Origin of the sequence: Mangrovibacterium sp. (assembly GCF_041596335.1) — a bacterium.
Classification (GTDB): Bacteria; Bacteroidota; Bacteroidia; order Bacteroidales; family Prolixibacteraceae; genus Mangrovibacterium.
In genome coordinates this window covers 1-41,143 of sequence record NZ_JBFHIT010000042.1, presented here as the reverse complement: position 1 = coordinate 41,143, position 41,143 = coordinate 1, and the positions used below count along the sequence as shown (strand labels likewise).

At 43.5% G+C, this 41,143-nt stretch carries 40 protein-coding genes; 13 read left to right on the top strand and 27 right to left on the bottom strand.

Annotated features, from left to right (window positions below; all coding sequences use genetic code 11):
* The first annotated feature begins 153 nt into the window (after nt 1-153).
* From ABZD21_RS14245 to ABZD21_RS14220, 6 genes are all read left to right on the top strand, one after another.
* A complete protein-coding gene (locus ABZD21_RS14245) occupies nt 154-1,308 on the top strand; it encodes a cytochrome c3 family protein (protein ID WP_372775728.1) in 1,155 nt (384 codons plus the stop codon).
* 107 nt (nt 1,309-1,415) lie between these two features.
* Nucleotides 1,416-4,358, top strand: a complete 2,943-nt coding sequence (locus tag ABZD21_RS14240) for a TAT-variant-translocated molybdopterin oxidoreductase (protein ID WP_372775727.1) — start codon at nt 1,416-1,418, stop codon at nt 4,356-4,358.
* A 24-nt stretch (nt 4,359-4,382) separates the two neighbouring features.
* A complete protein-coding gene (nrfD, locus tag ABZD21_RS14235) occupies nt 4,383-5,756 on the top strand; it encodes an NrfD/PsrC family molybdoenzyme membrane anchor subunit (protein WP_372775725.1) in 1,374 nt (457 codons plus the stop codon).
* Nucleotides 5,757-5,759: 3 nt separating this feature from the next.
* A complete protein-coding gene (locus ABZD21_RS14230; RefSeq protein ID WP_372775724.1) occupies nt 5,760-6,254 on the top strand; it encodes a DUF3341 domain-containing protein in 495 nt (164 codons plus the stop codon).
* Nucleotides 6,255-6,349: 95 nt separating this feature from the next.
* Nucleotides 6,350-6,916, top strand: a complete 567-nt coding sequence (locus ABZD21_RS14225; RefSeq protein ID WP_372775723.1) for a cytochrome c — start codon at nt 6,350-6,352, stop codon at nt 6,914-6,916.
* Between the two features lie 23 nt (nt 6,917-6,939).
* The gene (locus tag ABZD21_RS14220) at nt 6,940-8,103 is read left to right on the top strand and encodes a hypothetical protein (protein ID WP_372775721.1); all 1,164 of its coding nucleotides are present in this window, start codon (nt 6,940-6,942) and stop codon (nt 8,101-8,103) included.
* A gap of 99 nt (nt 8,104-8,202) precedes the next feature.
* Here ABZD21_RS14220 and ABZD21_RS14215 read toward each other — a convergent pair whose 3' ends face one another.
* From ABZD21_RS14215 to ABZD21_RS14140, 16 genes are all read right to left on the bottom strand, one after another.
* Nucleotides 8,203-8,526, bottom strand: coding sequence for a heavy-metal-associated domain-containing protein (locus tag ABZD21_RS14215; protein WP_372775720.1), 324 nt, complete (start codon nt 8,524-8,526; stop codon nt 8,203-8,205).
* 5 nt (nt 8,527-8,531) lie between these two features.
* The gene (locus tag ABZD21_RS14210) at nt 8,532-9,011 is read right to left on the bottom strand and encodes a DUF302 domain-containing protein (RefSeq protein ID WP_372775719.1); all 480 of its coding nucleotides are present in this window, start codon (nt 9,009-9,011) and stop codon (nt 8,532-8,534) included.
* 69 nt (nt 9,012-9,080) lie between these two features.
* The gene (locus ABZD21_RS14205) at nt 9,081-9,959 is read right to left on the bottom strand and encodes a protoheme IX farnesyltransferase (RefSeq protein ID WP_372775718.1); all 879 of its coding nucleotides are present in this window, start codon (nt 9,957-9,959) and stop codon (nt 9,081-9,083) included.
* Nucleotides 9,956-10,900, bottom strand: a complete 945-nt coding sequence (coxB, locus tag ABZD21_RS14200) for a cytochrome c oxidase subunit II (protein WP_372775717.1) — start codon at nt 10,898-10,900, stop codon at nt 9,956-9,958. Before coxB ends, ABZD21_RS14205 begins: the two co-directional genes overlap by 4 nt.
* Nucleotides 10,901-10,905: 5 nt before the next feature.
* Nucleotides 10,906-11,190, bottom strand: coding sequence for a cytochrome C oxidase subunit IV family protein (locus tag ABZD21_RS14195; protein WP_372775716.1), 285 nt, complete (start codon nt 11,188-11,190; stop codon nt 10,906-10,908).
* A 19-nt stretch (nt 11,191-11,209) separates the two neighbouring features.
* Complete coding sequence (locus ABZD21_RS14190; protein ID WP_372775715.1) at nt 11,210-11,827, bottom strand: cytochrome c oxidase subunit 3 family protein; 618 nt, start codon at nt 11,825-11,827, stop codon at nt 11,210-11,212.
* Between the two features lie 11 nt (nt 11,828-11,838).
* A complete protein-coding gene (locus ABZD21_RS14185) occupies nt 11,839-13,452 on the bottom strand; it encodes a cbb3-type cytochrome c oxidase subunit I (protein WP_372775714.1) in 1,614 nt (537 codons plus the stop codon).
* Nucleotides 13,453-13,467: 15 nt separating this feature from the next.
* Nucleotides 13,468-14,268: an SCO family protein gene (locus ABZD21_RS14180; protein ID WP_372775713.1), complete on the bottom strand. Its 801-nt coding sequence runs from the start codon at nt 14,266-14,268 to the stop codon at nt 13,468-13,470.
* Nucleotides 14,269-14,467: 199 nt separating this feature from the next.
* Nucleotides 14,468-15,193 (bottom strand): sulfite exporter TauE/SafE family protein, encoded by a 726-nt coding sequence (locus ABZD21_RS14175; protein WP_372775712.1) that lies wholly within the window; start codon nt 15,191-15,193, stop codon nt 14,468-14,470.
* Entirely contained in the window at nt 15,190-15,642 is a 453-nt protein-coding gene (locus ABZD21_RS14170) for a FixH family protein (protein WP_372775710.1), read from the bottom strand. Before ABZD21_RS14170 ends, ABZD21_RS14175 begins: the two co-directional genes overlap by 4 nt.
* Nucleotides 15,639-17,066 (bottom strand): cytochrome c oxidase accessory protein CcoG, encoded by a 1,428-nt coding sequence (gene ccoG, locus ABZD21_RS14165; protein ID WP_372775709.1) that lies wholly within the window; start codon nt 17,064-17,066, stop codon nt 15,639-15,641. The genes ABZD21_RS14170 and ccoG overlap by 4 nt, the downstream gene beginning before the upstream one ends.
* A 59-nt stretch (nt 17,067-17,125) precedes the next feature.
* The gene (locus tag ABZD21_RS14160) at nt 17,126-17,731 is read right to left on the bottom strand and encodes a cbb3-type cytochrome c oxidase N-terminal domain-containing protein (RefSeq protein ID WP_372775707.1); all 606 of its coding nucleotides are present in this window, start codon (nt 17,729-17,731) and stop codon (nt 17,126-17,128) included.
* Nucleotides 17,728-17,925: a hypothetical protein gene (locus ABZD21_RS14155; protein ID WP_372775706.1), complete on the bottom strand. Its 198-nt coding sequence runs from the start codon at nt 17,923-17,925 to the stop codon at nt 17,728-17,730. Before ABZD21_RS14155 ends, ABZD21_RS14160 begins: the two co-directional genes overlap by 4 nt.
* A gap of 4 nt (nt 17,926-17,929) precedes the next feature.
* The gene (gene ccoN / locus ABZD21_RS14150) at nt 17,930-20,074 is read right to left on the bottom strand and encodes a cytochrome-c oxidase, cbb3-type subunit I (RefSeq protein ID WP_372775705.1); all 2,145 of its coding nucleotides are present in this window, start codon (nt 20,072-20,074) and stop codon (nt 17,930-17,932) included.
* Nucleotides 20,075-20,088: 14 nt separating this feature from the next.
* Nucleotides 20,089-20,289: a cbb3-type cytochrome oxidase assembly protein CcoS gene (gene ccoS / locus ABZD21_RS14145; RefSeq protein WP_372775704.1), complete on the bottom strand. Its 201-nt coding sequence runs from the start codon at nt 20,287-20,289 to the stop codon at nt 20,089-20,091.
* Nucleotides 20,290-20,430: 141 nt separating this feature from the next.
* Nucleotides 20,431-22,839 (bottom strand): heavy metal translocating P-type ATPase, encoded by a 2,409-nt coding sequence (locus tag ABZD21_RS14140; RefSeq protein WP_372775703.1) that lies wholly within the window; start codon nt 22,837-22,839, stop codon nt 20,431-20,433.
* 328 nt (nt 22,840-23,167) lie between these two features.
* On the opposite strand from ABZD21_RS14140, the gene ABZD21_RS14135 reads away from it, so the two are divergent.
* The 4 genes from ABZD21_RS14135 to ABZD21_RS14120 are packed head-to-tail and all read left to right on the top strand — an operon-like array spanning nt 23,168 to nt 26,259.
* Nucleotides 23,168-23,401, top strand: coding sequence for a DUF4492 domain-containing protein (locus ABZD21_RS14135; protein ID WP_372775702.1), 234 nt, complete (start codon nt 23,168-23,170; stop codon nt 23,399-23,401).
* A 5-nt stretch (nt 23,402-23,406) separates the two neighbouring features.
* Nucleotides 23,407-24,984 (top strand): cytochrome ubiquinol oxidase subunit I, encoded by a 1,578-nt coding sequence (locus ABZD21_RS14130; RefSeq protein ID WP_372775701.1) that lies wholly within the window; start codon nt 23,407-23,409, stop codon nt 24,982-24,984.
* Nucleotides 24,984-26,114 (top strand): cytochrome d ubiquinol oxidase subunit II, encoded by a 1,131-nt coding sequence (locus ABZD21_RS14125; RefSeq protein WP_372775700.1) that lies wholly within the window; start codon nt 24,984-24,986, stop codon nt 26,112-26,114. The genes ABZD21_RS14130 and ABZD21_RS14125 overlap by 1 nt, the downstream gene beginning before the upstream one ends.
* A gap of 13 nt (nt 26,115-26,127) precedes the next feature.
* On the top strand, nt 26,128-26,259 hold the full coding sequence (locus ABZD21_RS14120) for a hypothetical protein (protein ID WP_372775699.1): 132 nt from the start codon (nt 26,128-26,130) through the stop codon (nt 26,257-26,259).
* A 155-nt stretch (nt 26,260-26,414) separates the two neighbouring features.
* Here ABZD21_RS14120 and ABZD21_RS14115 read toward each other — a convergent pair whose 3' ends face one another.
* From ABZD21_RS14115 to rsfS, 7 genes are all read right to left on the bottom strand, one after another.
* On the bottom strand, nt 26,415-27,161 hold the full coding sequence (locus tag ABZD21_RS14115) for a phosphatidylcholine/phosphatidylserine synthase (RefSeq protein ID WP_372775698.1): 747 nt from the start codon (nt 27,159-27,161) through the stop codon (nt 26,415-26,417).
* Nucleotides 27,161-27,817, bottom strand: a complete 657-nt coding sequence (locus ABZD21_RS14110; RefSeq protein WP_372775697.1) for a phosphatidylserine decarboxylase family protein — start codon at nt 27,815-27,817, stop codon at nt 27,161-27,163. Before ABZD21_RS14110 ends, ABZD21_RS14115 begins: the two co-directional genes overlap by 1 nt.
* A 158-nt stretch (nt 27,818-27,975) precedes the next feature.
* Complete coding sequence (locus tag ABZD21_RS14105; RefSeq protein WP_372775696.1) at nt 27,976-28,791, bottom strand: phosphatidate cytidylyltransferase; 816 nt, start codon at nt 28,789-28,791, stop codon at nt 27,976-27,978.
* Nucleotides 28,788-28,994, bottom strand: coding sequence for a DUF2007 domain-containing protein (locus ABZD21_RS14100; RefSeq protein WP_372775695.1), 207 nt, complete (start codon nt 28,992-28,994; stop codon nt 28,788-28,790). The genes ABZD21_RS14105 and ABZD21_RS14100 overlap by 4 nt, the downstream gene beginning before the upstream one ends.
* Before the next feature lie 8 nt (nt 28,995-29,002).
* A complete protein-coding gene (locus tag ABZD21_RS14095) occupies nt 29,003-29,635 on the bottom strand; it encodes a lactate utilization protein C (protein ID WP_372775694.1) in 633 nt (210 codons plus the stop codon).
* Nucleotides 29,636-29,645: 10 nt separating this feature from the next.
* Entirely contained in the window at nt 29,646-31,685 is a 2,040-nt protein-coding gene (ftsH, locus tag ABZD21_RS14090) for an ATP-dependent zinc metalloprotease FtsH (protein WP_372775693.1), read from the bottom strand.
* 3 nt (nt 31,686-31,688) lie between these two features.
* Nucleotides 31,689-32,069, bottom strand: a complete 381-nt coding sequence (gene rsfS, locus ABZD21_RS14085) for a ribosome silencing factor (protein WP_372775692.1) — start codon at nt 32,067-32,069, stop codon at nt 31,689-31,691.
* 120 nt (nt 32,070-32,189) lie between these two features.
* Here rsfS and ABZD21_RS14080 point away from each other — a divergent pair, with 120 nt between their 5' ends.
* Together ABZD21_RS14080 and ABZD21_RS14075 are read left to right on the top strand one after the other, a co-directional pair.
* Nucleotides 32,190-32,948 (top strand): biotin--[acetyl-CoA-carboxylase] ligase, encoded by a 759-nt coding sequence (locus ABZD21_RS14080; RefSeq protein ID WP_372775690.1) that lies wholly within the window; start codon nt 32,190-32,192, stop codon nt 32,946-32,948.
* Between the two features lie 112 nt (nt 32,949-33,060).
* Complete coding sequence (locus tag ABZD21_RS14075; protein ID WP_372775689.1) at nt 33,061-34,473, top strand: S41 family peptidase; 1,413 nt, start codon at nt 33,061-33,063, stop codon at nt 34,471-34,473.
* Nucleotides 34,474-34,616: 143 nt separating this feature from the next.
* Here ABZD21_RS14075 and ABZD21_RS14070 read toward each other — a convergent pair whose 3' ends face one another.
* The 3 genes from ABZD21_RS14070 to ABZD21_RS14060 form a co-directional block, all read right to left on the bottom strand.
* Nucleotides 34,617-36,689 carry a polysaccharide lyase family 8 super-sandwich domain-containing protein gene (locus ABZD21_RS14070; RefSeq protein ID WP_372775688.1) on the bottom strand — a complete coding sequence of 691 codons (2,073 nt, stop codon included), beginning with the start codon at nt 36,687-36,689 and terminating at the stop codon, nt 34,617-34,619.
* 200 nt (nt 36,690-36,889) lie between these two features.
* Nucleotides 36,890-37,618: an energy transducer TonB gene (locus tag ABZD21_RS14065; RefSeq protein WP_372775687.1), complete on the bottom strand. Its 729-nt coding sequence runs from the start codon at nt 37,616-37,618 to the stop codon at nt 36,890-36,892.
* A 306-nt stretch (nt 37,619-37,924) separates the two neighbouring features.
* A complete protein-coding gene (locus ABZD21_RS14060; protein ID WP_372775686.1) occupies nt 37,925-39,052 on the bottom strand; it encodes a Fic family protein in 1,128 nt (375 codons plus the stop codon).
* A gap of 584 nt (nt 39,053-39,636) precedes the next feature.
* Here ABZD21_RS14060 and ABZD21_RS14055 point away from each other — a divergent pair.
* The gene (locus tag ABZD21_RS14055) at nt 39,637-39,759 is read left to right on the top strand and encodes a hypothetical protein (protein WP_372775685.1); all 123 of its coding nucleotides are present in this window, start codon (nt 39,637-39,639) and stop codon (nt 39,757-39,759) included.
* Nucleotides 39,760-39,770: 11 nt separating this feature from the next.
* Here ABZD21_RS14055 and rhuM read toward each other — a convergent pair whose 3' ends face one another.
* The gene (gene rhuM / locus ABZD21_RS14050; RefSeq protein ID WP_372775683.1) at nt 39,771-40,763 is read right to left on the bottom strand and encodes a RhuM family protein; all 993 of its coding nucleotides are present in this window, start codon (nt 40,761-40,763) and stop codon (nt 39,771-39,773) included.
* Nucleotides 40,764-41,143: the final 380 nt, after the last annotated feature.

The following is a 41,143-nucleotide window of genomic DNA, read 5'->3' as shown; positions in this document are numbered from 1 at the left end:
TGATTGTTGTATAACATAGGCTGAACAATACAAATGTGGGGATCGAATCCGGATATTTTTTAATTTAACCGAGAGAACCTTCAACTTAAATGATTGTTAAAGTTTTAGGTTGAAAAATCCCAGGTAAAAAAGATTAAAACTAAAGCTTAACGCATGAAACTAACGTCCCCCGCTAAACCGGTGTGCCGGTTATTACCTTTAGCTTTTTTGTTTGCATTATTTTTTCTTTTTTGTTCACCATCCATTGTTTTTGCTGAAGAACAACATAGCCTTATTGATGGTCATTCGCATGACGAAATTAAGCGAGGAGAACGGTTTTTTAAAGGGCTACTTCCCTTTAACTTTAAGGGGCAGTCGTGTGTTTCGTGTCACAATTTAGTTCCCACCGACAGTTTAAACTGGAATCCCTCGGCTATAGCCATTGCGCAGAAATACGCTGATCGTGATTTTGAATCGTTTCAGGCATCAATAAAGCAGCCGGTCGGAAATAAACTCACTGAAGTACATTCGGAAATTGAGCTTGAAGAAGCCGATCTGAAAACAGTAAAAGCTTATTTGGACAATCTGGCTGCCGTGGGGCCGCAGCCGGTAAAACCCACAATCAATAAAATCCTGATTTTTTTGTTCTTTGGTTTGCTCATTACCTGGGCGCTTTTGGAACTTATTTTCTTTCGCCAAATAAAATACCGATTTGTTCCGGTTCTCGTGTTGTTGGCTTCACTTGGTTATCAAGGGAAAGTATTGCAGGAAGAAGCCACTAAACTTGGTCGTTCTCAAGACTATGCTCCGGATCAACCCATCAAGTTTTCGCATAAAGTTCATGCCGGCGATAACCAAATCGACTGTATGTATTGTCATCACACGGCCGAAGACAGCAAATCTGCTGGTATTCCGGCGATGAATCTGTGTATGAACTGCCATGTGATTGTTCGTGAAGGAACCCATTCAGGTAAATTCGAGATTGCCAAAATTGTTGATGCTGTCGAGAATAATAAACCGGTTGAGTGGGTGCGACTGCACAACTTGCCCGACCACGTATACTTTAGTCATGCACAACATGTTGGCGTAGCTGAAATTGATTGCCAGAAATGCCACGGACAAGTTGAAGAAATGGATATTATGCGGCAAGATTCTGACTTGTCAATGGGCTGGTGTGTAAGCTGTCACCGTGAAACGGATGTGAAATTCAAAGAAAATGGCTATTACGAAACCTTCATGAAACTGCATGAGGAAATGGAGATTGGTGATTTGAAATCCGTTAAGGCTGAGGATATTGGCGCGAACGATTGTATGCGCTGTCACTATTAGAATAAGAGTTTAGACTGCTGTATTTCTTTTTCAGATTAGTACAGCAGGTAAAATATTGTTGAGGGCAAAGACCTAAACCGAATACTCAAAAACTAAATACCTTGTTGATGAAATCATACTGGAGAAGTCTAGAAGAACTGCAAGATCCGAAAGCTTTGCGAATTCAGGAAGCTCGTGAAGAGGCCAGGCAAAAAAGCCTGCTTTATAAATCGGAAGGTGGGAATGGCGGGAATTCGCGTCGTGATTTCCTGAAAACATTAGGATTCAGTCTGGCGGCTGCTTCGTTGGTTGCAAGTTGCAAGAAGCCTGTGGAGAAAGCCATCCCTTATTTGGTTAAACCAGAGGAGATCACACCAGGGAAAGCCAATTATTACGCCACAAGCTATTACGATGCGGGTGACTACTGCAGTGTGGTTGTTAAAGTGCGCGATGGCCGACCGATAAAAATAGAAGGGAACGAGCTGAGTTCCATCTCTCAATCCGGAACTAGTGCGCGGGTGCAGGCTTCAATCTTAAATCTGTATGACGGAGCGCGATACAAAGGACCTCAGAATCTCAGCAAATCGATTACCTGGGATGATGCAGACCTCGAAATTCCAAAGGTACTCTCCGAAATTTCGCAAAGTGGAGGACGGATTGTTCTGTTGACTCAAACAGTAATTTCTCCTTCAACCCAAAAAACAATTCAACAGTTTTTGCAGAATCATCCAGGTAGCCGTTGGATTCAATACGATGCTATTTCTGCGTCGGGAATGTTGGCTGCTAATTTGAAAAGTTTCGGTCAGCGGGCAATTCCTGATTACCGTTTCGATCAGGCTAAGGTCGTGGTTAGTTTTGGTGCCGATTTCCTTGGAACCTGGTTGTCGCCCGTAGAGTATACGAAGCGATATACTGCGGCTCGTAAACTGGATGAAGGACAGCGTGATATGGTGCGTCATTACCAAATTGAGTCGCACATGTCGTTAACCGGTTCAAATGCCGATGTTCGTTTTCCGATTAAGCCTTCGGAAGAAGGTGGAATAATTCTGGGGCTCTACAATATCATTGCCGACAAGACCGGAGCCGAGCAGTATCCGGGGCCGAAAAGCACGGTTGATGTGAGCGCCTTGGCTGATGATCTGTTAGCTGCTCGTGGAAAGTCGATTGTAATTTCGGCAAGTAACGACGAGAATGTTCAGGTTGTTGTGAATGCGATCAACCAGCTGTTGGACAACTACGGAAGAACAATTTTGTGGGAATCTGCTCTGCTGACAAAACAAGGGCTCGATTCTGAAATGTACCAGTTGAACTCCGATCTTTTATCCGGCGAAATAGATGCGCTGCTGGTTTGGGGCGTTAACCCGGTGTATGATCAGTCTAACGGAGAGGAACTCGAAGCTGCGATCCGCAAGTTGAAGCTATCGGTAGCGTTTGCCGAACGCAAAGATGAAACAGCACGCGCGTGCCAATATATTTTGCCGGAACCTAACTATCTGGAGGCATGGAACGATTTGCAGCCGAAAATAGGTTCGCTAAGTTTGGCGCAACCCACCATTTCACCATTGTTCGATTCTCGTCCTGTTCAGGACAGTTTATTGAGCTGGTCGGGGACAGAAATGACCTATCGCGATTTTCTGAAATCGGAGTGGGAGAAGGAGTATTTTCCCCGCCAGTCGGAGTACTCCGATTTTCGCCTGTTCTGGAATCATTCCCTTCAAAAGGGCGTGTACGATCTCCCATTATCCAATTCGGTCGACTATAGCACCGAAAGCTTGCCGGCTGCCGCAAACAAGTTGCCGGTAGCGAAATCCGGAGTCGAAGTTGTTTTATACGAGAGTATCGCATTGGGAAATGGAAAATATGCCAACAATCCCTGGTTGCAGGAACTACCTGATCCGGTTGCCAAAATTAGTTGGGATAACTATGCCTCTGTTCCGGTTGCCTTTGCCGAAGAAAATGACTTGCAAAACGAAAACGTAATCACAATAAACGGGCTGCAATTGCCCGTGTTTATTCAACCCGGACAAGCCTCGGATACCATTGCTGTAGCGTTGGGGTACGGTCGTGTTTATGCCGGAAAGGTGGGCGACGACGTAGGTAAGAACATGTTCAAATATGTGTCGGAAGCCGCAGGGGCCCGAAAGTTTAGCATCGACGATGCACAAGTTGAGGTGGTTTCCGGAGTGACTTTTCAATTGGCCATATCGCAAACTCATCATAGCATGGAAGGGCGGCCGATTGTGCGAGAGACCAATTTGGACGAATACCTGCTGAAACCCGATGCAGGAAACGAATTACACGAAGAACATGAAAAACACCATGTGACATTATATAAAGAGATGGAGTTTAAAGGCCACCACTGGGGAATGGCCATCGATTTAAATTCGTGTACCGGTTGTGGAAACTGTGCAATTTCATGTCAGGCTGAAAATAATGTTCAGGTGATTGGAAAGGAGCAGGTGCGTAACCGCAGAATTATGCATTGGATTCGGATTGATCGCTACTATTCGGGTGATCCGGCAAACCCCGATGTATCGCACCAGCCGGTGATGTGTCAGCATTGCGACAATGCTCCATGTGAGAATGTTTGTCCGGTAGCAGCAACACCACACAGTGCCGAAGGGCTGAACCAAATGGCTTACAACCGTTGCGTGGGTACGAAATATTGCATCAATAACTGTCCGTATCGTGTTCGTCGTTTCAACTGGTTCCAGTATGTGAATAATGACAAGTTCGACTACAACGCGAATAACGATTTGGGACGGATGGTTTTGAATCCCGATGTGACCGTTCGTTCGCGTGGGGTGGTTGAAAAATGTTCGATGTGTGTGCAGCGTATTCAGGATAAAAAGCTGGAGGCGAAGCTCGATGGCCGTTTGCTGGCTGATGGCGAAATTAAAACTGCTTGCCAGCAATCCTGTCCGGGCAATGCGATTGTTTTCGGCGATCTGAATAATCCGGAAAGTAAAATAAATAAGGTATTTAAAGATAAACGGAACTACCATCTACTGGAGGAATTACATACCCTTCCATCGGTTGGGTATTTAACTAAAGTGAGAAACAAAGCGTAAATAAACCGAAATAAACCAGTTTCTATGTACAAAACGTCGATACGAGGAAAGCTCATAGAAGGGGATAAGTCACTGTCGAAAATTTCGCAGGATATTTTGGCCCCGATTGATGCCAAGACACCGCGCTGGTGGTACATTGCGATGACGATCAGTTTGGCCATGTTTGGTTGGGGATTGTATTGCAAATATGTTACCATCTCTACCGGGATTGGCACCTGGGGAGTGAATAATACAGTCGGATGGGGTTGGGCGATCATCAACTTTGTGTGGTGGATTGGTATCGGGCATGCTGGTACTGCCTTCTCCATATTCTTGCTCATTTTAAGGCAAAAGTGGCGGACAGCAATCAACCGGGCTGCAGAGGCAATGACTGTTGTCGCTGTGTTTTGTGCCAGTTTGTTTCCATTATTGCATATGGGACGCCCTTGGTTGTTTTTCTTTATTTTCCCTTACCCAAATACGCGAGGACCGCTTTGGGTGAATTTCAATTCCCCATTGTTTTGGGACTTTGTAGCCATTTCGGCTTATATGTTGATTTCGGCAAGTTTCTGGTATTTTGGGATGGTACCCGATTTTGCAACAATCAGAGACACCACAAAATCAAAAATTAAAAAGGCGGTTTATGGTTTTTTCGCTTTCGGATGGACCGGTTCATCCAAAGAATGGCTGCGTTTTGAGGCGCTGAGTTTTGTACTCGGAGGTATCGCGGCTGTTTTGGTGGTTTCGGTACACTCAATTGTGTCAACCGACTTTGCCGTATCGGTTGAGCCAGGCTGGCACACCACCATCTTTCCTCCTTATTTTGTTGTTGGAGCCATCTTTTCCGGATTCGCCATGGTTTTGACCTTGGTGACACTAATGCGGAAGTTATACAATATGTCCGATTTTATCACTGATTCGCACGTTGATGCGGTATGTAGGATCTTGGTCTTTATTTCACTGATTATGGGCACCGCTTATCTGACTGAAATTTTCCTGGCATGGTATTCCGGTTCTCAATACGAAATATATACGTTCTTCTACAACCGGATTACCGGTGAATATGCCTTCCAGTTTTGGGCTATGTTTGTTTGTAATGCGCTTATCCCTCAGTTGTTTTGGTTTAAATCGGTTCGTAGTCGGTTGTGGGTTGTTTTTATCATCTCAATATTCATCAATATTGGTATGTGGTACGAGCGGTTTAACATTGTTATTACATCGCTGACTAAAAACTATTTGCCGGCTAACTGGGCCAGCTATTCTCCCTCTATTATCGAAATTGGGTTCTTCGTCGGAACCTTGGGAATGTTTTCCGCAGGAGTCTTGTTGTTCTTCCGTTACATCCCAATGATTGCCGTTTCAGAAGTCAAGAGTATTTCGAAATTTAACGAAGAAATTCAACCTAACGAACATCATTAAGCTATGATAGGCGTATTTGACAACGAATTTGATTTGGTGAAAGCTTTTACGAAAGTGAAAGCCAAAGGCGCAAAAATCGATGAGGTTTACACGCCTTACCCCATTCACGAAATTTTGGAAGGAATGGGCAAACGGACCTATATTTCCCATGCGGCCTTCTTTTATGGTTTGTTTGGTGCATTAGCCGTTTTAGGAGGTATGTATTATGCCGCGGTGATTAGCTGGCCGTTGAATTTCGGCGGAAAGCCTTTTAATACGTTCCCATCCTTTATTGTGGTGACGATTGTAGCAACGATCCTGATTGTGACTTTGGCCACCTTGTTTACTTTTTCGGCACGAGCCAAGATATTTCCGGGCAAAGAAGCCCCAATCGTACATCGGGGAGCAACAGACGACAAGTTTGTAATGGTGTTAAAATCTGATGAACCTGATTTCAATCCGCTTGAAATGGAAAAAATATTGAAAGATAACGGCGCGTCGGAAATTATTAAATCCTGATTACTGCATTGTGTCAGGGTTTTCGAAGTTCAATAGAGAACGTAGTTGTATCGGTCTGATACCCTTATTTATGAATCTGCTCAAAAAAGCGTCATATGAAGCTGAAAAAAGGAATTAAATTGCTGTTAGCCATTGTTGTTGTCGCCAGCTTAAGCTCGTGCGATCACAGCCGGAATAACCCGGGGTGGCAATATTTTGACGATATGGTGACATCGCCGGCTTATGAAAGCTATACTTCAAACCCAAATTTTGCAGATGGCAAAACGATGCACCCTACAGTAGAAGGAACAGTGCCGCGAGGTTTTATGCGTTATCCGTTTGAAAAGACTGATGAAGACCGGGTAAAGGCAGGTTTGACTTTTCAAAACTATGTGGAGCCAACAACGGAGAATCTGGAGCGAGGAAAAGAGGTTTACACGATTTATTGTTCCAGTTGTCATGGTGAAAAGGGCGATGGAATGGGGCACCTGTTTACCTCGAAGAAATTTCAATATCCTCCGGCAAGTTTGCTTTCAGAGAAAGTACGCGCAATTCCTGATGGCGAAATCTATCATGTCATTTCGGTTGGCTGGGGTATAATGGCTGAACACGGAACAATGATGAAGCCGGATGATCGATGGAAAGCAGTGCTTTACATTCGCAACGAGTTACAAAATAATTAGTTGAACAGGTAAAACGAATAATCATGATTGACGAAAAATTTGTTGTTCCCAGGAATCTGAAATTGCTTACTTACGGATTGATTGGCATCGGTGTCCTGTCGTTTGCCATCGGGTTCATCACCGATCCGGGCAGGGCTTGGGCTAACTACCTGCTCAATAACTTTTACTTTGTATCGATTGCAATTGGTGCCGCTTTTTTTATCAGTATTCAATATATTTCTCAAGCCGGTTGGTCGGCTGCTTTTAAGCGTATTCCCGAGGCCATGGCGGCTTATTTGCCAATTGCTGCTGGTTTCTTCATTATTCTCTTGTTCGGAGTGCATTCGCTCTACGAATGGTCGCACGAGGAGGCCGTAGCAACAGATCATTTAATACAGCATAAAGCCGTTTATCTGAATTTGCCGTTCTTTGCCGTTCGGGTTTTAGTTTTCTTCGGGCTTTGGATCTTAATGACAAAGTGGATGCGTCGCGTGTCGCTCAAAGAAGATGTCGAAGGCGGTGTGGCTCATTTTGTCAAATCGGAACATTTGTCCAAAATATTTATTTTCATCGTTGCGGTTACATTTTCAGCTTTTTCAATCGATATGTTGATGTCACTGCAAGTCCACTGGTTCAGTACCTTATTCGCTGCCAAAATGTTTATTTCGGCTTTTCAACATGGTTCGGCAATTATCACTTTAATTGTAATTCTGCTCCATCGTGCCGGGTATTTGAAGGTGTTGAATCGCTCGCACTTACACGATTTTACCCGCTATATGTTCATGTTGGCCATCGTTTGGGGATATTTTACCTTTGCACAGTTTATGCTCATCTGGTACGGAAATATTCCGGAGGAAACGGCTTACTATGTGCATCGTTGGGATGGGCCGTTTGAGGTGCTGTTTTATGCGAGTATTATCTTGAACTGGTTTATTCCTTTCCTGTTTTTAATGCCGAGAAGCAACTCGAGGCGAAAGCTTGTAATGTTTCCGGTGATAATCGTTCTGATTATTGGGCAGTATGTTGAATTGTACTACGAAATCTGGCCTGCGACAATTCACGAAGCGAAATTCGGATTGCTGGAAATAGGAAGTTGGCTTGGATACGCCGGATTATTTACCCTGGTGGTGCTTACTTATTTGTCAAAAGCTAGTTTGATACCGAAAAATCATCCCTATCTGCAAGAGAGTATTCATCATCATTTTTAAACAATTTTAGGTGCAAAAAACACCGTCCAAATGAGGGCGGTGTTTTTTGTATTTGTTGATCGAGAGTGAATTTGTGCCTTTTACATTCGGCCGCTTCAATTATTCCGGTAAAGTTACCGTATAACCTCTTTTTTCAATTGCCGCTTCAATTGCTTCGGTGTCGGTTTGCGACGGGTCGTAAATTACTTTTGTCGTTGAGTCTTCATGGTTTGCTTCAACCAGGCTGATACCCGATAACTCAGAAACTGCTTTTTGGATACTTTGTTCACAATGATCGCAGGTCATGCCTTCGACATGATAGATCATTTCAACCGGTTCGGCATTCGTTTCGGGCGCATTCGATTCGGTGGTTTGTTTCGCGCTTTGGCCGCATGCGGCAAGCAATGCTAAGCCGACGATGAAAAGGAATAGTTTAATTTTCATGATGGTTATTGTTTGATTACTTTTTCGAGAATCTTCTCGCTGCCTGCGCCTGCTTCGCCCATGACAGCATTCACTTCACTTCCAATCAGCTTCGACAAAAGGGCTGCATTCATACGGGCAATGTAGGTTTTTCCGTCTTCTTTTTCGTAAATAGCCAACCGGCACGGCATCATGGCAGATATGTGTTTGTTGGTATCGTCTCCCAATATTTTAATGGCAATATCGGGCTTGCAAATCGAGAAAACCGTAACTGGTTCTACATTGAATCCGTGTTTCTCCATCGTTGCCTGAAGATTGTATTGGTGGGGCATACTCCACTGGTTGTTCTTCGTTGATTCTTCAATCATCGTTTTAGTCGTTTCAAAGTCGTACTGACTTTCACTAACCGTAAACATTAGTTTGGGAGCCATAAGATATACAATGGCCATACTAATTAGAATTCCGGTAATAATTCCTGTTAGAAACATGACGCGTGGTTTTTTCATAATTTTATAGCAATTTAGATAATAATTCGGATCGTTCAATGAAAAATACGGGCTATTGGGGAGGAATGTTTAAGGACGATGGAACAAACTGTCAACGATCAGCGCGACCATCATAAACAGATACAGGAAATTTAATTTGAAAAAAGTTGGGCGTACCTGTAAGTTCTTCTTTACAAATATTTCGATGGAAAGAGAAAAAAGCAGGTAAAAAATGTAAAAGATCAGGATGAATAAGGTGGTTCGGCCAATGAGAACTTTCAGGGCAATCAATAATGCGGCGGCAATTGTCGCCAGAATCCACGAATAGCTTAATCGTTTAATTTGGCTGTCGCTAAAAATGTCGTTTAGGCTGGGATAGCCCGCCAAACGATATTCTTTGCCGAACATCAGCAAGAGCAGCCAGAAATGAGGGATTTGCCCGATGAAAAAGAAGGTTGCGACCATGAAAATCAATGGGCTGCCCAGTGAACCATTGTCGGCCAGCCAGCCAATGTAAGGTGGGAGCGCCCCAACCAGCGAGCCGGGAACGACTGCGAATGCTGTAATCTTTTTTAAAGGGGTATAAAAAGCATTGTACGACATGAGGGTTAGGCCGGCTGCAATCCAGGCCACGGTTGGGAAATGCAACAGCAGAACAACACTCCCACTCACAAAGTAGGCTACAGCAACCCAGAGGGCAAAAGCCGGGGAGATCTGACCTGATGGAATGGGTCTTTTTTGAGTTCGTGGCATCAATGCATCTGTATCGTGTTCCTGCCAGTGATTGATTGCACTGGAGCTGCACGATACCAAAAATACGCCGAGCATTAAGTAAAGTCCTCCGATACCAATAGTTCCCGAATGCAATGCGTAGCCGGTTAAGGCCGATAGGGCAACGGGGAGCGAAATTCGGGCCTTGCCCAATTGCAGAATAATCCGGATAAAAGAGCCGATGCTGGTTTTACTCACTTTATTGTCTTAAGATATTCGATAATCTGATTGATTTCAGTGTCGGTGAGTTGTCCTTGGTACGACTGCATAAATCCTTTATTATAGCCTTCCACAATTTCCGAATTTGGATCTAGAATTGCTTTTTTTATGTACTCATCATCGGCAATTACTGTTTTGATGTCGCCTCCCACTTTTATTCTTGCTTCGTGACCATATAGCCCTTTAAATGTTGGGCCAACCAATTTATTCCCATCAATCGTGTGGCAGGCAAAGCACCCAATGTTGGTCATGATGCGTTTTCCGGCCGCTGAGGGAGAATCAATAGCTGCAGAAGCAACCGTAGCGGTCGTGTCGGTGTACCATTTATCGAATTCATTCTGAGGGACTACCTTCACGGAATTAATCATGTAAGAATGGCTCAATCCACAATATTCGGTACAAAATAAATCGAAGATACCTTCCTTTTGCGGGATAAACCACATAAATTTTTCGCGACCGGGAACCACGTCTTCTTTTACTCTAAAAGCCGGAATATATAACGAGTGAACAACATCGAGCGAAACCATATTAAGCTTAACCGGTTTGTCCATTGGTACAAATAGGGTGTCGGTTTTTTTGCCGTTTTCATATTGAAAGGTGAAGTTCCACATCCGGGCGATTACATCAATTTCAAAACTGTCATCAGGAGCCGATTTCATCGGTTTCCATCCGGCCCAACCATAGTAGAACATCACGAGAACCAAAATGACGGGAATTACCGTCCACACGATTTCGAGGGTAGTACTACCCTTAATTTGGGTTGCCTGTGGATTCCGTTTCTTATCATACCGATAAATGAAATAAATCATCGTCACCGTTAAACCGATCAGGAAAACAAAGCAGATTCCAAGGATGACCAGGAAGGCCCGATCGACTCCGGAAACAAAATTAGAGGCTTGTGTTGATGCTAGTATATACATAGTTCTTATCTGAAAGAGTAGTCAAGAAAGGTAATGATAATAACAGCTAAAAAAATCAGGAAGACAAATCCGACCATAATTCGGATATATGGTTGGTCGAACTTTAGGTGCATAAAATAAGTTAGCACCAGGTACGATTTTAGCGATGCGAAAACCAACGCTGCTGCAACCGTTAGGCTACCCAGTTCAATCGATGTTAGCTCAATCGAGAGAAAAGTAAACACGATTAATGCGGCCAGAATGATGAAATAGGTGCGATACGGTACGATATGATGTTTTTCGTTTTGCATACTTCCTTAATTTGGAGGATTAGTGAATCAGGTAAAACAGTGGGAACAGGAAGATCCAGATCAGATCCACCAAGTGCCAGTATAAACCCGTATTTTCCAGCAATGCGGAGCGTTCGGCATGAACCGTTCCTTTGGTCACTTTCGCCAAGGTAACTCCTATAATTGTCATCCCAACAACAATGTGTAGTGCATGCAACCCAGTCATTACGAAGTACAGACCAAAAAACAGTATTTCGCCTTGACTCATGGTGTTCAGCATCTGTTCCGAGCCGGGGAATATTCCGTGTTCAAACTTGATTCCCCACTCGAAGTACTTATTTACAAGGAAAATTAACGCCAAAATAAAGGTGACTTCAAGTAGGAAGATGGTTGTGCCTTTTTGCCCTTTTTGCAGAGCCGATGTCGACATGGCGATTGTCATGCTACTAACCAGCAGGATAATCGTGTTGATACTTCCGACCGTAACATTTAACTCTTCGGCTGCCAGTTGAAAGGCGTCCTGATTCATAAACCGGTAAACCGAGTAGATGATAAAAAGACCACCAAACAATAAAAGTTCAGTGAAAATAAAGAGCCACATCCCTATTTTAGACCCTTCTGCATCGTAGTGTTCATCGTGCTGAATAACTTGTGACATAGGTATTGGTTTTAGTATTCGTAAGGTCCGTCTTTCTCCCCATAAACCGGAATCGTATCAAAGTTTTCAAGCGGAGGAGGCGATGGAACTGTCCATTCCAGTGTTTTGCCATTCCATGGGTTTTCCGGAGCAATTGGTCCGCTTTTGGCTGATCGGAAAAGGTTTATGACCACGATGGCCAAGCCAAAGGTCATTACCCAGGATCCTAACGTTGAAAGAATATTGGCTGAATGGAATTGTTCCAGATAATCGTAGTATCGACGCGGCATGCCCTGCATTCCCAAATAGAACATGGGAGAGTACAGAGCCAAAAATCCGATGGTGAAGAAGATCCAGCCGACATTGGCCCAGGTTTTATCATACATTCGTCCATACATTTTTGGAAACCAGTAGTGGATGGCAGCGAAAAAAGCGTAACCTACTCCTCCAAAAACGATGAAGTGGAAATGAGCTACAACAAAAGCGGTATCGTGTACATAAACATCGGTAGCTAATGCTCCCAGCACTAATCCGGATAAGCCGCCAATCATAAAAACAAAGATAAAGGATGCCGCCCAGTAGAACGGAGTCTCAACATTAATCGACCCTTTGTACATGGTCGAGATCCAATTGAAGACTTTAATTGCGCTGGGTATCGCAACCAGAAAGGTTAAAATAGAAAAGGTATATTGTGCCGTACCGCTCATTCCGGAGGTAAACATATGATGTCCCCACACAAAATAGCCGACAAAAGCAATAGCCAAAGTTGAAACAACAATCGCTTTGTAGCCAAATATGTGTTTCTGTGAAAAGGTCGGAATAACTTCTGAAATTGCTCCCATGGCCGGCAGAATCATGATGTAAACGGCTGGATGTGAGTAAATCCAAAATAAGTGTTGATATAGGATTGGGTCGCCTCCCAGAGCCGGATCGAAAATGCCAATACCAAATAGGCGTTCGAGCGACACCAGTACCAGTGTGATGCCGACAACCGGTGTTGCCAATAGCTGAATCCAGGCTGTTCCATATAGCGACCAGGGGAAAAGGGGCATTTTAGTCCAGGTCATCCCCGGTGCGCGCATGCGGTGTATGGTCACAATAAAGTTAAGACCAGTCACGATTGATGAAAACCCGAGTACAAAGGCTCCGAAAATAGCCGGCAGCATGTTTGTCCCGGTTTTAAAACTGTAAGGCGCGTAGAAGGTCCAACCGGTGTCCGGCGACCCGTCGCCAAACAACACTGAGGTAATCACCAAAACCGCTCCGGCAATGTACAGATACCACGAAAAAAGGTTTAGTTTCGGGAAAGCGACATCTTTTGCTCCAATCATAATCGGAAGGAGGAAGTTCCCAAAAACAGCCGGTAATCCGGGCACTACAATCATAAAAATCATGATTACCCCGTGTACCGTGAACACAGCGTTGTAGTCTTGTGCACCCATGATGGTTTTTCCCGGTGCAATCAATTCCAGTTTCATTGCTAACCCCAGACAAACGCCGATAAAAAACATGGTCATCATGGAGTATAAGTACAACAGGGCGATACGCTTGTGGTCGGTGGACAAAATCCAGCCCAGTATCCCTTTGTATCTCCCTTGATATTCCAGATAATTTACGTCGTGGGGTATGTGAGAGCTTGCTTGCATAGGTATAGTTGTTTGTTATTTCTTCTTTGGTTTGAAAATCAAGAAAAGGAACAATATAAGAGCAATAAACAGGATCAATGTCCCTGACACCTTGGTCACGTTTAATACATAAGTCTGTCCTTCGGGGTCGTATGAATAACAAAACTGAAGGATCTTATTGATCGTTGGCCCTGATTGCCCTTTTCCGGCTTCAATAATGGCCATTTTAAATTCGAAAGGCAGAAAATAAAGCCCGTTTAAGTACCGTGTAATTTTCCCTTCAGGACTCACAACAACTACCGACGCCGCATGGAGAAAGTCGTTCCCCTGCCGCTTGTATTTAAATCCAACGGCATTCGTGCCGCGGGCAATGCTGGCGCTGTCGGATACAAAAAAGTGCCAGCCTTTGGCAATTTCATCTTTCTTGCTGACCAGGTTGAGGTAGTTGCTTTTTTTGCGGATTCCCAAATCGATGGTTTCTGATGGGTCGAAGCTGATGGTTAAAACCTGGTAATCAACTCCAGCTACCAAATCAGATTTGTCCATTACTTCGGCCAGCCCTTCCATAAGCGGACTGCAAATTCCCGGACACCGATAGTAGACGAAATTCAGAACAGTGGGTTTGTCGATCAAGTCTGTCAATACAACTTCTAGCGAATCTTCATCGATCAGGTAAATGTCCGTCGGAATGAATTCGTCCAAATGCTCAACCACTCCAATCTCCAGATCATTTGCCGATCCATCGAAGGGCAGTGTTTGTCCATAAGAAGGAGTTAACAGTAAAAGCAATGCAATTCCGAGTACTAGTTTAGAGCATAACAGTTTAATTTCATTCATAAAGGGTTATGGTTTTTTTAGTTCATCCAACCGCATCTAAATTTCAAAATAAAAAACCAAAAAGTATGTTGAATGTTTAGCACAGAAGTAATAAAAGTGACTTTTTTTTCAAATTCCATGGTTTCTTGTGTTGAAATTAGCTTTCGGTTGTATTGATTGTGTTTTTAAAGGTATTAATTCGTTTTGATATCTTCCGAAATTAATGGCAACAACTGCCTTCAGTTTGTTGCTCGCTGTGCAATTCCAGTTTCTCAGCTTTGGGACTTACATAAGGGATTCCCAGCGACAAACCTCTTAGAACAAATAAAACTCCAAGCAGAAAAACGAAATACGGAACTACACGTCGCATCTTCGAGCGCAATCCGCTGCTGACAGCATTTCCGCTTAGCGAAACAGTTAGCATCATGGGGATTGTACCCAGGCCGAATAGCGCCATGAATATTGCGCCGCTAACCAAATCGCTGGTATTGATTGCCCCGGCAATGGCCACATAAACTAGGCCGCAAGGCAGCATTCCGTTCAATAATCCAATTAAGAAAAGGGAGGAATAGGAACCGGTTGTAAACAGCTTTCTCAGATTGTTGACTAGCCTTGCCGCGTACCCGCTAACCAGATTCTCCCAATTCAGTTTCTGCTTAAAAAAATAGGGGAAGAGGACACTTATGATCAGTGCTACTCCCAGTAAGATTGAGGTCCATTGCTGGAACCCCGCCAGATGGATGCCTTGGCCCAATAGTCCGAAAATAACTCCCATTGCCGCATAAGTTAGTGTGCGTCCGGTGTTGTAGAGCAGAGCACCACTAATTTTTGACGGCCAATTGTGCTCCTTTAACGGAAGGGCAATCGCAATAGGGCCACACATGCCAATGCAGTGGAAGCTGCCGACGAGGCCAATGGTTAATGGGGTGATCCAATCGGTTATCATTCTAGGGTTATTTTTTGTTCCCAATAATAGGGCGTGTTATTTGCTGTCCATTCCAGTTTAATAGTGTATTGTCCCGCTGGAATTTGGCTTACTGAGATTGTTTGCTGCAATTGGCTGTCGGGAGTAAATGTAATTTTTTGATCCATAAAGTCATTTACCGCGCTGTAGAGGAAAACACTGCCGGTAATGTTTTTCTTACTGAACCACGCCGGAAGCTGCACCATCAGTTCTTGGCCGGAAAGTGTTAATTGGGGCTTCTCGCGCAGCGAATTTGTATTGTTGATTTTGTCGATCTGTTCCTGGTAGTTTATACCTTTCTGGTAATAGTCTTTTTCAACCAGAAAGTAATCCTGACTGGTTGCCAGATACACCAGGTAAAGCATGCCGCTCATCATGACTATCATGGCGATAATAATTCCGGTTCCCCAATTAAATTTGAATGGCTTCATCTTTTCTCTTTCTGCTTATTGTCAAGTGAATTAGGACCCACGAAACTGGAACTTATCTGATCAATTTCTTTTCCGTCCAGATAAACTCCGATCAGGATATGGGTATTGGAGCTTTCCATGTTTTTGCGCGACAGAATGATCAACAGGTTTCGTTTAAGTACTTCGCCCTTTTTGAGTTCTAACGGGTTGCCGGGTATTTTTAATTCGCCTTCGGGTTGTAATAGTCTCAATTCAGGGCTTACCGTGTTTGCCGACTTGTTAATCATTTGAAGATCGTACAGGTTGCTGTACTGTTCGTCGCCAAAAGCTTGAAATAATGTTCCTTGAGTGCGAACAATTGTTGTTTCCACCTGCTCGCGGGTTAAGAATCCATAGCTGGCAACTCCCACCATAATGACCAGTACAGCGGAATAAGCCAGCGCCCGGGCATTGATTAACTTTTTCTTTCCTTCAGAAATTGAACTTTCGGAGGCGTACCGAATCAGCCCTTTGGGTTTGTTTATCGTAAACATCACCGAGTTGCACGCATCGATACAAGCGGTACAATTAATACATTCCAGTTGCGTTCCGTTTCGAATGTCGATACCGGTTGGGCAAACATCAACACAGCGTTTACAGTCGATACAATCGCCTTTGTCTTCGTTTTTCCCGCGTCCCCGGGGTTCACCTCGTCGGTAGTCGTATGCCACAACAATGGAGTTCTGATCGAGCATAACACCTTGCAGACGTCCGTAGGGACAAACCAGCGAGCATACCTGCTCGCGGAACCAGGCAAAAACAAAGTAGTGTGCACCCGTAAAAACGATCGTAGCGAAAAATCCACCAAAGTTGGTGAATGGCCAGCCTGCCATTAGTTGCCAAACCCTCTCCCAGCCAATTATATAGGAAAGAAAGGTTAAGGCAGTTGCATAAGAAATGAGCAAGAACAGGCTGTGTTTCAGGATGCGTTTCGCCAATTTGAGCGGGCTCATGGTTTGGCGGGCAAGCTCACGCTGTTTGTTTCTATCCCCATCAATCAGGTATTCGATGGGGCGATACAAGAACTCCATAAAAACGGTTTGCGGGCATATCCAGCCGCAGAAAATACGGCCGAAAACAACGGTGAACAGTAGCACAAAAACCAATAAGCTGATGATTGCCAGAACTAGCAAATGAAAATCCTGCGGGTAGAAAGTCTGTCCCACAAACACAAAGTGGCGTTCCGCGAAGTTCAGGAAAATCAGTGGGTCGCCATTCATTTTCAGATGCGGAGCCAAATAGAAAAAAGCCAACAGCAAGTAAGCAACTATGCGACGGTAGTTGGTGAGCTTGCCTTTGGGCATTTTCGGGAAGATCCATACCCGTTTGCCTTCTTTGTCAACAGTGGCCATGCGATCCCGGAAGGTTAAATCCTGAAAGGCACCCTGCTGGGGACTCTGTTCCATTTTGCTTGGTTTATTAGAGGGTGAATTGGTTTTTGAAAAAGTCGGATGTTTGTGTTCATTTACTCGGCAGTCGCCTCAGGAACATATTTATCGCCCTCAGCAGCTTTTGCGTTTGGCGGATTTGTTCCCTGCAAGCTCTGGATATAAATCAAGACATCATCGATCTGCCGGTTCGAAAGCTGATTCTTATACGAAATCATTCCTTTTTCAATCACTCCCTCCAGAACAACTCGTTTCATATCCTCGAAACTTCCTCCATGAATCCAGTATTCATCAGCCATATTCGGACCGACCAGACCTTCGGCAAACTTCCCGTGGCACACCGAGCAAATTTTAGTGAATGTTTCTTGTCCGGCCGCCAGAATATCCTCCCGACTCCGTTCCTTCACCACCACCGGAGCAGCCTCCTTTTGCTGTTCTTCAACCTGCTGTAGCGCCGCCATTTCTTTTTTGTATTCTAATTCCTGTAGAATGCTATCGTCTTTAAACACAAAAACCAGCATCAGGTATCCGGCCGCAAACACAATGCTTAAATAAAACAAGTACTTCAGCCAGGGTGGAAGACGGTTGTCCAATTCGCGAATTCCGTCGTAATCGTGTCCGCCGATGTATTTTATTTGTGTTTGATCGTCGTATTCTTTGTTCGTTTTATCGTGCGTTGTCATAGGGTGAATTTTTGCTGTTCAACTTGGTTTTTGTCATCATCTTCCAGAGGCAGGTAGCCATAGTTTTTGGTCTTTTCTTTATCCATCCGCACAGTGTGAATGGTAATCAGAATGAAGAAGACAAAGAAAATGGCAAAGCCGATAATGGCATACTGCTCAACGTTTTGAATGTTATTCAATTGTTCTTTCCACATAGCCTTATTCGTTTTGAGTTTCCGGTGTGGTAATATCTGTTCCCAGACGTTGCATGTAAGCGATCAGGGCGATGATTTCTTTCGTGCTTTCCGTTTCAATTCCCGCCTCGCGAAGGTTTTGAGCAATCTCTTCGGCTTGTGCTTTCAGATCGTCATTAGCCTGATGCTCATAGTTATCGGGGTAGGGAACTCCAAGCTTTTTCATCACCCGGATTTTGGCAGGGGTCGACGAAAGGTCAATATCTTTTTCAGCAAGCCACGGATATGGAGGCATAATGGATGCTTCATTCATCTTTTGCGGGTCGATGAAGTGGTTGTAGTGCCAGGCGTTTGGCTTGTAAATTTTTCCGGTTTTTACACCTTCACGCGCCAGATCGGGGCCGGTTCGTTTCGAGCCAAACTGGAACGGATGGTCGTACACAAACTCACCGGCTTTGGAATATTCGCCATAGCGTTCAACTTCAGAGCGGAAAGGGCGAATCATTTGCGAGTGGCAATTGTAGCATCCTTCCTTGATGTAGATGTCGCGGCCTTGCAATTCCAGTGGCGTGTATGGTTGCACACTGGAGATTGTGGGGATGTTGGATTTTACAAGGTAGGTTGGAACGATCTCGAAAATGCCGCCAATCAAGATGGCGATCGTGGCAAAAATCAGGAAGCGAATGGGTTTTCGCTCCAAAAAGCCATGCCAGCTTTCGTTAGCTTGCTTAGGTAAATCCTGATTCTTTAAGGCCGGAGCTTCCGCCGCTTCTTCTTTCACAAAACTACCGGCCTGCGCGGTTTTTATAATGTTGAATACGGCCAGAAACATACCAACGACGTAGAGTGAACCTCCAAATGCACGGATCGCATACATCGGAATGAGTTGCGTTACTGTTTCCAAAAAGTTCGGGTATAGCAGAAATCCATCGGGCGTGAATTGTTTCCACATCAAGGCTTGTGTAATTCCGCCGATATAGAGTGGAACCGCATAGAAGATGATAGCCAGCGTTGCCAGCCAAAAGTGCACGTTGGCCAGTTTAACCGACCAAAGTTGCGTATTGTACAAACGCGGTATCAGCCAGTAGAGCATCCCGAAGGTCAACAACCCATTCCATCCGAGTGCTCCAATATGAACGTGTCCAATGGTCCAGTCGGTGTAATGGCTTATGGCATTTACTGTTTTTAGCGATAACAAGGGCCCTTCAAAAGTCGCCATCCCATAGGCGGTTAAACCAACTACAAACATCTTCAGAATTGGGTCGCGACGAACGTTGTCCCACGCTCCTCGCAAAGTCAGCAGCCCATTAATCATACCGCCCCAGCTTGGTGCGATCAGCATAATTGAAAAGGTGGTGCCCAAAGCCTGAAGCCAGTCGGGAAGCGAGGTGTATAACAGGTGGTGTGGGCCGGCCCAGATATAAATGAAAATGAGCGACCAGAAATGCACAATCGATAATTTATAGGAATAAATTGGCCGGTTGGCTGCCTTCGGAACAAAATAATACATCAGTCCAAGGAATGGCGTGGTGAGGAAAAAGGCCACTGCATTGTGTCCGTACCACCATTGAACCAGCGCATCCTGCACACCGGCATACACCGGATATGATTTCAGAAGGCTGTATGGAATTTGGATGGAATTGACCACGTGTAAAACAGCAACGGTTACCCAGGTGGCAATATAAAACCAGATGGCTACATAGATGTGGCTTGTCCGTCGAACAAGCAACGTACCAAACATATTGATCCCAAATACAACCCAAATCAGGGTGATTGCCAGGTCGATTGGCCATTCAAGTTCCGCATATTCCTTACCGGCGGTGTATCCGGCCAGCAAGGTAACTGCCGCCGCTACAATAATCAGCTGCCAGCCCCAGAAGTGGATCTTACCGAGCAAATCACTGTACATCCGGGTTTTTAACAGTCGCTGCATCGAATGATAAACAGCGGTAAAAATCGCGTTCCCGACAAAGGCAAAAATCGCGGCATTGGTATGTAACGGGCGAGTGCGTCCAAAGGTGGTAAACTCCAGGTTGAAGTTCATTGCCGGAATAAATATCTGCAGGGCAACAAGCAAGCCCATCAACAATCCTACAACTCCCCATACAACTGTCGCCACAGCAAAATTGCGGGTAATTTTGTTGTCATACAAAAACTTCTCTAATTCCATATTAAATCGTTTTTTCAGGTAGATTTTGGTTTCGAATTCAACTCATCTTGGGGTTCATCTTCTGTTGAGGATGAAATATGGTCGTCAAATAAAATTCGAATGGAAGGTGTGTAGGTGTCGTCGTACTGTCCGGAGCGAACAGCCCAAATGAATGCAATCAGAAAAAGAGATGCCACGATTATTCCGATAATGACTAAGATAAATAGTACTGACATATCCTGAATTTCTGAGTAGGTTAAGATTTCGGGTTACATTTGGCTGCTGTTTGGATTCAGCCAAATTACACCTTACAACAAGCTTGTTTTTCGATTGTTGTCAAGATAACTAAAAAAATAATAAAAAGAACGGTGCCTATTTTAAAGCATAGTTCTGTTGGCTGCAATACGCACGGAAAAGCTTGCGAATGCGACAACGGTAACCGAGCTTAAAGGCATTAGTATGGCCGCAATAATGGGCGACAGATTTCCGGCAACAGCAAACGAAATCCCGACGATGTTGTACAGGAACGAGATGCCAAAGCTCAGTTTTACAATTGTCATGCTGGTGTGGGTGAATCGAATGAACCGATCGAGTTGATCGAATTTCCCGGCTTGCAGAATAGCGTCGCAGGCTGGCGTAAAGTTGTATATGTTGTCGGCAATAACCAGCCCTACATTACTCTCGCGAAGGGCGCCCGCATCGTTTAACCCATCGCCGATCATGAGCGTTTGTTGGCCTTCTTGTTGCAGCGCTTTTATGTATTTCAGCTTGTCGTTTGGCGACTGGTTAAAATTTAGCCGGGCCTGTTCTTTAAACAGGGGGGTTAAGTTTTCACGCTCCGATTCGTTGTCGCCACTAATCAGGTGCAAATCGAAATGGCGGCTTAGTTCGTCAATCGTTTCGTTTAAGCCCGCGCGATAGCGGTTCTCAAACTGGAAATGCCCCAAAACGCTGGAGCCAATGTAAACCCAAACCTGCGTTTTCAAATCTTCCTGCCCGCGCTTTTGCCCGGTAACAAAAAACCTCGATCCCAAGTTGACGCGCAGTCCGTTCACGATTCCACTCACTCCAAGCGATGGGATTTCGGTATAGTCAGTCACCTCGTAAATCCCGTCTTCGTCAAGCTGGTTGAATAGGGTTTTACTGAGAGGGTGGCTCGAATGTTTGGCCAGAGACCGAATCAGCTTGATTTGTTCCGCGGTGAGTTGCTCGCCCTCAAACTGGATTCGTGATGAATCGGCATGAGTGATTGTGCCTGTTTTATCGAAAACGACGGTAGTGATGTTGTAAAGCTTCTCAATTACATCAGCATTTTTCAGGTAGAACCCATTGCGGCCGAATTGACGCATGGTGCTGCCAAAGGTAAACGGAATGGTAAGCGCCAGGGCACACGGACAGGCTATAATTAGCACCGAAGTGAACGCGAAGATGGCTTTTGAGCTGTCGGTAAATTGCCAGAAGATAGCCGCGCTCACGGCAATGGTTATAATGATCAGGGTAAAATATTGGCTGACCTGCTGAACGATTCCGGAAAGTTTTGTGTCGGTCTTTTCATTGTGATTCTGATTCCACAATTGAGTCAGGTAGCTTTGCTCAACTTCTTTCTGGATCAGCAGTTCAATGGCACTGCCTGATTGTCGTCCGCCGGCAAAAACAAAGTCGCCGGTTTGCTTCGACACCGGTAGCGATTCGCCCGTAACAAAGCTGTAGTCAATATTTCCCTGCCCGGCAACGACGGTCGCATCGGCAGGAATCAGCTCTTGATTGCGAACCAGAATCCGATCGCCGGCCTGCAGTTTTTCCAAGGGGATGGTCTCCTTGCCCGTGTCGCTCAATCTGGTTACAGCAACCGGGAAATAAGACTTGTAGTTTCGCTCGAAAGCGAGAGCTTCGTAGGTAATTCCCTGATACCATTTCCCAATTAAAAGGAAGAAAACCAGGCCGGTAAGCGAATCGAAATAGCCAATTCCGCTGTTGCCAAGCAGTTCAATGGTGCTTTGACCGAATAACGTGACTAATCCAAGTGCGATCGGGAGGTCGATGCTGATAATTTTCTTTCTCAGGCTTTTCCAGGCCGATATAAAGTAGTCGTTTGCACAATAGAAAAGAACCGGAATACTCAATCCAAAACTTAACCATCCGAACAAAGCACGAAATTCGCTCTCCAGTTCGTTCCCTCCCGGAAGATATTGTGGAAAGTGGTAAATCATTGCATTCAGGAAACTAAACCCGGCAATTCCAACTTTCAACAGAAGGGTGCGACTTGCCTTTGTGGTTTGACTTCCGGATTCGTCCTTCAGGTTGATTTCTGGAACATAGTGGATGGCTGAAAGCAATTCGACCAGTTGCCGTAAGCTGATCGTTTCATGTTTAAACGTGATGCTGACTTCCTTTTTCGGAAAGTTGACTGATGATTGGACTACCCCCGGATGCAATGTGTGCAAGTTTTCAAGCAACCAAATACACGATGCGCAGTGAATGCCGGGGATGTATAGCCGAACTTTCGATGTATTTCCCTCACTAAAGTCGAGCAACTTATCTCTGATTTCGGGCAAATCGAGAAAATTAAACTTTTCGTTGTGCGGTTGTTGATCAGTTGTGATTTTGATTCCGGGCATTTGCTGAATCTCATAATATTGCCCCATCTTATTGGTGTTTAGCAATTGGTAAACGGTCAGGCAACCTGAGCAACAGAATGGTTTTCCCTCCCAGATTATAGGGTGCTTACCACAACTGTCACCACAGTGAATGCAGTTTTGTTGCTCATTTATTTTTCCTTCAGTCATGTTTGATTCGCTCCGGATTCTTAGTTTTGTGAAAATAACAGATCCTTTTGGGATTTGTTGAATATACGCTGGCTGAAAAACTATTTTTTTGCATCTGTCATGCCCCGGATTTTTCAATCAAATAAAACAGAGCAAAAGTTCAATACGATAGGAGGCGATTTTTTTCGAGAAAAGTTCGTCAACTTCTCTTTTATTTAAGAGTTTTGTTGTCAGCAAATTGACTGCGTGGTCGATAATAAGATGAAAAAATCCTATTTTTAGGACGGTCAACAATGTGTAGCTATTGTTGTTTCAGTTCTTTGTTGGTTAAAAATAAAAGGGATCCAGGATGGATAAGATGAGCAAGCAAAATGTATTTTCGAGAGTCTGGCGTTTTTATGTCGAAGGATTTAAAAACATGAGCGGTTGGGGGAAACAGGTCTGGATTGTTATTCTGTTAAAATTGTTTATTATGTTTTTTGTGTTGAAAATGTTTTTCTTCCCAAATTTCCTGAAAACAAATTTCGAGACAGACGAACAACGCAGTGAACATGTACTTGATAATTTAACAAACACTAAATAAACACGATGTTAGAAGCTATTGATGTATCACTGGTAAACTGGTCGAGGGCACAATTTGCTCTCACGGCCATGTATCACTGGATATTCGTGCCGCTTACACTTGGGTTGAGTTTCATTATTGCGATGATGGAAACAATCTATGTGAGGACCGGAAATCCTGAATGGAAAAAAATTACGAAGTTTTGGATGACCTTGTTCGGAATTAACTTTGCGATCGGAGTAGCCACAGGGATTATTCTCGAATTTGAGTTTGGCACCAATTGGTCCAATTACTCGTGGTTTGTGGGCGATATTTTCGGAGCGCCATTAGCCATCGAAGGAATACTGGCCTTTTTTATGGAGTCGACGTTTATTGCCATCATGTTTTTTGGGTGGAATAAAGTGAGCAAGAAAACGCACTTAACAGCCACTTGGCTAACAGCTATCGGGGCTAACTTGTCGGCTCTGTGGATTTTGGTTGCCAATGCATGGATGCAAAATCCGGTTGGGATGCAATTCAATCCGGAAACGGCTCGTAACGAAATGGTGAGTTTTTGGGAAGTTTTGTTCTCTCCAATGGCTGTCGATAAGTTTCTGCATACCACTTCCTCAGGCTTTGTATTGGCCGCTATTTTTGTCATTGGTATTTCATCCTGGTTTATTCTAAAGAAACGCGAAATTGTATTCGCTCGGAAAAGCATTGTTATTGCTGCTGTTTTCGGCTTCGTTTCTTCAATCTATGTTGTTTTTACCGGCGATACCTCAGCGCGGAACATCGCTCAAAACCAACCCATGAAATTTGCCGCTTTCGAGGGCCTGTACAATGGGAGTGAAGGTGCCGGTTTGATTGCCTTGGGAGTGATGTCGACTACCGAGAAGGACGAGTCGAATGAGAATCTGATGAACTTCAACATGAAACTGGAAATTCCAAATATCCTTTCCTATATGGCTTACATGGATTGGAATGCTTTTGTGCCGGGGATCAATGATTTGATCAACGGGAATGAGCAATACGGAATTATGTCGGCAAAAGAAAAGATTGAACGCGGAAAAACGGCCATCTTAAAATTGAAGGAATTTAAAGACGCTAAAAAGGCTGGAAACGATGAGCTGGCTGAGACGATAAAAACAGAGTTTCAATCGAAAGATTTTCAGGAGAACTATTTTAAATATTTTGGGTACGGCTATATCACCGATCCGAATGTTCTGATTCCGAGTGTGCCTTTGTCATTCTACAGTTTCCATATCATGGTGGTATTTGGAATGTATTTTATTCTGTTCTTCTTCCTTTCTTTCTTTTTTGTAATCAAAGGGAAGCTGGAAAAGCATCGCCTGTTTTTGCGATTGGCCATTTGGACCATCCCGATGGCTTATATTGCATCTCAATGCGGTTGGATTGTCGCCGAAGTTGGTCGTCAGCCCTGGGTGATTCAGGATTTAATGCCGACCATGGCTGCTGTGACGAAAATCAGTACCAGTGCGGTGCAGGTCACTTTCTGGTTGTTTGCAGCCATATTCACCATCTTGCTCATTGCTGAAATTAAAATCATGATGCGGCAGATTAAAATCGGACCACAAATTAAAGAAGAAGGAGGGCACAACTAATGTTTGAAAGTTTATCACATTTAGCTTTACAGCAATACTGGTGGGTGATTGTGTCGCTACTGGGGGCTTTGTTTGTGTTTCTGACTTTTGTGCAGGGCGGGCAAACACTCATTTACTCAATCGGAAAAAACGCGACAGAACGTTCTCTGCTTGTGAATACCTTGGGGCGAAAATGGGAATTCACCTTTACCACTCTGGTCACTTTTGGAGGTGCCTTCTTTGCTTCCTTTCCTTTGTTTTATGCCACCTCGTTTGGCGGAGCTTACTGGGTGTGGATGGCAATCCTGTTTTTCTTTGTCATTCAGGCGGTTTCGTACGAGTATCGGAAAAAACCTTCCAACTTTTTGGGCGCCCGCACCTACGAAATTTTCCTGATTCTGAACGGCGCGTTCGGAACAATTTTAGTTGGAACAGCGGTTGGTACATTCTTCAACGGAGCCATGTTTAGTTTGAACGAGATGAACAATGTGCAGTGGGAAACACCTTATCGTGGTTTGGAGGCTGTGCTGACTTTTCACAACGTAGCGCTTGGATTGGCCGTGTTTTTTCTGGCACGGGTGCTCGGTGCGCTATATTTCATCAATTCGGTTGACGATGCAAATATCTATGAGCGCAGCAAAAAACAATTGCTTTACAATACCGTGCCGTTTCTGGTGTTCTTCCTTTATTTCCTGATCGCCTTGCTGTTGAAAGCTGGTTTTGCGTATGACCCGACAACGGGCGTGGTTAGCATGGAAGATTATAAATACCTGCACAATTTATTAGCGATGCCGGTAGTGACCTTGCTTTTACTCACAGGGGTAATTGGTGTACTCTGGGGAATCGGCTCAACATTACTGAAAGCCAGCCAGGGCGGAATTTGGTTTGCCGGTGGAGGAACGGTGCTTGTCGTTTGGATGTTGTTCCTAATTGCCGGTTTTAACAATACTGCCTTTTATCCCTCGGTTGCCGACCTGCAGTCGTCGCTCACCATCGTAAAAGCCTCGTCCAGTCACTTTACACTAACTGTAATGAGTTACGTTTCGTTGTTTGTACCATTTGTAATCGCTTATATTTGGTGGTTTTGGAAAGCTATGAACAACAAGAAGATTGATGCGAAAGAAATTGGTGAAGATTCTCATTCATACTAAAAAACAATTACCCATGTATTGGAAATCGATATTAACATTTATGACCTTGCCGGCACTCGTCGTGTTGTCGCTTTATCTGGTTTTGTACGTTGTGAAAAAGTACAAGGATGTGTTCGAACACGTGAAGAAGAAGTACGAACAGTAACAATTAATAAAGCCTCGCGAGTGCGAGGCTTTTTTTATGCTTTTGGGGGAAACGTATTTGAACTGCCAAGCTGGATTAATGCTCAAAATGGAGACCTACTCCTGGCAACTTATGGTGCTTTGCGTTAGCCGCATCAGGCCTTTAAAATAGACTAATTACGCCGTCAGCTTTTGCACCACCGAAATTCCAATATAAGCTAAAATGATTAACGGAAGGGCATACAATTGCAGGCTAATGGCCAGGACAATGCAAAACGCTATAAACAGGAAGCGAATCTGGTTTTTCTGCCAGTTAAGGTTCTTAAACTTTAACGAAAACATCGGTACTTCGGAGATCATCAGGCCGGAAATGATAACGATGATTGTAAGAAGATTAAACCGATTTAGAATCAGGTGTTCAATTGCCCGATTCGATCCCCATTCGATGATCATCGCCAACGAAGCATAAAACAACGCATTGGCTGGGATCGGAAGCCCCAGAAAATTTTCACTTTGGCGAGTGTCCAAATTAAATTTTGCCAAGCGGAAGGCACCGGCAATCGGAATCATTAAGGCTGAAAGCAAGAAAAACCATTGCATCCAGTTGGCTTCAATTTCGAGTAGCGGACGGATGGTTCCAAACATGGCTAGTTGCAGTAAACTTGTTGCAATGGCGGCGGGAGCCAAACCGAATGAAACAAGGTCGGCCAGCGAGTCGAGTTGTTTGCCAATTTCCGAATATGCACCGAGCAGCCGGGCTGCCATACCATCCATAAAATCGAAAACAGACGCCAAAACAATACAAGCGGCAGCTATTCCAACATATCCCTGGATACCTAAAAAAACAGCCAAACTTCCAGCAGCAAGATTCAGAGAGGTGATAAAGTTTGGAACCCAGTAAAACAACTCGCGTATCGGTCTCATTAGCTTAATTCTCCAATAATAGTTTGCGACCCGGTAACTTTATCGCCTAATTTCACATTCAGTTTGGTGTCAAGCGGCAAATACAAGTCAACCCGCGATCCGAAACGGATAAAACCCATTTCCATATCCTGGGTCACTGTTTGACCAATTTTGAGGAAGTTCAGAATTCGGCGGGCCATTGCTCCTGCTACCTGATTAGCCATAATTTCGCGGCCGTCGGCTAATTGAAAAGCGGTGCAATAGCGTTCATTCTCGTCAGCGGCTTTATCCTTAAATGCAGCATAAAACTCACCTTCCTTATGCATAGAGTAAGTTACTTTCCCCGGAACGGGCACCCAGTTGATGTGCACATTTAATGGCGACATAAAAATAGAAACCTTCAGGCATTTCGTTTTCAGATGAAGCTTTTCGTCTGCTTCTTCAATCACGCAAACCTTGCCGTCGGCAGGCGATATTACGTGTTTCGGATTCAGCTTAACCTGACGGTCAGGGTAGCGGAAAAATTGTAATACCAAAACCAACAAGACCAAACTGGCCAGAGTGATTAGGCTACTGAAGCATGAATTACTGATAAACAGCCAGCCAATAATGTTGGTGGCGATTACAATCAATAGGGTGTTACGGATGATTTTATTTCCTGCCGGATGAAATTTCATGAGAAATTGATGTGTTAAAATTACTGTTTGCGCTCAATCGGGTGGAGTTCGTTTCTGCAGATTAATCAAATGATCGATCTACTGAACCGTTCCTACTGATAGGCGGTGCAAAAATAAGGAAAATTGCATTGCCCTAACCGAAAACAAACGAAAAGAAGTTAAATGAAGATTTCGAGATAGCAAACAAATACTGGAATGGCGAATAAAAGAGAGTCGAACCGATCTAAAATACCACCGTGTCCGGGGAAAATTGTACCGCTGTCTTTTACTCCAAATTGCCGTTTGATCATCGATTCGGTTAAATCGCCCAAAGTGGCGGCAAACACGATCAAAAACGAGAGAATAAGCCAGTGTGTCAGCGCTATTTGCGGGATATAATTGGCTATTAAAGCCGAAACTGCCACAGCCGCAGCGGTTCCGCCAATTGCTCCTTCCCACGATTTTTTCGGCGAAATTCGTTCATAAAGACGGTGTTTGCCAAAGCTTACACCAAAAAGATAAGCACCGGAATCGTAAACCCAGATAATAACCAACAAGGCGAGAAAAAGCTGGGGTGAATAATTCCCATCTAGTTTCGAAAATACCAGGTAGTTGCTTAGGCTGAGCGGTACGGCGGAGTAAATTAAAGCGGCAAGGCTAATGGCGATATTTTGAAGCGGATGCTTTTTATTAGCAAACAATTCGTTGGCAAAGGTGATTAAAACGAACGGAAAGATGCTGAAGAACCACAGCGGACCAATTCGGCCAGAGCTAATAAGAAAGCTCAACACAAAGATCAATCCGCCTGTTAACGAGGCAATAAACCGGTGAGGTTTGAATCCCAACGAACTGGTGATATTGAAAAACTCGTGAAGTGTGCCCAACAGAATGGCTCCAAAAAGCAGCCCAAAGGTGTATTCGCCCCCAAATAAGCCGGCAAGCATAACAGCAACAAAAATAACTCCGGTGATTGATCGGATCAACAAATTTTTCAATTCTTCAACTTTTTGAGGATGTCCAGAGCGAGCTCCAGATCATTTTCATATACATAAATTTCAATCTCTCCGATTGATGGAATGACCGAGTCTTGTTGGTTCATCACCACACAATGAATATCGTTATCCGATAAAATTTCCTGCGCAATTTCCGCCTGAAAACGATCGGACGTTGTTAAAACCAACTTAAATTCTTTTTCCATTTCGGTTTTTAAAATGGTTCATCGCATAACATTACGATCAACTTTTTGGGGCCATGCATCCCCATCACCAATGTTTTCTCAATATCGGCAGTTCGGCTCGGACCGGTTATGTTGGTAATCGAGCTTGGTAAACTTCCGTGATATTTCGCTTGTATGGCTTCCATCGCGTCATCGAGGAATTTCACCAACTGACGTTGGTGCGCAACTACAATATGTGTTTCGGGGAAAACATGCAAGCGGCGACCCGAAGCACCGGCTGAACTAATCATGACTGAACCTAAATGGGCAACCAGAAACTCGCAAGGGGTAATGCCCACCTGAAGTTCAGGGAAATCAGCGACCTCTTTTTGGTACGTGACTTTTCCGTTTAAAGCCGCTTGAAGTTTTGGGTCGGCGCAAAACACGCGTTCCCAGTTTTCTTTAGGCTGAAGTTCCGCGATTAGCTCGGTAGCTTCAGTGAGATTCTTCGGGCGATAAACAGTTCCGGCTACCAGTTCAAGGTTTTCCTGAAACCAGTCGGCCAGGCTACCCTTGGGTTCATGATAGATTGGCGCAGACAAATCAGGTTCTCGGGTTGTTCCTTGCGGACGTCTTTCCCTGGCTTCCGTTAAGCGGCCTAAAATATTTTCCCTGGAGGTCATATCGCGTAGTTTATTCCGTTTTCTCGGTAACAATGGCGTCGTTCTCCTTGTCGCTCAATGCGGCAGGCGCTGTCTCATTCCCGTTTCCGAGAGGCTCCTCTTTCTGCCACGGACGTTTGCCAAATATCTGTTCTAAATCTTCTCCGAAAATCACTTCTTTTTCGAGTAGCTTCTCTGCTAGCTGGTTGTGTCCGTCAGCAGCTTCTTTCAATACGTTTAGCGCTCTCTGATATTGTTCGTCGATCATCGCTTTGGCTTCAGCGTCAATTAGCTCGGCTGTTTTTTCGCTATATGGTTTGGTGAACCCGAAGTCACTTTGACCCGTTGAATCGTAATAGCTGAAGTTTCCAACTTTATCGCTCATCCCATAAATACTGATCATGGCATAAGCCGTTTTGGTTACCTTCTCCAGATCGTTTTGAGCTCCTGACGAGATATTTCCAAATGTCAATTGTTCAGCGGCGCGTCCTCCAAGGGTCGAACACATTTCGTCCAGCAATTGCTCTTTGGTTGTAATCGAGCGTTCTTCGGGCAGGTACCAGGCAGCGCCCAACGCTTTACCTCGGGGAACAATCGTGACTTTCACCAAGGGGTGTGCATGTTCCAGCAACCAACTAATGGTGGCGTGTCCGGCTTCGTGGTAGGCGATCCGTCTTTTCTCATCTTTAGAAATGATTTTATTTTTCTTTTCTAAACCACCGATGATTCGGTCAACAGCATCTAGGAAGTCTTGTTTCGCTACTTTTTCGTGATTGTTTCGTGCTGCGATTAACGCTGCTTCGTTACAAACGTTAGCAATGTCGGCTCCCGAGAAACCAGGCGTCTGTTTCGAAAGGAAGTTCACTTCAACTTCATCAGACAATTTCAATGGACGCAGGTGGACTTTAAATATGTCGCGGCGTTCATTCAGGTCGGGCAATTCAACATGAATCTGACGGTCGAAACGTCCGGCACGCATCAATGCGCGGTCGAGAATGTCGGCTCGGTTGGTTGCAGCCAGAATAATCACACCCGAGTTGGTGTCGAAACCATCCATTTCAGTCAACAACTGGTTCAGGGTATTTTCGCGTTCATCGTTCGATCCCATGTTGGGGTTTTTCCCCCGGGCACGACCGATGGCATCAATCTCATCAATAAACACAATGCACGGCGACTTTTCTTTAGCTTGTTTGAAAAGGTCGCGAACACGCGAGGCTCCTACACCAACAAACATTTCTACAAAGTCGGAACCCGACATGGAGAAAAACGGAACATTCGCTTCGCCGGCAACAGCCTTCGCCAGAAGGGTTTTTCCGGTTCCCGGAGGGCCTACCAGCAATGCTCCTTTCGGAATTTTACCACCCAATTTGGTGTATTTCGACGGGTTTCTTAAAAACTCAACGATCTCTTCAACTTCCTGTTTGGCTTCCGACAAACCGGCAACATCTTTAAAAGTTGTGTTTACACGAGAGTCTTTGTCGAACACTTTTGCCTGCGACTTACCAACACTGAAAATGTTGCCCGCGCCACCTCCGCCTCCGGTACCTTTGCTCATGCGGCGGAAGATCCACCACCAAATACCAATAATCAGGAGGAATGGAAAGATCCAACTCAGTATTTCACCGAAGTAGTTGTGTACCGTTTTATATTCAATTGAGATTTTATCCGACTCTGAGAACTCAGACTGCGCATTTCGTAAATTTTCCTCAAACGTATCGACTGAGCCAATTGTGAAATAATAGTGAGGGCCAATTTCTGCAGGCGCGTTAAATCCGTTGTTCAGCTTGTCCGCATATTTGCCGTAGCTGTTCTCTTTTAGGTAAATTTGCGCTTCTTCGCGGTTTACCACAACAATTTTCGCAATGTCGTGGTCTTTTACCATCGTGTTTTTTACATCCTGCCAATTCGTTTCAACCGGGCCTCCGCCGAAGCTAAAGTATTGTACGGCAAGAAAAAGAACAATAACAATCCCATAAATCCAGTAGGGATTGAATTTTGGCGTTTTTCCGTTGCCGCCGAAATTTCCAAGGTTAGGACGTTGTTTGCTTTTATTTGTTTTCTTATCAGTCATTTGTTACTTGTTTTCTGGTTTTATTTCCTCAATTATTGCATCTGCCCAAAGATTTTCAAGGTCGTAGAAATTGCGGGAATCGTGTTGAAAAACGTGGACCATGATATCCGCGTAATCCAGCAAAATCCACAATGAATTTTTATAACCGTCCTTGTGCCAGGCTCGCTCACCGACCATTTCTTCAACTGTTTCTTCAACAGAATGGGCAATGGCATCCACATGGGTATTTGAATTGCCGTGGCATATGATGAAATAATTACATTCTGAGTGATTTATTTTTGTTAAGTCAATCTTTACGATGTCCAGGCCTTTTTTTCGATCGATGCCTTCAATAACCGCGTTTAATAGACTTTCACTGTCATTCTCTGCCTGTGTTTTAGTCATAAATATTTATTAGAAATACAAAGATAAATTTTTTCGCTTATTTTGGTGTTTTTAACTGCCTTGGGTAATAACCTGAAAATTAAAAAAATAGTTTTATCTATTTTGTTAAAAATCATGAAAATGAATTCTCAAATCATCGGCAAAACCGTTGTGCTGCTTGAACGGGTGGCAAGTACCAATAACTATGCCACCGACCAAGTGCGTGAAAATGAAGTAGAAGAGGGTACTGTCTTTTTGGCAGACGACCAATCTGCAGGGCGTGGACACCTGGCGAATAAATGGGAAAGTGAGCCTGGGAAAAACCTGACTTTCTCCATTTTTATTCGACCAAATTTTTTACCAATCGAAAAAACATATCTGTTATCGAAGGTTGTTTGCCTTGGCATCGAGAGCTTTCTTACGCCATTCGTTGATCATGTAAAAATCAAATGGCCAAACGACATCTATGTTGATGATCGGAAAATCTGCGGTATTTTGATCGAAAATGGGATTATGAACGACCAAATATGCCAATCAATTATTGGAATCGGTCTGAATATCAATCAGGTTAAATTTCGCTCTGATGCTCCAAACCCGGTTTCATTAAGCCAACTGACCGGTGAACAGTATGATTTACTGGAATTGATTAAGGCTTTGTTGAAACAAATTGATTATTATTACCGGCGACTTGTGGACGGGGAGGCTGAAGAGATTAACCGTCAGTTTGTATCGAAATTGTACCAGTTGAACGAATGGCATTGGTATAACGATAAGAACCATACCTACAAAGGGCAGATTATAGGGGTGAACGAAATCGGTCAGTTAAAAGTGGAGGAAGAAGGAGGGATCCTGAACGAGTATCATTTTAAAGAAGTAACCTATTTAACCAACGGAGGTTGAGAGCACTTGCATAATCGTTCATCTTAGCTCAATTAGAAACTGAATCGGAATAATAGTTCATCTTGTAAAATAAACAGGAACGAATAGCGTTACCATCTAAAAATCGGAAAGAATGAAAAAACTAGCATACCATATTTTTTGCATGGCATTTTGCCTTGCAATTTGGTCTTCCTGCTCGAAGGATGAGGAGACCATTGTTGACACAGAGACAACAGAAGAATCCGTTAGCAGCGAAACGTTGGCCATCAACCAGTGGATTAAGGAAAACATGGAACTCTATTATTACTGGAATACCAAACTTCCGGATATTGACGAGACCAAGGAAGCCGACTCGTTCGATTACTTCGATCAACTGCTTTACACAACAGAAGATAAGTGGTCGTGGATAACGGACGATTACGCGTCGTTGGCTGCGGAATTTAGCGGAAGCCAGTATGTTATGGGTTTCGATGCAACGCCAACCTGGACCTCTGAAGCGCAAACAGCGATTTGTTTCTTTGTTAATTATGTCTATCCCGGATCGGCTGCCGAGGAGGCAGGATTGCTGCGGGGGGACATTATTTTGAAGTTGAATAACCAAACCATTACGTTGGATAATTACACCGATTTGTACACCGATGATGCTTACAGTGTGCAGTTGGCCGATATCACTAGTGGGGCATTGGTGCTCAACGGAAAATCATATTCGCTGGTAGCCAAGCAAACGACCACTGATCCGTCGATTTACCACACTGTTTTAGACGTAGACGGGAAAAGCGTTGGTTATTTAGTTTACGTTGAATTCGTGGCAGGCGATGATGATAAGTTTTTAACCACACTCGACAATATTTTCACTGAGTTTAAAACTTCCGGAGTAACTGATCTTGTTGTGGATTTTCGCTATAACCCGGGAGGTGAAATTGACGCGGCCACTTATTTGGCAGCGGCTATTGCACCCGCTTCTGTTGTGAGCGCAGGGAGTACGCTCGTGAAAATGAATTACAATTCCGACATGCAAGCTTATTTGGAAAGTAGTAGCCGTTATGACGACTATTTGACATTCACGTTCCCGGAGAATGCGACCAATATCAACATGACGAACGTGTATTTTTTGACGACTTCAGGTACTGCTTCTGCATGTGAATTGGTGATGATTGGACTTGCTCCGTATATGAATGTTATTCAGATTGGCGAATCGACCTACGGAAAGTACACCGGAGCATGGGTTTTGCCCGACGATAATGAAGAATGGTGTATGGTCCCCATTGTCATGAAATATTCGAATATTGAAGGTTACACCGATTTTGTTGATGGATTAACACCGGATTATGAAATTGATGATTATCCCTGGCTTGGTTATCAGTTTGGCGATGTGAATGACCCCATGCTGGCCAAGGCAATCGAACTAATCAGCGGCACGGTAACCATAGCCAGTACGAAGTCGGCTCTGATTTCGCCTTTTAAAAAGGCTGCTCTGGCAACACCGAAGGATTTGAAACAAAATCTGTTTGTCCCGGTCGATCAAAGTTTACCTGCGCTGAAATAGGATGGTGGACTGAGAGAATCTTGACTCTTATCAACGGTTCCAGGCCCTGTCGATCGGCGGAGCCTGGAACCGTTTTTTGACGAATACCGATTGAGAAATCCCTTCTCTGGATTTAAAAGAATGCTTTCTGGTGGAACGGAAAACTAGTTCGTAACGAGTATTACTGAGTTCTTCATTCCTTTTTCATCCCTATTTTCGGGGAGTGTGATGTCGAAGGAAGTTACACTTCCCGCAATTTTTGAATGCAGAGCATTTTGCAGCTGGTACTTGCCGGTAATTTCAAACGAAAGCTTTTCTTGTTGTTGGCTTGGGTCGACTGCGTCTATCGCCCATCCATCATTCAGCCTGTTTAAACAAAGTAAGCAAGGCGATTTTATGACCAGTTTTTTCTTGTCGCCAATTTCGATTTCACAAGGTTCAAAAGCACTGATGGCAATTGTTCTGCCTTGATTAAAGCTTAGGGCGTGTACCTCGTCGCTATGGGCTATTATTGTGCCCAAGCACTTTTCAATCGCCTGTCCTGCTTCCGCTTCAGAAACCCCAACGATACTTACGTAGGCATATTTCCCGTTAACCGGTTGTGTGCCGTGGTTCACTTCCAGGCTAAAAATATCTTTGGAGATTAAACTGTCGTTTTGCCAGGTCAGTATTCGTTGCCAGTTACCGGTTTGCACCCCCTGATTAACCTTTAATTGTTGGCGGCACAGGCTCACATACGCAATGCTATCGTGCCATACCGATGTGATCGTTTCATTGTTTTTAGCAATATGAACATCGCCTTTCTTATAGCATTGATTAATCGTCGTGACCACATTAAAATTTCGGTTGGTTGTAATGGCAGAACCTAAGGCGTAAATCTTGTTGTCGATAAAAAAATACGATTTATTCGCTTGCAGGCTGTCTCTTCGGTATTTGAAGGCCGTAATTCCCACTGCTTCACTTTTTAAGCCCCCAGTAAAATGCGACTCGTTTTTGTAGCCCGACCATGTTAATACCGGAAGTTTAGCGGTGTCCTGCACTGTCGTTGTTCCGGGCAATTTCTTCCAATTCCAAACGGGATAAATCTCATGGTACTCATCACCCCTTCGATAAATCAGGTTCGTTCCATCGCCCAAGTGATAGCCTAGTTGGTTTTCGCCATTGCCTGCCTCGGCTCCAATAACCCGTTGCGACGACATTCGGACAGCCGAGAAAAACTCATCTGTTCGGTATAAACTGTAATCCGAATTTCGAAAATGAATGTACTCATTCGGAGCATTTTCCGGATTGTTGTGAGTGTCAAATTCTGTGAATATTTTCTCCAGATTTTTGTAAAGCTCGTATTTCGCGATTGGTCCGCGATACTTTGCGCCGTTTACCATCTCGGGAAAAATTTGCCGTCCTGTAGCTAGAATCTCGTATTTCCCTTTGTAAACCACTTTTTGCTGGCCTTCGAACATGAGCTTTCGCATCAGATCAACCTTTTGGGGCGGAAAGGCTATGCTAGTTTTGTTAAAAATGAATATCCACTTAATGAGATCTTCTGCGAAATGTAACCCATAGTTTCCAAACTGAGGTTGCGGTCCGTGTTGATGAAATGAGTAATCAGGCTGGATGCCCTCTTCATAGGGTTTCGATGGAACCAGAACCGATTTAATCGTATCGGCTGCTGCACACATTAAACGATCGTTGCCGCGAACTAATTCACGCATAAAGACATTTCCACTTAGCCATATTTTATTTTGCCCGGTCATGTAAATCCTTGATTTATCCATCACTTCCAACGATTTCATCATCGTGGAGTCGGGGATAATAGATTGGCAAATGATGAGGGTTGGACCAATGTTTTGGGGAACTCCTATCTCCTGATACCACCAGTTGTCGCTGAAAAAATTATTGTAAGTCCAAAAGTTTAATGCGCCAACAATCGATTCAGCCATTCTATCAGACTTGTAGTATTTACTATTTGTATTTTCGTAGGCGGTGGCAAGAGTAATAAGTCGAATTAGATGTTCGCGTGGTTTCCAGTTACTTCGGCGGTGCATCTCGTAATCGATATCACCAAACGAAAAATCCTTGTTCATACTTTCAAGCATCTGTTGCACCTCGCTATCGCTCACTTTTTCAAGCAAATAAAAATCTTTTAAATTTTGCTTGAGTTGATCCAGGTTAATCCCGAAGATCAGTTGATACGAGAAAATTAGTGCGACGGTTATAGCGTGTTTGTAGATTTTCATTTGGGATAATTGTTGTTTCCGAAACTAGGTATTTAGTACTTCTGATTGTTTTGTTAGTTGTAGTTGGCTAAAGATATTACTTGGCAGCGAAAAACCCATGGAACTTGTTCCTCCAATCTATCTCGATAGACGCCAACACCCGTTTCTGCCACTGTGCTGCGCGGGGGACGAATGCTTAATTGTTTGATTTAGTGTGTTTGTTACTCAAAAGTAATTGGTATCCTAAATTTTGTATTTACAAATCTGTAACTCTGGAACCCCGGCTGAAATCTAGGCAAGAGCATTACAGTTCTCAAGGCTTCTTTTTCTAATAAATACTGACTTTCGCCAGTTGTATTAATCGCTTTAAACACTTCTGGATTTTTAACATATCCATTTGTATCCACTGTAAAGCCGACATAAATTGTACCTTTCGCTCCCTTTACATTATCACATGACAAAAGAGATTTAATATCTCTGTGTAGTTCTTCAATACCGTTATAATACAGGGGAATAAATTCTGTTTTTGCAGCAACCCAATCTCGTGACTTGCTTGTCATTTCGGTTCCACTTAAGTTAAAAATTTTCACTTTACTCCCTTTTTTCTGAAAATACCCTTCAATCGTTTTAGAACCTTTAAAAGCGGTAAATTCAATTTTAGAATTATTGTCTACTTTACCTATTTTCAAAATCAACTTACCGTTCTCCCTTATCTCAATTGCTCCGTTAAGTGTGTCGTTACTATGAATGCATTCTAAGGTTCTTTTCCCATTAGGGATTTGCGTATCTCCCTCGGAATACAAAATCCATTTCCCAATTTTCTTGTTCTCTACAACTTGGTTAATCGTATTACCATCGTTATCCATCATACTCTGGGATAAAACCACCAAATTGAATGCAACTTGAAAGAATATTACAAGAATCAAAATTCTATTGATAAAAAGTTTCATATTGGTTATGTCTAATAAGTGTTGATTCGAATTTAATCTTAGTGTCGGTGTTAATTACACACAACTTTTAGTATATGCCTGCACCACCGGATGCTCAAATGGGTTATGAACAACTACAAGCGGTTTAAACGGAGTAGCGTGAAATCAGCCAAATGGCTACGCCGTGTGTGTAATCGCTACCAGTATATGTTCTACCATTGGACACTCGGCTGGCAATTTACCTAAAATATGCAGACTGCATAATTAGAGCCGTATGACGGGAGACTGTCACGTACGGCTCTGTGAGAAGTTAGGGGTGAAAGTCCCCTAGCTTACTCGACTGCCGCCTGGCATTTCTCTTAGTTCATAATTTGTGCTTCGTCCACCACTTGCTTCTTTTTGCAAGATATCCTTCTTTATCAAATCTTGAATGTCTCGAAGAGCAGTATCTTGTGAGCACTTATTAATTTTTCCCCATTTCGAGGTTGTTAACTTTCCATCAAATCCATCAAGAAGTCTGTTTATTATTTTTTGTTGTCTATCATTGAGAATTGTCGTGGAATGTATTTTCCAAAATTCTGCTTTATGAAGTATTTTCGATAAAGTCCCATCTGTGGAGTCAATAGCATTTATTAAACATTGCAAAAACCACAAAATCCATTCTGTTATATCTGAATTTCCTTTTTGTGTTTTTTCAAGTTTTTCATAATACAGTTTCCTTTCGACTCTAATTTGCGCAGACATACTGTAGAATCGCCTGATGCTTTTGTCAGAACGTGCCAATATCATATCTGTTATTGCTCTTGTAATTCGTCCGTTTCCATCGTCAAATGGATGAATTGTCACGAACCATAAATGAGCAATAGCGGCTTTTAGAACCAATTCTGTTTCTGTTTCGTTTTCAAACCAGTCTAAGAATCTTTTCATTTCTGGTTCTATCCTGTCTGAGCTTGGAGCTTGGTAGTGAACTTTTTCTTTTCCCATAGGTCCAGATACAACTCGCATTGGACCAGTCGTGTCTTTTCTCCAGTCTGCAACTGTGATTTTATATAGATTACTCCAACCTGATGGGAACAACGCTGCATGCCAACCAAACAATCTGTCTTTAGTCAAAGGCAAGTCATACCTCTGTGTAGCATCAAGCATCATTTCAACTATTCCGTCAACATGGCGTTCCGATTCCACAGCTCCCAAAATATCAATTCCTAGTCGACGAGCAATTGAAGAACGTACTTGTTCAATTTCTAAAAACTCACCTTCAATCTCAGATGATTTTATAACATCTAAAGTAAGAGTATTCAAAACCGCTTCATTCTGCAAATCAAAACCTAGTGATTCCATTTTACCAAGAAGTCTGCCCTGCTGATTTCTAGCTTCACCAAGTTTTATCATCACTTTCTTATTATCCCAAGTGAAGTCTGTCCAGTTTTCTTTTTCGTGTATATAAATTTTCATTCTCCGCAATATATGCGACAAATATACATCTTGTTCTCCGCAAATAAAACTTTCTCCGCAAAATATGCGCAGATTAAAGTTGTTAATCTCCGCACTGTCGTTTTTTCTGCTTGGCGGTAACGGTTGGTGCAAGTGGAGTGCGGGATTTTGAAACGATTTCCTGTCAAACCCGCACGGAGCCAAGCCTGCTTTTTATTAAACATCATTTTTAAAACCGTTATCCGTCAAAGACTGATTGGCGGTGGTTGAACAATGAGAAAACGCTGGAAAACCACGCCTGCCCGCATAACATTCGCACTTTGTGTGTGCCCAGCATGAGCATGTGCACACTTTAGAAAAGTTTGGAAGGAACAGTAAAATACAAGTTTTCCGGACTAAACAATAAAGTGATGCATGAAATTATTCCAGAGGGTGCAAGTCCTTTATGTGCGGGGGTAACGCCTCGAAGCATTAGTAAGTCGCAAGCTGGTTTGGGGTGACCCATGCATTGAAGGGGGCGGAGCGTTAAGAAAATGTCCGGTGGACAAATTTAAGTAGGAGCCAGCTTGTAGGGGAGGGAAAGGAAACGGAAAAACCTGATTCGCTTGGGTATTACGCCGGAGCAGGCTTACCAGTGGAGCCGTTCACGAATGGGAGGATGGGCAATTGCCCAAAGTCCGATTCTGGGAACTACAATTACATTGGAACGCTTGCGAAAACGAGGTTAGGAGGCCATGCGTTAATTGTTTCTATTTATCAGATTTACAACAACTTTTGTCATTGTATCTTTTTCATCTGGTTTGCTAACCGCTATCATCAATGTCAAAGCAACCAACGTATTGTCAGCAATCCTTTTGTTTCCATTTTTGTTAAATAAAAGTCCGTTTCGTTCTAAAAAGTAGAGAAATAAAAATGCAGCAATCCGCTTATTTCCATCTGTGAACGAATGATTCTTTGTAATAAAGTACAGTAAGTTGGCAGCTTTCTCCTCTATACTTGGATACAAATCCTGTCCGTCGAAAGTTTGGTAAATAGTTGAAATTGAGCTTCTAAAGGAATCATCTTTCTCATGTCCAAATAAGTCACTATTGCCATGAGCCTTTTTTGCTGTCAGTATCTGTTTGATTGACTCCTCATAAGTTAGTCGAAAGGTTTCTTTTTCCGTTATGCCTTTTATCTCAAGGCTTTGATAATCATATTGGTCTAATATATCCAAAGCATATGCATATTCTGAAATTATTTTTAGCAATCCAATACTTTCGTCATTTGTCAGGGCTTTGTAGTCCAACACATTTCCTAATATCTTAACAGATTCCTGCAACTCCCTTAGTTGCTCATTTTGTTTAGCAAGGCGTTTCTTATCTAATGCATAACCCTTTAAAAGGTACTCTTTCAAAATTGTATTCGCCCAAATTCTAAATTGAGTTCCTCGTTGTGATTTTATTCGATATCCAACAGATATTATAACATCTAAATTAAAGAATTCAATGTCCCTTTCAACGTCACGGTCACCTTCTTTTTGAACTGTTGCATATTTTGCAACAGTTGCTTCTCTTAGCAATTCTCTTTCTTTGTATATGTTGTTTATATGTCTTGAAATCACCGATTTATCACGTTCGAACAATTCAGCCAATTGATTTAAACTTAACCATACCGTTTCATCGTCAAGTTGTACGTTTATTTCTGTTTTTCCATCCTCCGACTGATATATTCTGATGTGAGATTCATTCATTTTTTTGAAATTTTATCAAATATACAAATCTTAAATATCTCATTTTGTTTTTGCAGGATGATTGTTCCAATGCATGGTAACGGATGGCGGTATGAAATCGTTGGGGAGTTCGGAGCCACTTCACTATCAAGTTACAACAAACTTTGATGCGAGAGATGTCGTCTGTAACCAAAAGAACACCAATGTGTTATGTCGCGTGTGTGTGCCCAGCATGAGCATATGCACACTTTACGAAAGGTTGGCTATTTCGGTCAGACCGTGCCACACATTTCGGTTGAAACCGTGCCACTTTGAGAGATGGTGCAATTATACAAAAAATTAATTTTCACTCTTTAAAATTCCTTTTCTCAGCGATTCACCTTTCAGGTCAATGCGGTGAG

Coding starts and splice junctions, on each gene's coding strand:
- ccoN (WP_372775705.1), bottom strand. CDS start 20,074: ATGGAATTAGAGAAGTTTTTGTATGACAACAAAATTACCCGCAATTTT.
- ABZD21_RS14075 (WP_372775689.1), top strand. CDS start 33,061: ATGAAAAAACTAGCATACCATATTTTTTGCATGGCATTTTGCCTTGCA.
- ABZD21_RS14060 (WP_372775686.1), bottom strand. CDS start 39,052: ATGAAAATTTATATACACGAAAAAGAAAACTGGACAGACTTCACTTGG.
- ABZD21_RS14125 (WP_372775700.1), top strand. CDS start 24,984: ATGTTTGAAAGTTTATCACATTTAGCTTTACAGCAATACTGGTGGGTG.
- ABZD21_RS14065 (WP_372775687.1), bottom strand. CDS start 37,618: ATGAAACTTTTTATCAATAGAATTTTGATTCTTGTAATATTCTTTCAA.
- ABZD21_RS14120 (WP_372775699.1), top strand. CDS start 26,128: ATGTATTGGAAATCGATATTAACATTTATGACCTTGCCGGCACTCGTC.
- ABZD21_RS14155 (WP_372775706.1), bottom strand. CDS start 17,925: ATGTGGAAAGAACAATTGAATAACATTCAAAACGTTGAGCAGTATGCC.
- ABZD21_RS14110 (WP_372775697.1), bottom strand. CDS start 27,817: ATGAAATTTCATCCGGCAGGAAATAAAATCATCCGTAACACCCTATTG.
- ABZD21_RS14240 (WP_372775727.1), top strand. CDS start 1,416: ATGAAATCATACTGGAGAAGTCTAGAAGAACTGCAAGATCCGAAAGCT.
- ABZD21_RS14080 (WP_372775690.1), top strand. CDS start 32,190: ATGAATTCTCAAATCATCGGCAAAACCGTTGTGCTGCTTGAACGGGTG.
- ABZD21_RS14100 (WP_372775695.1), bottom strand. CDS start 28,994: ATGGAAAAAGAATTTAAGTTGGTTTTAACAACGTCCGATCGTTTTCAG.
- ccoG (WP_372775709.1), bottom strand. CDS start 17,066: ATGGAACAGAGTCCCCAGCAGGGTGCCTTTCAGGATTTAACCTTCCGG.
- ABZD21_RS14245 (WP_372775728.1), top strand. CDS start 154: ATGAAACTAACGTCCCCCGCTAAACCGGTGTGCCGGTTATTACCTTTA.
- ABZD21_RS14095 (WP_372775694.1), bottom strand. CDS start 29,635: ATGACCTCCAGGGAAAATATTTTAGGCCGCTTAACGGAAGCCAGGGAA.
- ABZD21_RS14160 (WP_372775707.1), bottom strand. CDS start 17,731: ATGACAACGCACGATAAAACGAACAAAGAATACGACGATCAAACACAA.
- ABZD21_RS14115 (WP_372775698.1), bottom strand. CDS start 27,161: ATGAGACCGATACGCGAGTTGTTTTACTGGGTTCCAAACTTTATCACC.
- ccoS (WP_372775704.1), bottom strand. CDS start 20,289: ATGTCAGTACTATTTATCTTAGTCATTATCGGAATAATCGTGGCATCT.
- ABZD21_RS14175 (WP_372775712.1), bottom strand. CDS start 15,193: ATGATAACCGATTGGATCACCCCATTAACCATTGGCCTCGTCGGCAGC.
- ABZD21_RS14140 (WP_372775703.1), bottom strand. CDS start 22,839: ATGACTGAAGGAAAAATAAATGAGCAACAAAACTGCATTCACTGTGGT.
- ABZD21_RS14170 (WP_372775710.1), bottom strand. CDS start 15,642: ATGAAGCCATTCAAATTTAATTGGGGAACCGGAATTATTATCGCCATG.
- ABZD21_RS14070 (WP_372775688.1), bottom strand. CDS start 36,689: ATGAAAATCTACAAACACGCTATAACCGTCGCACTAATTTTCTCGTAT.
- ABZD21_RS14230 (WP_372775724.1), top strand. CDS start 5,760: ATGATAGGCGTATTTGACAACGAATTTGATTTGGTGAAAGCTTTTACG.
- ABZD21_RS14215 (WP_372775720.1), bottom strand. CDS start 8,526: ATGAAAATTAAACTATTCCTTTTCATCGTCGGCTTAGCATTGCTTGCC.
- coxB (WP_372775717.1), bottom strand. CDS start 10,900: ATGTATATACTAGCATCAACACAAGCCTCTAATTTTGTTTCCGGAGTC.
- ABZD21_RS14210 (WP_372775719.1), bottom strand. CDS start 9,011: ATGAAAAAACCACGCGTCATGTTTCTAACAGGAATTATTACCGGAATT.
- ABZD21_RS14225 (WP_372775723.1), top strand. CDS start 6,350: ATGAAGCTGAAAAAAGGAATTAAATTGCTGTTAGCCATTGTTGTTGTC.
- ftsH (WP_372775693.1), bottom strand. CDS start 31,685: ATGACTGATAAGAAAACAAATAAAAGCAAACAACGTCCTAACCTTGGA.
- ABZD21_RS14180 (WP_372775713.1), bottom strand. CDS start 14,268: ATGAATGAAATTAAACTGTTATGCTCTAAACTAGTACTCGGAATTGCA.
- ABZD21_RS14135 (WP_372775702.1), top strand. CDS start 23,168: ATGGATAAGATGAGCAAGCAAAATGTATTTTCGAGAGTCTGGCGTTTT.
- ABZD21_RS14195 (WP_372775716.1), bottom strand. CDS start 11,190: ATGCAAAACGAAAAACATCATATCGTACCGTATCGCACCTATTTCATC.
- ABZD21_RS14185 (WP_372775714.1), bottom strand. CDS start 13,452: ATGCAAGCAAGCTCTCACATACCCCACGACGTAAATTATCTGGAATAT.
- rhuM (WP_372775683.1), bottom strand. CDS start 40,763: ATGAATGAATCTCACATCAGAATATATCAGTCGGAGGATGGAAAAACA.
- ABZD21_RS14130 (WP_372775701.1), top strand. CDS start 23,407: ATGTTAGAAGCTATTGATGTATCACTGGTAAACTGGTCGAGGGCACAA.
- rsfS (WP_372775692.1), bottom strand. CDS start 32,069: ATGACTAAAACACAGGCAGAGAATGACAGTGAAAGTCTATTAAACGCG.
- ABZD21_RS14220 (WP_372775721.1), top strand. CDS start 6,940: ATGATTGACGAAAAATTTGTTGTTCCCAGGAATCTGAAATTGCTTACT.
- ABZD21_RS14190 (WP_372775715.1), bottom strand. CDS start 11,827: ATGTCACAAGTTATTCAGCACGATGAACACTACGATGCAGAAGGGTCT.
- nrfD (WP_372775725.1), top strand. CDS start 4,383: ATGTACAAAACGTCGATACGAGGAAAGCTCATAGAAGGGGATAAGTCA.